The organism is Nonlabens sp. (assembly GCF_047636915.1).
Lineage (GTDB): Bacteria > Bacteroidota > Bacteroidia > Flavobacteriales > Flavobacteriaceae > Nonlabens.
Genome location: NZ_JBLIGN010000011.1, coordinates 1 through 56,050, shown reverse-complemented (window position 1 = coordinate 56,050; position 56,050 = coordinate 1). Strand labels below are relative to the sequence as shown.

Sequence of the window (56,050 nt, the reverse complement as noted above, 5' to 3'; positions counted from 1 at the left end):
CGTCCCAGGAAGCACAGGACTACTCTTTAACTGTTGCAAACTATTAGACAATTTTTCCTCTAATTGAAAAGCCATACGGTTCCAGTCTTTTGAAATGCTAAAACTTGTATTTAACAGTTTCTCTTGTTGGTTTCTATTCAACAAATTAAATTCTGGTCCTGCATAACATCGTAACGAGGTGTCTGCTTTGTGGTTATAAAAAGACGCTCGGTTATACATATTCATTATCTGTTCTTGAAAGGGAACTGTGTCGCGCGTATTTAATTTATGTTTGTTGGTGATTTTATGATAAAAAGATTTGCTGCCTAAAATAGTATCGGTTAAAAAACCACCGGCTATAACTAGGTATATAAAATTACCCGAAGAAGTTGCTCCCATTTTTAATAGATCTCCAGCGCTTATTTCTAGTACCTTATTCTGGTCTACCAGTATATTGTTAATCCTAATAGATGCTTTTGCTCCTGTAACGGCAATTCGTGTGGAATGAGAAAATAAATACGTACCACCTTGTAAAATAATTTCCATAACTGCTGCGTCGAGAGCATTATTCAATAACGAATTACCCAAATCAGCTGAGGATTGATCCATCGCACCACTATGTGGGATTCCTATATGTCGATGGGATTTCCTTCCACGATCTTGAATCGAACTGTAAAATCCTGCATGGAGTAAGGTTATACTAGGCATGGCTTTTAAATTTTTCTAGTTCTAAGTTTCCGGTTTCTTTTAGTGCGATCAATTGATCCTTTTCTTCTTTTGAAACGGAGTAAAAACTGACTTGATCTCCAGCATTTAATAAGCTTGGGGAACTTCTAGCCACATCAAACATATCTAGTGGGCAATTTCCCAATACATACCAGCCCCCAGGACTTTGAGATGGATATATACCACAATATTCATTTGAAATGGCCACAGATCCAGCTGCTACTTGCAATGATGGTGTTGTCTTTCTAGGGATTTTCAAGTCACTATCCAAACCTTTTAAATAAGGAAACCCTGGTAAGAAACCTATAAAATCTACCTTATAAGTTGCTCTACAGTGGCAATCTATAATTTCTTCCACCGGGAGCTTATTTTTGAAAGCCTTTACAACAGTTTCCTCTAATTCATAAAAAATAGGCAGCCTCCAGAAGGTGTTAGTTTCTTTTAAAAGTTGGTTAGTTTGCAGTTTTTTATCCATTAAAGCGATGACACTTTTATGATTAATTTTGTTTTCCCATAAAATTAAAATGGAATAGGCGCCATGATTGATAACGACTTGCTGGTTGAAAAGTTTGTTGATTTGCCTAACCGTTGTGGTTCTCTTGGAAATCATCTCCAGCGTTTCTTCTGGCCATGAAATCAACAAGGATCTTTCGTTGTAGGCATGATATGTGAATAGCTCTTTATCCAATTTTAATTCCTTTAGATTTCAAATCAACGACCAATTTTTCAAAATCCTTCATCAACTCTGTGTTATCTCCATGAATACAAATCGTATCTATTTCTAGCGTGATTTCTATTCCGCTTGGTGTCCTTATTTTTTGATTTTTTACAAGCATTTCTATTTGAGCTGCTGTGATTCTGTAATCCTTTATCAGGGCATTTGGTTGCGATCTTTCTACTAGTTTACCATTTGCATCATAAGATCGGTCTGCAAAACCTTCTCGACGATAATCAATTCTATGTGCTTTACATTTTTTTTCTAGTAACGAATTAGGTGGCACATAAAGCAATATGTTGGGATAGGCTTCCAGCATCAATTCTACCAACCAATCTGAAAAATCTTCTCGGTAAGCCGCAGCATGATATAAGGCACCATGCATTTTTATATGGTGTAAAGCCACTCCTACTTGCTTTGCTATTTTCTGAAAGAGTTGTATTTGTTGTGTTATGCTTTCGCGAAAGCGACACCTAGAAACATCTATAAACATACGACCAAAATTTTCTTGATCTCTAAAAGATGGGTGCGCACCAGCTTTTACACCGTATTTCAAGGCCAATTGCAAAGCGATTTTCACCGATTTCTCATCTCCAAAATGTCCGCCACAAGCGATATTGCAGGAGCTAATAAATGACATAATGCGCTCGTCACTTGCCATTCCTTCACCTAGATCGCAATTTAAATCGATAGTTTTCATTTATATAAGATCAAAGACTTTAAGAAGTGTTTTTGCACCAAGTAGAACCGCAATAATAATGACTGCAGCAGCCATTATATTTTGCCAAGTCTTATTTTGAAACAAACCTAATAACTTTTGATTCACCAGCCAAAGCAGTAAAACCGCAATTATCGGAAGAAGCAATCCATTAGCAATTTGGGCAAAGGTGATTATTTCCAGTGGCTTTAACCCAATACTGGAAAATATAATTCCAACGCATAAAATAAACATCCATACGGCTCTAAACGACCCGCTTTTCATAGTTCCTTTCCAACCCAGACATCCTTTTACCACGTATGCCGCAGCAAGTGGCGCAGTAATAGCACTGGTAATTCCAGCGGCTAGAATACCTATGGAAAAAACATAAGTTGCCCATGATCCATAAATAGGCTCTAGTGCAGCGGCAAGGGCAGCACCGCCTGAAACATCCGTTCCTTGTAATGCGGTTGCCGCAATAATAATTGCCATAGAAACCAGTCCACCGAGCACAACGCTTATGATGGTATCTTTTCTTACCGCACTTAAATCGCTGGAGGCACTCCACTTTTCACTTACTAAAGAAGCATGGAGGAATAGATTGTAGGGAACAACTGTCGTTCCTATCAATCCGACTATAGCTAGAATGTTTTTACTATTAATTTGTGGGGTGAAAAGGCCTTTAAAGATTTGATGCATATCTGGACCTATCGCAATTGCCGTGGCTATAAACGAGATGCCCATAATTACAACGAGTGTAATAAGCACTTTTTCTAGCACTTTGTAATTGCCATAATAGAGTAAACCAAAGGCAATAGTTCCCAACAGCAAAGGAAAATACCATTGCTCGCCAAAAATGATGTTCAAGCCTAAAACGCCACCGCTTAAATTCCCAGCTTCATAAGCCGTATTTCCTACTGCAATGGCTGCTAGAACCAATGCAATCAGTGTTACTCTAATGAATTTATTAGAAATCGTACTCCTTAGAATCTCTGGCAATCCTTGACCAGTTATCAATCCCAATCGAGCTGCCATTTCTTGGAGAATGATGGTGGCAAAAATAGACAGCAACATAGCCCATAAAAGGCTGTACCCATAATTTGCTCCAGCCAGTGTACAGAGAGTCACCGTTCCTGGGCCTACAAATGCTGCCGCAATTAATGTCGCCGGACCTATATTTTTAAATATTCTATGGAACATTTTTGGCATTTTGCAATGCATAAATAGCAAAACTCCCTAACCAATGACCTCCAGCATAATCGTCTGCCACGAGATTGGGTAAGGTGTTGGTGATATGGGCATCTGCAATTTCTGTGAGATTGTTGTACTCCGGATATTGAGCGGCAAGTCCGTACAATACCCAGGAACGACTGAGATTCAATCCATCTATATGAACTAATTTCCCGTCACTGCGATCAGAAACTTTGCCGATCTCCATCTCTAGTTTCCCGTTTTCGATATGGGGTAAGAATTCTTTGATCCAATTATGAAAATCGGCCGCGGGAAGAATTCGTCTCATGATATCCACTTCCTCTAGACAAGGAGAAAGAAAGTCATAACCGCTAGGTTCCCATGAGATAGGACAGTCTGCATCACGGAGATAAAATTCTATTGCCCTTTCCTCTATAACCAATTTCAACGCTTGGTTTTGTGCATGAACGGCATAATCATAAGCAAATGCCATCCCAAAAGCGGTATTAGAATGTTCCCCAACACGGATTGCGTAATTTAATTTGGGCAAATATTCTACATAACGATCAGCAACCATATCAGATAAGGGTTGTAGGATTTGAGAGAGTTCTTTTCCATACTCACTTTCCCAGGAGTCCAGTTCTTGCTGTAATTTGAGCAACCAAGCCCAACCGTAGGTACGTTCAAAGGTTTTGTTGTCTTTAGTATTTAAATAAGCAATTTCTACTTTTATATTTTCGCTGGTTAGGTTTCTTTGGATCTTTTGAAGTAACTCTTCCCTTTTCTCCAGTTCTGGAAAGTTCTTGATCAAGGTTACCGCACTCCAATACCCATGTACCGCACTGTGCCAATCAAAGCATCCATAAAAAACTGGATGTTGCACCCTTGGTCTTTTTTGATCTTCAGGTCCAGCGGTGACATGCCCTATTTTATTAGGGTATTCTGTCTCTATACAATGTAGCGGTAACTGAGCCAGGTTATTTGCTTGCTGCAAGTTGAGTTGTGGTGTTGGTATCTTGTCCTTTATAACTTCATTTTGAGGAGTATTCTCCTCAATGGACAAATCAGGAACACCTAGATCCTTGCAACCTGTGCTACCTAAAAATAGCAGCGCGTAATAATAGTACTTCATCTTTAAAGTTTGATTGAATCTTTAAAGATAGAATATTGAATGGAGATTATATAGGTTCCGCTTTCGCGAAAGCGGAATAATTAGTATAGAATTTCAAGAATGTGAACTCTTTTGCTGGAATATTTCGGTGTCGTCTAGCCAAAGGAATTTTACTACTCTTGCGTTTTTTACGGCTATGTAAACACCAATTACCTAATGCCATTACAGATTGCTCAAATAAAAAAAGCGCAGCTGCAAGTCGGTAACAAGAGCCGTTTGTATTTTTTATTTTTAACATGCCAAAGCTCCTTTCGTCAGTCCCTAATCATTTGTTAGAATAAATATTCTGGGATGGTAAAGGCGGGTAAATCGATTAAAAATAGCTAAGCTCGTAATGTTTCCAATGCGTTTTCACTCTTGTGCAAACCCCCTTTTCATTCCCCTATCTACCAAAGAAAAATATGTATTTAAAATTGATCGAGAGAATTCCCGCAGATCCCAGATAAACTTAGAGCGATCGCTAGTCCCGTATTAAAATTTTGTAATCCACTATGGTAGAATTCTTAAATATCCATCCAATTCCAATAACTGTACAGAAAATCTCTAACCTATTCCTATTTAAAGAAAAGTGCTTAATTACAACTTCTCTAACAAAACCACCCCATTTTTAACCATCACAGTCACTTTACCATTCACCACAGGTATTTTTTTGATGGTATACGCATTGCGCAATCGAGATGTTTTAGGAAAGACTTTTTCTACCTCTATTTCAAGTAATCCATTAGGTAAACCTGCTCCTATCAGCACGATATCTTCCTGATTGTTTTTATTATAGAATCTAGCAGCTAGAGTTCCTTCTCCTTTGTGTTCTAAAGAGAAATGCTCTCCTGCTCCTACTGATTTATGCTTGTTTCTAAACCTTCCTAATACTTGCCAATGCGTTAAAACTTCTTGATTCAAATTTTTCCAGTCCATGACAGATCTTAATGTTGCATCTCCTTCAGTTCCATCTATTGCTAAAGAACGAGCTATTTCATCGCCGTAATAGATTTGAGACATACCAGAAGTAAGTAATAATTTAGTAGCAGATTCCATTGCTTTTTCTCTTGACGGATCAAAAGGCTGCCCATCGTCATGAGAACTGATATAATTCATAAAATAGGCGGGATGACCAGGCTTTTCTGTGAGCATGTTTTTTCTAATACTATCGTATTTTTTAAAAAGTGTTTTATAATCTTGAGAGGCATGGTTTTTAAATCCGAAGTTGATCATGGCATCATAACCCACATCAAAATAATCCACTGTACCACTAGAAAACCCATACGGTCTTCCGTTTACTGCAGCATAACCGTAGAGCTCACCTATGATAAAAAACGCGTCCTTGTGAATGACTTTTTCAGGGTTGTTCCTTTTCCATTCTTCGTAAGCTAATTTTGCTTGCTTATTAAACGTAGCCCAAATCGATTCTTCCACATGTTTAACGGTATCGATTCTAAAACCATCAACACCTGTCTCTCGGGCATAATCGGTTACCCATTTGATCATATAATTTGCAGGAGTTCTTTTTAAACCTGAAGTTGCAAAAAATACCTCGAGTTCTTTTACTTCTTGATCGTATCTGCCTTCCTTTTTCCATTTTTTAACTAGAGCCTCTGGCAATTCTACTTCTTCTGTGCCTTCTGTTTTGATGTCTGGCAAGTTATTCGTCAGCGTACAAGTAACCGCTGTACTTTGATCTTGATAGGTACAACTTGGGCCAGTGCGCACCCATTCTTCTGGCCACAACAGATCTTGATCAGTTACAGGACCTGTATGATTGATCACCACATCAAGTAGTATTCTAATGTCTTTTTGATGTGCCTTATCAACCAGCGTTTTAAACTCTTTCATTGTTCCGTAAGAAGGTTCTACAGCAGTCCAGTCTTTTGCCCAATACCCATGAAACGCATAAGTAAACCCAGTGCCTTCATCGACTCTGCCGTGAATTTGTTCCCAAATAGGGGTTAACCAAATAACGTTGACCCCTAAATCAGTAAAATAACCATCGTCTATTTTTTGAATGATGCCAGCAAAATCACCTCCTTTAAAATCTCTTAATTTCCCCGTTTCTTTATTTCTTTTAATGATATTATCGTTTGACGTATCAGCGTTATTAAACCTATCAGTTAACAGAAAATATACATTTGCGGCGCCCCAGTCAAAATAAGCGGGTTCTTTTGCACCCACTTTTTCTAATAGAACACTTTCCTTGCAAGAAGTACCTATACATAAGATCAAAAAAAGAAAGAATAGCTGTTTCATAAAACAAAATTTATTTTGTAAAAATAAAATAAGAAGTTCCTTTTATGAACTTATACATTTTTAATATAATACAAGGTTATCGCAAACAGGAATATAGTAATTTTACATGGTAAATACGACTACCATTCACATGGAAAAATACCTAGAAATTTTTGGCGATTCTTTTAATGGCTACGCTTCTTACCTCTGGCGAGAAATAATGAATCCGTCGTGGACCAATTATTTTTACTGGTTGCTGATAATTTCTGTATTGGTATTTGCTCTAGAAGTCTGGTTGCCGTGGCGCAAGAAGCAAAAAGTATTGCGTAAAGACTTCTGGTTGGATTTATTTTACTTGTTTTTCAATTTCTTCTTATTCTCTTTAGTAGGTTATAATGCAATCTCTGATGTGTTTGTAGAATTATTTAACGACGGACTCGCTGGTATAGGGATTACCAACCTTATTGCTATTAAAGTAACTAATTTTCCTTTTTGGACACAATTATTGATCATGTTTGTCATTGCCGACTTTATTCAGTGGAACATTCACAGACTCTTGCACAGAGTCCCTTTCTTGTGGGAGTTTCATAAAGTGCATCACAGCGTTAAGGAAATGGGATTTGCTGCTCAATTTAGGTTTCATTTTATGGAGACGATTATCTACAAAGCCTTGCAGTATATACCTCTTGCGATGATAGGTTTTGGTGTTGAACAATTTATCGTGATCCACATGATTGCCGTTTTTATAGGTCATTTGAATCACGCCAACTTAAATTGGGATTATGGACCCTTAAAATATGTGTTGAACAATCCTAAGATGCATTTATGGCATCATGCCAAAAAAATTCCCGGAGCACAAAAATACGGTGTGAATTATGGTCTTTCTCTAAGTTTATGGGATTATATGTTTGGCACGGCACATATGCCGTATCACCAAGCAGAATTGGAATTAGGGTTCCCTGGAGATAAAAATTATCCAACTGCGTTTCACGAGCAATTGCTAAAGCCTTTTAAGAAAGATAGTGAGCGTTCCTCTTTTGTAAAATCAGAATCCAATCCATCCTAAAGACCATAATGCTTCTTCAGCATTTTTTCGTATTGCTTTTCTGGAAGTATTTTCTTTAAGACAATAGAAAACTTCTGTAAAAAGCTACCTACCTTATAATGAATGCCTGGGTTTTTCTTTTGAAGAATCTCATATATTTTATGAGCTACTTCCATAGGATCGCAGCCGCTATCAACATGCTCATCAATAAGTTTTAAACTATGTGCATAACCAGCTTCATAATCACTTCCTGAAATGATTGGTGAGTGGAATCTCCCTGCGGCTATATTGGTGGCAAAATCTCCTGGCGCTACATTACTGAAATGAATATTAAGATGCGCACATTCCATACGGTAAGCTTCTGTTGCAATTTCTAAAGCTCCTTTACTAGCGCTATAAATACCGCGATAAGGCAATCCCATATAGCCAGCAATACTAGTAATATTTATAACACGACCCCTTTTCTGGTTTCTCATTTGAGGTAGAACAGCCTGTAGCACTCTCAATGGACCGTAGAAATTTGTTTCCATGGCGTTTTTTACTTGATCCATAGGAGTTTCTTCCATAGGACCGGTAATTCCAACCCCAGCATTATTAATTAAAATATCGAGTTGCCCTTCTTTTTCTATGAGTTTTTTAACAGCCAAATTTATAGAATCTTGGTGTTGAACATCCAGTGCTAGTAAGCTTATAGGACTGTCTGGATAGCGGTCTGGACTTCTACTCGTACCGTAGACGGTGTAATTTTTTTCTTGTAGATAAAGAGCTATGGATTTTCCTATTCCAGAAGACCCACCTGTAACGAGGACTACTTTTTTCATAATCGCTTTTAAATGAGGTACTTAGATTTGGGTAGTTGGCATAAAAAAAGGCAAGCTACCTACATCACACTGCTACGACCGCTTACCTTTGCTGCGTTCCCGCCCTGGAGGAGTTCAACAGGAGCTAGTTGTGTAGGACTTGCCAGCTGCAAATATACAGTCTAGTTTTAGTTACACAAAGGTTTTTCTCATCCATTTTTATAGCTATCTTTCGCATCAATAAAGACACATTATGAAATGGAACTATTCGGTTTATCTGATTGTTGCAGCACTCTCATTATCAGGCTGTAAAACAGACATCGAGACTTTTAAAGAAAATTACAAACTTGAGATTACCAATTCAAAATTGAACTGGAGTGAAGAAGATACGGTACAAATTTCTTTGATAGATGACACTTCTATAGGTATTGATAGTGTGATATGGTATCAAAATGAGACTCGTATCGATGGGACTGGTGGAATCACGTTTTCGCGAAAGCTAATAAATCAACCTTATGGAAATCTAACTTTTAAAGCTATCATTTATAGAAATGGTATGAATACAAGCGCAGCCACAAAAATTAAAAGATTGCCTACTCAAAAGGCAAAAATATACAGTTACCGTATCGTAAACACTTATGTTCACGACACAACATCTTACACCCAAGGCCTAGAATTTTATGGAGATTCGTTATATGAAAGTACAGGGCAATTTAGGGAAAGTGACATAAGAATAACCGATGTAGAGAAGGGTGAACCTTATAAAATAGCATCGCTTCCTGACAGCCAATTTGCAGAAGGAATGACCATTCTTAATGGTAAGGTATACCAACTGACTTGGCAAAGCAAAATAGGTTATGTCTATGACTTGGGTCTTCATAAAATAGACGATTTTACATACAATAAGAGCAAAGAAGGTTGGGGACTTACTAATGACGGTACGTATCTATATAAAAGCGATGGAAGTTCTAAAATTTGGAAAATTGATCCTGTAACTTATGAAGAATTGGGTTATATAGAAGTGGTAAGTAACGATCGCATCGTTTCAAAAATCAACGAACTAGAATGGATCGATGGTAAAATATATGCCAACGTTTACACAACTAATCTGATCATGATTATCAACCCGATTTCTGGAGTTGTGGAAGGCGCGATTAATCTCAATAGCATTACAGATGAAATCCCTAATTATTCTGAGAAGGATAATGTCCTTAATGGAATCGCTTATGATAGAAAGAAGGACCGCCTTTTTATCACTGGAAAAAGGTGGCCTAAGATGTTTGAAATAGAAATTGTAAAATAGTGATAGATTCTAAACTTCCTGTTTTTGAAAAAAGACGCACTGTAACTTTAGATGAAATTGATGACCTGGATCATGTTAATAATGTGGTTTACGTACAATGGGCTGCAGCTGTGGCCACAGAACACTGGCTAAGTGTTGCTACTTTAGAGATGCTAGAAAGCTTTGGGTGGGTAATGCTTAAACACTGCATTACTTACAAGAAAGCTGCCGTTTTAGGAGACAAAATACTAATTAAGACTCAGGTAGGAAGGGCAACAAACGTACGTTATGAACGTTTTATTGAAATATATGACGAAAACACCATGGATTTACTAGCCAAAACAAGCTCTGACTGGTGTGCTATAGATAAAACTGGCAAGCCCATTAAAATATCACAAGAATTAAGAGATCTATTTGAAACCTCATGAAATATATAGTTACTGCACTAATTTGCTTCATCATTCTAGTACTCATTTCTTCTTGTAGAAATGATTTTGAATTTACGTCCAGTACAGGTAGTCTAAAATTCTCTCAAGACACTATTTATTTAGATACGGTCTTTTCTACCATAGGATCAAGTACCAGGACTTTTAAAGTCTATAATCGCAGCAATGATGACATTGTTATTCCTAGAGTGGCGCTGGCGCAAGGCACTAATTCTAAATACCGCATATCTGTAGATGGTGTTCCTGGACAAGTATTCGAAAATGTAGAGTTACTCGCTAAGGACTCCATGTTTGTTTTTGTAGAAACGACCGTAGACATTATGGATTTCACAGGAGACACAGAATTCTTATATGAAGATACCATAGAATTTGATTCCGGAGCAAACCTTCAAAAAGTAGCACTAGTTACTTTAATAAAAGATGCTGTTTTTCTATTTCCAGAACGGGATGCTGAGGGTATTGAAGAAACTATCCTCTTGGGAACAGAAGAAGACGGAGTGCGTATCTCTGGTTTCTTTCTCGACGATAACGAGCTTATTTTCACCAACGAAAAGCCCTATGTGATTTACGGTTTTGCTGGTGTCCCACCTAATAAAACGCTTGCTATAAATCCTGGTGCAAGAATACACTTTCATTCTCAAAGCGGTATTATAGTTGCCAGAGATGGTACGTTAAAAGTAAATGGTGCACTTTCTACCACAGAAGAATTAGAAAACGAAGTGATTTTTGAAGGTGACCGATTGGAACCTCTTTATGACGATGTCGCTGGACAATGGGCAGCCATATGGTTAACCGCTGGTAGTATCAATCATGAAATCAATTATGCAACGATTAAGAATGCTAGTGTGGGTATTATTATGGACAGTTTTAATAATGCTTCTAACGGCGCTACTTTGAAGATCAATAACTCTAAAGTCTTTAATAGTTCTAACACAGCCCTTTTAGGAACAACGGCTTCCATAGAAGCTACTAATTCTATTTTCCACAACTCAGGACAGTCTGCGGTAGTAGCCCGTCTAGGCGGCGATTATAACTTTAATAATTGTACCATTTCTAATTACTGGAACGGTAGTTTCAGACAAGACCCTACCCTGCTCATTTCTAATGCAATCCCAAATACGGAGTTTACTGCAGATTTAACGGCTGCAAATTTTACCAATTGTATTATTTACGGCGATCGCAATCTTGAGCTTGCTCTGCTAGATGATGGTACCTCCACCTTTAATTTTAAGTTTGAGAATTCGTTGCTGCGCTTTAATGATTCATCCAATAGCTTTGATGGAATTCCTGCATATGATTTCAGTAATATAAATCTATACAATCAATGCATTTTAAATGTGGATCCATTATTTGAAGAGGTAGCTGCTTTTAAACTACGTATAGATAACACTGGTGGTGCTAATGGAATTGGAGATCCGGCGAGTGTTACCGCCACCGATATTTCGGGTACAACAAGAAGCACTTCTACCGTTTCAGGTGAAGGTCCAGATGCTGGCTCCTTTGAAAGTAGCGATCTGTCTGGTAGTTAAAATTCATTCTATTTCATCTCTGCTATTTGCATACTATGCAGTGCTGCATTTATAAAATACGGTTATATAAAAAAGCCTGTTTTCATAATGAAAACAGGCTTTTAGTATTTAGAAGCTATTTTTTTATTTAATCAAACCATAACTGCGGTTTACAAAATCCGTTAACTTCTCTCCTTTTAAGAGACCTTGAGATAATTTTGCTAGGTCTACTCCTTGCTGTATCAATCCAGCCTTCTTAGTTTCGTCCTTCTCTGTAAAGATAGATTGCACTAAATCGTGGTTCCCGTTTACTACAAGATTGTACATGTCTGGCATGTTACCAAAACCCATCATACCGCCACCACCGCCGCTAGCTTGCATCTCTTTCATACGACGCATGAATTCTGGTTGGGTGATCATAAATGGTGCTGCATCACTGCTCATTGCTTCTACTTGAACGGTATATCCAGAATCTGCAATGGTTTCTGTAATTGCTTTTTGAAGCGTTTCTTTCTCTTCATCAGATAATTTAGAGATCTGCTCCTCTTCCTTTTTAACAAGGTTATCTGCGTGATCTGCATCTACTCTTACAAAAGAAACATTCTCTTTAGAAGATTCTAGCTTTTGCATTAAGTGAGAAATGATAGGAGAATCTAATAATAGAACATCGTAACCTTTACTTTTTGCAGCTGCGATGTAAGAATGTTGTGTTTCTTTATTTGACGTATAAAGAACCACCGTCTTGCCATCTTTGTCTGTTTGGGCTGGTTTGATTTTTTCAATCAACTCCTCCCATAAATAGTAAGATCCGTCTACGGTAGGATACAATGCAAATTTGTCAGCTTTTTCAAAGAATTTATCTTCGCTCAGCATTCCGTATTCAATTACGATTTTAATATCGTTCCATTTCTCTTCAAAACCTTTGCGGTCCTCATTGAAAAGGCTCTTCAATTTATCTGCTACTTTACGGGTAATGTAACTAGAAATTTTCTTAACCGCTCCGTCTGCCTGAAGGTAAGAACGAGATACGTTTAAAGGAATATCCGGAGAATCAATTACGCCACGTAACATGGTTAAGAATTCTGGTACAATTCCTTCTACGTTATCGGTAACATATACCTGATTCTGATACAGCTGGATGCGGTCTTTTTGTACATTAAGATCTTGAGTCATCTTAGGGAAATATAAAATCCCAGTAAGATTGAATGGATAATCTACATTTAAGTGAATATGAAATAAAGGCTCCTCAAACTGCATAGGGTACAACTCGCGATAGAAGCTGTTATAATCTTTTTCTTCAAGATCAGCCGGTTGCTTGGTCCATGCTGGAGTAGGATTATTAATGATATTATCTACTTCCTGAGTAGGTGCAGCATCTTCTTCCTTTGCATCTTCTGGCTTTTCTAGCGTTTCAGTCTTCGTACCAAATTTGATAGGCACGGGCATAAACTTGTTGTATTTATTGAGCAGCTCTGTAATGCGGCTTTCTTCTAGAAACTCACTATCCTCCTCAGAAATATGAAGAATGATCTCTGTTCCAAAGTCTTCTTTAGTTCCGGGCTCCAGCGTGTAATTAGGAGATCCGTCACAAGTCCAGTGTACCGCTGGAGTATCTTTAAATGACTTAGTGAGAATCTCTACCTGGCTTGCCACCATAAAAGCAGAGTAAAAACCTAAACCGAAGTGACCTATTATACCACTGTCTTTGGCGGTGTCTTTATATTTTTCAAGAAACTCTTCAGCGCCAGAAAATGCTATCTCGTTGATGTACTTCTGTACTTCTTCCTCAGACATTCCTAGACCCTGATCGATGATATGAAGTGTTTTTGCTTCTTTATCGATCTTGATCTCAATTTTTTGATCTCCTAATTTAACTCCTAATTCAACTCCAGCCTCCCCTATTCTCGCGAGGTGCTGTAATTTAAGAGTCGCATCTGTAGCGTTTGAAACGAGTTCTCTTAAGAAAATCTCGTGATCGCTGTATAAAAACTTCTTAATAAGCGGGAAAATGTTTTCCACCGCTACATTAATTTTACCTTGTTGTGACATAGTTATGTTGTGTTCTATTTAGATTTTAATTATTCTGCTTTCGCGAAAGCCGATTTATCATTACCATTTCATCATTTCAAGCCTTGTACCATTTACATATTTATGACAAGCTGGCAGCAAAATAGATCTCTTTTAACAGACGTAAAGTCATTCTCTAAAGAGTTATTCCTGCAGCATTTTATACCAACTAGGACAATTTACCTTAACTTGTTTCCCTGTAGTCTTTTTTGATTAATTTTAGGATTTGAATCTTGTTGTTGCGCGATAGACTCTTTAAACTCTTTAAAACACTTTAATTTTACAGGTAAACACCAACTAATGGATCTACATTCTGACCTTTACGGTAAAGCATTACTAGATTTCCATCAAGGGAATTATACCGAAGATATCATTGTACTAAGTGCTACAATGGAAGATGACGTGTTGCCTCTGCCCTATCTTTTTAGACCTTATGATCAAATGCCTATACTGGAGAAAAAGGCATTGCAACTTTCCAAAGGGAGTGTTCTTGATATAGGCGCTGGAGCAGGTTCACATTCTTTGTATCTGGAGGAAAAAGGACTGGAAATAACGGCTCTAGATCAAAGTCCAGGAGCTATTCAAGTTCTTCAAGAAAGGCTAGAAAAATCGAATTCAAAAGTAGTTCAAGAAAATATTTGGGACCACAAGCAGCAGTACGATACCATATTAATGCTCATGAATGGAACAGGAATCTTTTCAAAATTGCAAAAGGTCTCTTCCTGCCTTGAAAAACTTAAAAAACTACTCCAGAGAAATGGCCAGATCTTAATCGATAGTTCTGATTTAAGATTCTTATATGAAGATGAAGAAGATGGCGGTTTATGGGTAGATCCCAGCAAGGAATATTATGGAGAAGTTAGTTTCTCTCTTCAGTACAAAAGAACAGAATCAGCGTCATTTGATTGGTTATATATGGATTACGAACTCTTAAAATCCTATGCTACAAAGGCAGGCTTTGAAGTAGAATTGGTTGAAAAAGGAGCGCATTACGACTATCTCGCACGGCTTTCTATCTCTTAAAATTTATAGGATATCTTGTTAAATTTAAAATAAACGAACTGCATTTTAGGTGTAATACTTTAACTTTAGTACGTTAATAAGATAGCAAATGAAAACAGCATTAATAACTGGCGCCAGCAGTGGCATAGGTAAAGAGCTCGCAAAAATACATGCCTCAAAAGGGGGGGATTTAATAATTGTTGCCAGAAGTGGTGATGCGCTCCAGAAACTAAAAACAGATTTAGAATCTACCTATACGATCAACGTACATGTCATAGAAAAAGACCTTACAGCTCCTCACGCCACACAAGAAATTTATGACGAAATAACAGCTGCTGGAATCACTGTAAATTATTTGATCAACAATGCAGGTTTTGGTGGAATAGGTAAATTTCATAAACGCGACTGGGCAACTGATCAAAACATGATCATGCTTAATATTATGGCACTCACACATCTCTGTCGTTTATTTATCCCTGATTTTGTAAACAGAAATGAAGGGAAAATACTCAACGTATCTTCCATTGCGAGTTTGATGCCTGGACCTATGCAAGCTGTATATTTTGCCTCCAAAGCTTTTGTAAGTTCTCTTAGTAATGCTATGGCACAAGAACTGTCTACAACAAATGTGACGGTAACAAACATGATGCCCGGAGCAACTGCAACAGAATTTGGTAAGGTTTCTGGTATGGATAAAACCTCCGCTTTTGATCAAACAGCAACAGCAGAAAATGTCGCGCAAACAGGATATGATGCCATGATCAATGGAGCTATAGATGTGAAAGCAGGACTTACATTTTCTCAAAAAGCAATGATTGCCACGATACCGCTTGCCCCTAAAAAAATATTGCTCCAAATGATGGAAAAAATGCAGCAGCCACGAGAGTAATTATCAGATTATAAATTCATCGATGAAGTGGTTATTAGTTTGTTTTCGCTCCCTGCAGCGTGTAGGGAGCTATATTCCTAAACCTCAATTAAAAACCAAATATTATGAACACGCCAGACTTCTCAAAATTAAAAGCCGTTTACATCAATTGTACCTTAAAAAAGTCTCCTGAAAAAAGTCATACAAAACTATTGATGGACGTGAGTGCTCGCATTATGAAAAAAGAGGGAGCTCAAGTTGATCACATTAGGTTGATCGATCATGAAGTAGCTACCGGTGTGCAACCAGATATGACCAAACATGGTTGGGAAAAAGATGCTTGGCCTGAGATTTATAAAAAAGTTGCAGCAGCAGATATATTGATCGTAGGAACTCCGATCTGGTTGGGAGAAAAATCTTCCCAAGCACAACTTTTGATCGAGCGCTTGTATGCTATGAGCGGAATGACAAATGAAAAAGGGCAGTATATTTTTTACGGTAAAGTAGGTGGTACTATTATCACAGGAAACGAAGACGGTATCAAACACTGCGCCATGGGAATTCTTTATTCCATGCAACACGTAGGTTATTCTATACCACCACAAGCAGACGCCGGCTGGATAGGTGAAGCTGGACCCGGCGCTAGTTATGGAGATGATGGAAAAGTAGGTATGGATAACGAATTTACCCAGCGCAATACCACCTTCATGACGTATAACCTCCTGCACCTTGCGCACGTATTAAAGGAAAACAATGGATATAATGCTTATGGAAATTCTAGAGAGCAATGGGACAAGGGAAACCAATGGGGATTTGAAAATCCAGAGTACAGATAGCAAGTTTAGGTAAATAAACTATACAGGAATGCTGTTATCTATGGCTTGTGGAGCTTTCGCAAAAGCGGAACATAGCTCCTATTTTTTACTCACATATGTAGAACTATTGAGATAAAATCGCCACGGAAGATCCTTATCTTCTTGGGCATAATCGATTCCTATTCTTTTGCTAATTGTAATCTCGCTTTCTAAAAAAACTAAAGACTTGTCTTTTTCTATCCATACCTCGTTGCCCGTAAGATCTGTTCCATAATGGGAGCGATCTAACCCAAAGGCTTTAGTGAAATTCCCAGGGCCAGAAGTGAGTGTTTTATCCAGTTCATATTTACCGCGTCGCTCTAACATTACCTCTACTCCAGCAATAGGTTCTACCGCACGTATAAGAACCGCATCTGCTTGGCCTTTTGAGTTGGTTATGATATTAAACAAGTGGTGAATTCCATAACAGAGATAGACATAAGCAACACCACCTTGTTCATACATGATTTTAGTACGTTCAGTAAACCTGCCCAAATGCGCGTGACAAGCCTTGTCATCATGACCTCGATAAGCCTCTGTTTCCGTAATGATTCCCGAAGTTAATTTGCCCTGTGTTACAGAAACAATCTTCTTACCTATCATATCTCTAGCCATAGCGACAACGTCATCCTGTAAATAATAAGATTGTGGTAGTTTCAAGGTGGTTTTTTGTTTAAATATAAAACTTGATCACCCTACCGACTTCATATTTAATACCATCTTAATACTTTACTTTTGCACCACCAAATAAATTTTGACGGGTCGCATTCATAAATCGAATGATTTTAAGTTTTTTCAAAGCTAAAATAGAAGCATAGCAGAGGCTAGGATTCTATTTTTTCAACAAAGAAAAAGGCTAAAATGAAACAAGTTATTTATCGTGATTTGAAATTTACAAGGAATAAAAAAAACTTTATGTCTTTTATAAAATTAGGACTCGATCCTGCACTAATAAAATCTCTTAACGATCAGCATTTAACAGTACCTACTCCTATCCAGGAACAGGCTATCCCTGTTATTTTAGAAGGAAAAGATGTGTTGGGAATCGCTAAAACTGGTTCTGGAAAAACGGCCAGTTATGCATTGCCTTTACTTCAGAATCTAAAAGGAATTGAATCTAAAAACAGACATATCAGTGCACTGGTAATGGTGCCTACCCGCGAGCTTGCCGTACAAGTAAGTGACGTAATTAAGACTTTTTCAAAAGCGCTGGATAAGCCACTTATTACCATGCCTGTTTATGGTGGCGTAAGTATCAATCCGCAAATGATGAAGATGAATACCGTAGATGTGTTGGTTGCTACTCCTGGGCGGCTGATCGAGCTTATAGAAGCAAATGCCGTGGTACTTAAAGACTGTAAGATTTTGGTTCTGGACGAAGCAGATAAAATGCTGTCGATGGGGTTCAAGGAAGAAATGGATGCCGTACTCTATCATTTGCCTAGAAAGAAACAAAACCTATTGTTCTCTGCTACTTTAAGTCGCGAAGTTAAAAATATTGAAGAAGGATTATTAAACAATCCTGTAGTTATAGAAGTTGAAGAAGAAGAGCAAGATTACTCACTTATCAAGCAATATGGCTATCGGGTCACTGAAGAGAAAAAAGGAGTGCTTTTAAGGCATTTAATAGAAGAACACGACATGCAACAGGTATTGATTTTTTGTTCTTCTACCTATCAAGTAGATCATGTAAATGACAAGCTCAATACCAACGGCATCAAATCAAAAGCCATTCACGGTAAAAAGGCTCAAGGAGTTAGAAATAACAACCTAGCCGACTTTAAAAACAGCGCAGAAACTGGTGTTCGATGTCTGGTGACTACCGACTTACTTTCTCGTGGAATAGATATTGAATTTCTTCCTTACGTGATCAACTATGAATTGCCTCGATCTCCTAAAGATTACATTCATAGAATAGGTAGAACTGGACGTGCAGAGAATCCCGGAACAGCTATTTCTTTAGTTACAAAAGAAGAGGCTGGGCACATGAGAATCATTCAAAAAAAGACAAATTTAAAAGTCTGGATGGAAGATGTGCCGGAGTGGAATTCTTAGGACATTCGAATTCGAATTTAATTTAGAATAGGATAACTCACAAGAGGCAGAATTAATGGCAACCATTTTAAGATATAAAACATTTTAAAACTCTAACATTATTATATTCAAAGCTTTTCTGCTTTTGTAAAAGAGAATTATTTTATTAGGGAACGAATTAAGCACGGGGTATTACCTTGCTGGTAAAGAACAATTGAATATTTAAAGGAAACAAAATTTCTAAAGAGTAGCGTACCTTCTAACCTTTAAAAATAACTTCCTTTTTAAGCTACGAGAACGGATAATTTCCTGCCTTGCCATAAGTATGCTTCTCCGTCAAACTTTTTCTAATGTTTCGCCAAAAATGTAACTTTCCCAGCATACTTGACACCAGAAAAAAGCAAGGAGGAATCGATCTTTTTGTTGAGATTGTGGTATTTAAATAGAAAAGTCACCGACATCTTCCCATAACAAAATTGAAAACTGATAGAGATAATGCCAATACAAATAGATACATTTCAAATCTCAATAGCAGTGTTTGCCGTTCCTATTCTTATCCTGTGTTCACCAAATTTTATGGGACTTGCCTTATGGAATTACAAATCCGGTCTTCTAGAATTTGAGAACACGAATTACAAAATAATCTACTTACTTCTATTTTAGGGAATAGAAAGAACATCAAGCTGTCTATCGTCTTTTTAACAACGGATACTGTCATATAAAAGCTGCCACAAAGATACCAAAACCAGCACAAAATCAATACGGATACCTACTCAAGACTGAGAATAAAAATATAGATCAAAATAGAACGCTACGGGGACTGCAAACTAAAGAACTACTCTTCTTCCTTGAACCCCAGACTTAAACTGTTTACACAATGTCTTATCCCGGTTGAAGAAGGTCCATCGTTAAAAACGTGTCCTAGGTGACTTCCACAATTGGAACACATGATTTCTGTGCGTATCATACCGTGAGCTGTATCTCTCTTGCGTTCTATGGCTCCTTCTATTTCGTCATCAAAAGAAGGCCAGCCACAGCCAGAATCAAACTTTTGATCAGATTTAAAAAGTTCCTTATCACAGGCGGCACAACTGTAAATTCCTTTATCGTAATGTGTGTTGTATTCTCCAGTAAAAGGTCGTTCTGTTCCTTTTTCTCTTAGTATGTGGTATTGATCTGGTGTAAGTTTGTCTTTATATTCTTTTTCTGTCATGATCTGATTTTCTAAAGGTTATCCTGCTTTTTATTGTAAAAGCGATTTAAAAATTAAGCTCTTAACAATAGTCAAGAGCTTTTTATATTTCTTACTCTTTAGGGTGCTTAATTCCTCAATGCTGGCAAGTCTGTTCCCTTAGAAACAAAATCTAAAGCCACCCCATTAATACAATGACGCTTACCAGTGGTTTTTCTTGGACCATCATTAAACTCATGTCCCAAATGAGAGCCACAAGTATTGCATTTCAGCTCTGTACGTGCATAGCCGATTTTATAATCTACGTCTCTTTCTACCTGTCCTTCTATAGATCTGTCGTAACTAGGCCAACCGGTACCAGAGTCAAATTTGTGCTCATTCTCGTATACTGGTGCAAAACAAGCGGCACAAATTAAAGTGCCTGCTGCATATTGCTTGTTCAAAGGACTCGTATTAGGTCGTTCGGTTCCAGCCTGTCTTAATACATTATAAGCTTGAGCTTCTAAAAGCTGTTTCCACTCGGCATCAGTTTTATGTATGGGATACTTTTTTTCTTGTTGCACTTGTTCACTTGCAGAATTCAGAGCTACATTTTCAGTGGTATTCCCACAAGAAATTGTTGCAAACGCGATAGCTGCTATACCTATGTATTTGATCATAATTGATGCGATTAATATTGATATTACAGTTTAACTGTAACCTCCTTTTTAAATTAAAGTACAAAACTCGACAAATAATTATTATTGAATGCCGTCTTTATGAAGAATTTAAATTCTTTATAATAGGCAAGTAACAGCATTTGAACTATTTTGTTTATCGTGACTTTACACACAGGAAAAAGCTCATCAACCAAACACCATTGACACAAAATAGATACCTCAATAGCTGCTACATAGGTTCTTTAAAAATTATTCGCTTCTTTGCTATGAATACATACTAAATTGATTTTTATACAGAGGGTGTGACGAACAGAATAAACTTGCACCAATTCTATTTGGCTTTTAAGTTCCTTATAAAAGTTTGCTACTTAAACAAAAATATATACCTGTATGTATCTTAGAGCAGAGTACATGGAATGCTAGTATGTAACGTATTGACTTAAATTAATCAGCAACAAACTTAGTGGGGTGTTACAAAATGAACAACACCTGTTGCATTGAATACAAAATGCAAATTACCATCCTTAAAATTAGTTTTTGTTTGTGTGATAACACATCTGCTCTTATTCCTTTTAAAACAATAGACACCCGAATACCATTTGATTTACTTGTACATGTTGGTGGCTTTGCATAATACAAATGACGTAAGAAGATTTATTTTCTCCTTTTAACAATATCGTAAATTCATCATTTTGATAGGTGATGGTTTTTATAACACCTCTAGTTTCTATTGCTTTACCCACAAAAAGAGCAGTTGCTTTGCTTTTATTTTTATTAAATGAATAAATTATTCCTTCAGAACTTATTTGAATTTCAGCTTTTTTATATGTGGTGTGGATGCGTTGTAACGCTGCTAAAAGATTATATAAAAAAAGAGGACCAGTGAATAAGATAATAATGAGACCCAGTATAAAAACTCTTTTTTTTTCATTTTATCCTGTCATGCTGACTTAAGAGCGATTGGTTATTAATAACCTTATACTTTACAAATAGATTTTATTCTCGCCGAATATGTCAGCCATACAAATTTAACTAAAACATAAATAGTAGGATGTCCCTACATCCTACTATTTAAATGGATATTATTTCTAAAATTAGTTGTTAATCTGTAATGGTAATTTCTCCATTCATTAACCCATGAAACTGACAATTATAGTACAGTGTATTTGGTGCATTGGACGGCACAATAAAGGTAATTGTACCATTTACTGCACCATTGTTAGTAACTCCTTCATTATAGATATTTGCACTACCAGTTCCTTGCACAGTATTTATAAGAAATGGATGACCTGGTGCATTGACGTTTAAAATATACGTACTGCCTCTTCTAAAAGTTAAATTAGGATTGTTGGTATTAGTTAGTCCTTCACCATTAAATATATAAGCAGATGATCCAGCGTTAGTAACGTCATATGTTTTGGATTCTGGTATAAGGGTATCATCAAGGTTGGCACCTATGTTTCCTTCAGCAACTATTGTTACTAAGTCAGTATCACTAAAATGAACATTTACGTAAGCATTTATAGTTAAAAAGTCTGTATAAGTTACACTAGCACCGCTCACTAAAGCCGCTACCTGTGTTTTACTAATTCCAGTTCCTCCATCTACAGCCGTAAGACCAACAATTATATTACCTGTTGTGGCCAGGTTATTTTCATGTATGTGCGCTGGATGAATATTGCCACTAACAGTTCCTAATAAATTAATAGTTACTAAAGTAGATTCATTTACGCGTTCAGCAAATTCTATGGACCCACTAACACCAGGTAAAGCACCTTCATTTAATACATAACTAATTTTTGTGCCAGTCAATTCATTTTGACCTACATCCCCTTGCGCAATTATAGTGGTTAGATTAGCAACACTTTCATGCACATTAATATACCCATTAAAATTTAATAAGTCATCATAAGAAACAGGAGTACCGTCATCCAACGAATTAAAAATGGTTGTGCTTTCTCCCGTACCTCCATTTACTTGTTCCAGAGACAAAGCAATTGCACCACCTTCTGCCGCTGTGTTAACATGTAAGTGAGCTGGATGAGAATTACCTGCGACAGTATTTTGCAAGTTCAATTTTATCGATATACTAGAATCACTCAACTCTATAAATGTTACCGTTCCCATCACTCCGGAATCGCTTGCGACATTTAGCTCATAAACTTTAGAATTTAATTGTGTCGGATCTTGATCTGAATCGGAATAATCATCACTACATCCTGTGAAGGCAATGGATACTGCCAACAGAAAAAATAACATTGTGCTTTCTAACTTTTTCATTATAACTATTTTTTGTTTGTGATAAAGATAATTGTAGCTGCTAGTTACTACCTATTATAAACAACTGAAGCGGAAAATCTGATGCTAAACAGGAAAATAAACAGTTGAATAATTCAGAAAGAAATGAGAATTGAAAGATTATATTTGTTCCCATTAATTTATTAGGAAATCGTTTTATACTTATATGCGAAAGGACACATTATACTTATTTACTTTTTTTTCTATAACCGGAATTGTCACACTTATTTCACTTGTTGCTTTACATTTTTTTGTGGAAACAAGTATTCTTCAAGTATTAGAATTACAAATTGAGAATAGCAAAAGAGAAGCAAAAACTGTTTCAACCTTAATAAGTGTTCATTTAGAATCAAATTTATCTAAAGAAATAATCGCACAGAATCTTCAACAGACTATTCAAAATACATATTCAGAGACAAGCTTTATTTCCATGTTAGATTCGTCCGGCAGACAAATTTCTCATCCTGATAAAACGAAAATAGGAACTATCCTTGATGCACAAGAATCAACCATTTCTGTTATAGCAAATGCTATTGATGCTGATAAATTATATGAGCTTTTAAAACGAGATACCTCTGAATTAAATAACTCAAAAATTATTTATCTCGTACCTGTAGATCATTCAGATTGGATCATTGCTGCGCAAATCAACATAAATAACATAAACGATAAAATCAATTATCTGAATCAAAGATTTTATTTCATGTGTTCTATAATGAGTCTATTGCTCATAATTTCCTTGTTTTTTGCAGTTAGAATTCTAGGGAGCATTTATGAAAAACGTTTAGAAATAACAAATAAAGAACTTGAAAAAGAGCTTATTAGCACCTTTAAATTAAATAATGATTTAGTTACTTATCAACAAAAAGCGAAATTAAAAGAAGATAAGACAGCTAAAAATAAAACTTCATTAGATACTGATAAAAAGAGAATTTTAACTTTTTACCGTGATGAATTACTAACCATCCCAACAGAAAACATCGCTTATATTTATGTAGATAGTACCATTACCTTCGTAGTTTGTTTTGACGGTGGAAAATCAACTACTAACGCCAGTCTTGATGAGCTGCAAACCAGCTTAAGTGCCATAGATTTTTATAGAGCAAACAGGCAGGTAATTATTGCGATTCCCGCGATCAAAAAAATTATAAAATATGGCAAAAGTCAGTTAAAGATATTAGTACAACCCGATTCAGAAATAGACATCATCATCAGTAAAAATCGAGCGGCAGAGTTCAAGCAGTGGCTCAATTTGTAGAAGTCGATTCCTTTTTTACGGTACTACTTTCCATTTGCTTCTAACAATTTCATAAGCCTATATGCTTTAATTGAATCTGTATTTTGAAAACATTTAATCACAATCAGTTTAACTTTCACTGACCCGGTTCCTATAAAATTTGTTTCCTTAAAAAACAAGAATAAGGACCTACATCCACTTCTCTTCACTACAAATCACCTCGTTATTTACAGAAGTAATCAATTGATTCAACTGATCTTCATGTAGATAACGCAAGCCTCTAGTTCCTGCCGCAGTATGTAATTTTAAGTGTGCTTCTTTCCTGCGCTTCAAAAATATGCTGCGCCATTTCTCCACTGCTTGGGTTTTAAAAATAGGTGATATCACTGTTTGCGGAAACAACCACCCTTTTTTAAATACCACAAAATCTTCATCTTTAATAACTCTACTATTCTTTCCGTACATAAAAGCCATGAAAATCGAAATACAAAAGAGCAGTATTAAAAGAACTATCCCAGCATACTCCTCCACATAAAAAGCAGCTCCTACTAACGGCAAAAGAAATACAGATAAAATGTAAAAACGTAATTTTGCATGAGAATAAGGATTGCACTTTAGTTCCTGTTCTGTAGTTTCTACAGGCTGTTTAAAGATCAAGTTTTGCAACATCATTCTGTGTACCTCCTTGCAAGCTGGAACGGAGACACTACCCTGCTTATTTTCTGTGGACTGTGCTTGAAAAATCTGAGCCGTTTGAAAACCCAATAATTTCCTCAGTGGATTGGAATGAAATTCTAAAATCTGAACTTTTTTTAGTGGTATTTTAATTTCCTTTTTATTGAACAATCCCATTTTAACTTCCAGATCAGTTCCTTTCTTAACTATACTAAAATCCCAATATTTGTTGATTGCCAATGCCACACTGATCACAACTGAAAAGAATAAGAATAAAACTAAAGCAATAAAAACGAGTCCAGCACTGGTGCTAGAAATGACATTTTCCATAGAAAATTGTTGTATCCAGTCGCCTAAATATTCCTCCAACAATTCATTTACTTGAAACCAACTACCAAAGGCGAGACCTATAGCGAGCCCTCCACTTTTTAAATGATTTTGTGTTATTCCTACCTTTAAAATATCAAGAATTCCAAGTTGGAGAATCGTTGTTTCGGTAAGGTTTCTAGCAGTTGTTCTAGTTTTCTGTGAAGGTATAGCTGGAATTTTTTCTGTTGCCTCTAAAAGTGCACCCTCATACCCGTCGTTATTAGAATCGACAAAATATTTTTGAGCGTTTTCTATAACCTCTTCTTCTACATTTATTTCTTCTTTGCGTTCCTGAAGTAATTCTTTAAACTCACTTGCAAAAGCCTTTTCTAGTCCAGGAATTTCTAGTTCTTTCCCCTTAGAGCCTGCAGTATCTACTTCTAGAGATACGATGCCTAAAATACGTTGCACTACATTCTGATTGATATTGATCGATTGAATGCGTTCTAGAGGTATAGATTTGCGTTCTTTTTGCAACAGACCTTTTTGGATAATGAGCTCATCACCTTCTATGTGAAAGGTGAAATAGAGGTATTTTAATACTGGAGATACCAATGACGCTAAGGCAATGAAGGCAATAAATGCGGTCATGAACATGCCGTATTTCCCCATTGAATTAGTTCCTACGGCGGCAAAAACGAAATACAACAATAAGCCTTTGATACTTTTATACAGATAGAATGCGATGATCTTTTTACTCTGCCTTTGAGGTGTGGATAAATCAAGCATGAATAGAAAGTTTTCCTGAGATATACTCCTTTAATTTGGCAGCATCCTCAGGGTCAAGACCGTCAATACTTAAATCACTGGCACTTCCTCCAGCAGTAAATATATCCAGCTCACATAATTTAAATAGTCGGTCAATAGGACCGTGATTGATCTCTGTGTGTTGTATTCTATTAAATGGCACGGTAATCTGACTGTGAAACACCCAGCCTTTCTTATAAGTAATATCATGCTCTCTCAGTACAAAACCTTTTACAAAATAGCCTTTATACGATAGGAATATGCTTAATATAAAGGAGAATACCCAGACTGCCAAAGCTACTTTCCACACCCAAGGTTTTTCTTGTATTACAAAAAAAGATAGCACCACCGCAGCAAACAAGGGAATAAATAGGACTCCTTTAGCAATCAAATTTTTGTTTAAAAATCTCTTTGGATGTTTCTGGAAATCGGCTTCTTTTACACTCGGTAATCCAGCTGCGAGAATTGGGTTGTTCTTCATCATGTTATTTTAGTCGTATAAATGTAATACTAGTTACGCTTTCGCGAAAGCGAGAATAATAATAATATATCTTAATAAAAAAACTGTCTTTTTTGATTGACAATCAGAAAGTGCCACATTCAATGTCAGACCACCTGTACCGGTTATTTTATACTTCGTACTATGTCTTGTGCGATTTGCCACATGGTTTCTATGACCTTATCTCAGGGTACCTTGGCACCTCTAGCATCTGTATCGAGTGCCATTTCACAGCCGTTAATGGCTTTAATCGCTCCCATAACCTTGCGTTCTATTCGTGGTATTTATGCCAGTCTGCCTATGGGATCGCATGTTAAGCCTAGGTAATGCTCCATGACTACCTCACTTGCCATAATTACTTGAGCTAGTGATTCTCCCATTACTTCTGTTCATGCGCTTGCTGCCATTGCGCTGCTCACTTCTATCTCTTCAGGACAACCGCCCATGGCGTCACTAACTGTTGCTCTTTTTATGAATAACACTCCTGTTTTACCTGCTACACGTAAAAATTTCTTAACATCTTCAAAATTGGCGTTGTGATTTTCAATAATCATCTAGTACATCATCATGGCAGGAATAACTCCTGTACAACGTTTAGTAGAAGCACTAAACCCTTGACCTAAAGAGGCCTTTACTTCCATACCGCCAACGCAAAACAAGAAACCCATTTGAGAATCTTTCTAAATTTAACTTCGGTGCAGCTTCTATCCATTCTTCTTTGTTTGTATCAGGCTTTCCATTTTGCAAACGATTGTGCGTATCAAAGAGTCTTCTGCGCACGTAAAGACCTCTTGAACGTACTCCTTCTATATGACAAACTATGTTCATAGAGCTAACATTACGTCCCAAATTTATTTGAATCGTTTATCTATGTTATAAGGTTTGTGCCGGTATTCCTCATTTTCTAACACTACTTGTAACACAGTGTTATAACCTCGTTCACAATAAACAAGAAGTTCGCTTGCCTTTTCAATAAGTCTTGTAAAACATTCAAAAAGAGCCACTTGCCTCGCCGATCGTTTTTGTTCCTTTTGAACTATAAAACCACCCTACTATTTATTAAGGTAAGTTTCAAAAACTACCTTTCCATCATTCAATGTGGTCTTAAAACAAATTCCATTAGGATGAAAAGGAAGAAAATTGCGATGGAAATTAATTTGTGTTTTTGGATTAAATTTCACTAGATGAACGCCATCCAGTTGAAGTACTTTTTGATTTGTTATAAAGGCTATAATTTCACAGATTTCTTCAATCGCGCATCTCTCGGGGTTTGAATTAGTAAGCCTAATAATACAACTTAAAACCGTAGCATATCTTTTATCTGTTGCAGAAAGAGAAGCATAAAAGTCCAGTTCTATGCCTTCTGCCAGTCCCAATCTATTTTTATTTTTACCTAAAAAAATTACGAGCCGTACATCACGGACCCAATATATAAGATCTTTACAGAGCAACGCTTATTTTAAGCATGTCAAACACGCTTATGGATTCAATTTTAGCTGGAGCATTTTGTTTCCTTATTCGGGATGATTGTTGGGTTAAAAGCAACATAAAGGAAATAAGAATAATCCATCAACACTGTAATTTATGCCATAGAATCGAGAAAAGATAGCGGGCCCTATTGTTCTGCAAAGGTCTTCCTGGCGGAAAATAATAGAGCTATAAATTAGCATCATTAAATACCGATTGCGGAGATTGATACGTCATACTATAAACTAAAAAGACACGAGGTATGGATCTCGCTTTTGCGAAAGCGGAATTAATAAAAGCTATGAAGCTTACATAATGACAGTCGAAATGACATCATGTCATTAGAATTGTAATGGCACAAACATTGACTTTGTGAGGTTGTAATAAAAAAGAAATTAAAAATTAAAATACATTTATAATGAGTAAAATAATTGGAATAGACTTAGGTACGACAAACAGTTGTGTTTCTGTAATGGAAGGAAGCGAACCTGTAGTAATACCTAATTCCGAAGGAAAGAGAACTACTCCATCTGTTATTGCCTTTGTAGAAGGTGGTGAGATCAAGGTAGGTGATCCTGCAAAAAGACAAGCTGTTACTAACCCAACTAAAACGGTTGCTTCTATCAAGCGTTTTATGGGTAACAAATTTAGCGAGGTTTCTCAGGAGGCTGGACGTGTACCTTATAAAGTAGTAAAAGGCGACAACGACACACCACGGGTAGATATCGATGGCCGTTTGTACACGCCTCAAGAACTAAGTGCAATGATTCTTCAAAAAATGAAGAAAACAGCTGAGGACTATTTAGGATATGAAGTAACTGGAGCCGTAATTACTGTACCTGCTTATTTTAACGATTCTCAACGTCAAGCGACTAAAGAGGCTGGTGAGATCGCTGGTCTTAAAGTGGAACGTATCATTAATGAGCCTACTGCTGCGGCACTTGCTTACGGTATGGATAAGAAAGATACAGATCAAAAGATTGTCGTATTTGATTTTGGTGGTGGAACACATGACGTTTCTATACTAGAATTAGGTGACGGTGTTTTTGAAGTACTAGCAACGGACGGTGATACTCATTTAGGTGGTGATGATGTAGATCAAAAAATCATAGATTTATTGGCAGACGAATTTAACTCTGCTGAAGGAATCGATTTACGTAAAGACCCGATGGCTTTACAGCGTCTTAAAGAAGCTGCTGAAAAAGCAAAAATTGAGCTTTCTTCAAGTGCACAAACTGAAATTAACTTGCCTTATGTAACGGCGACTGCTTCAGGTCCTAAGCACCTTGTAAAGACGCTTACAAAATCGGCTTTTGAAAAATTAATCGACGATCTTGTAAAAAGAACTATCCAGCCATGTCAGACGGCATTGAAAAATGCAGGCCTTTCTACTGGAGACATTGATGAGATTATTCTTGTAGGTGGATCTACACGTATTCCTGCTGTACAGGAAGCAGTGCAGAAATTCTTTGGTAAGACTCCATCAAAAGGAGTGAATCCTGATGAAGTAGTGGCTATAGGTGCTGCTATTCAAGGTGGTGTTTTAACAGGTGACGTAAAAGATGTTCTTTTACTTGATGTTACTCCACTTTCTTTAGGTATCGAAACGATGGGTGGTGTGATGACTAAATTAATTGAGTCTAACACAACTATTCCAACTAAAAAGTCACAAGTATTCTCTACAGCTGCAGATAATCAACCAAGTGTTGAGATTCACGTCATACAAGGAGAGCGTGCTATGGCAAACGACAACAATACGATCGGTAGATTTCACTTATCAGACATTTCTCCAGCAAGACGAGGTACTCCACAAATTGAAGTAACCTTTGACATCGATGCAAACGGTATTATCAAAGTAAGTGCTGAAGATAAAGCTACTGGCAAGAAACAAGACATACGTATCGAAGCTTCTTCTGGACTAAGCGAAGAAGAAATCGAGAAAATGAAAGCTGACGCAGCTGCAAACGCAGATACTGACAAGAAAGCTAAAGAAACGGCTGACAAGTTGAACGCGGCAGATCAAATGATCTTCCAAACAGAGCAACAAATCGAAGACTTTGGCGATAAGTTACCTGCTGACAAGAAAGCACCCATTGAAGAAGCGCTTACAGAATTGAAAGTTGCTTATGCAACTGGAGAACTAACTGTTATCGAACCAGCACTAGAAAAGCTAAATAAAGTTTGGACAGGTGTAACGGAAGAAATGGCAAAAGCACAAACGGAAGGTGGAACAGATTCTGGAGCTGATGCTTCTGATGAATCTGACACTAGCGATGTGGAAGATGTAGACTTCGAAGAAGTGAAATAAGTTAACAGTTTTTAGTAACAGTTAATATGTTATATTAAGAAAGACTCTGAATTATTTCAGGGTCTTTTTTGTTTCTGCGTATGAAGCTAGTCGTTTTTAGTATGCGTTACAGTTCCATTTTATAAAGCCTTGAACCATTGGTTCAAGGCTTTTTTTATGGGTTGTTTTTTCTATTTTCGTTTTTCTAACTGTTCTCCGTCATGGATCAAAATACCAATATTAAAAAAACAATTGAATTACAGTGTAATAATAGTGCCTTCTATTTTACAATACCCTCTGTGTGGTATTGTATGACAAGATCGAAAATCTTAGAATTAAGATTGTTCATCCTTAATTTTTCAAAATATTATCAAAGATTATTCAAAACACTATCAAATTACTAGTTCTATCACTTTTTTTATGCTTTTCAACATTAAGCAGTGCTCAAAATGCTTCTTATAAGGATATTAGGGAAGGGTTAGCAGCCTTATTAAGCAAAACTTACCTACTCTTGATTTGCTATATGTTGACCGATCAGAAAAGGACTGCCTTACTGAAAACATCAGTTCTTATCGCATATAAAATGATGGACTTACTACAACTTTATCTAATGAAGATGAATAGCAACTTTCTTTGCAACACATTCGTGGTGTTAAAGGGTTGATATGGTCGATAAGCATTTATAAGTGAATGCTTATAAATATACAGTCAAGCACCTTGTGTGCCATACACTAAAAGGCGTTTTAGGAGTACCAATTAACCATAATTATTAAATACAGGCAACCTAGCCAATAAAGTACGAGGTGCGAGGGCTGTTTAAAGGTACCTCACCCAGTTCAGATACAAGAAACGTTTTAGGAAACATTTTTAAAGCTTTTCAAGCTATAGCTATTCTAGCAAAAGAGAAAAGAAACTAATTTTAAAAAATAAATAATGAAAAGCATATTACTCCCTAACATCATTTTTATTACTTCTTGCAACCATCTACTAGACCAAAACATCAGATCATTGCAAGAGAAAGCCTTTGCATATTTTTTTGATAATTTATAAGAATTCATAGGACCTGATGCTGCAACTATTTATGAATTTAAATTGTTGTTTGGTATGAGAAAAAAATAAGGTATTCAGTGGATAGAAAAACACCCTATCCCGGAATAAATAATTTTAACATTGCTTCTCATTAAATGCCATTAATTTTAGTCGAGGTTGTGAAAGTAAAAAAGAAAATAAAAAGATGGTACTGACCTTTAATTCTAATGGATATAATAGATTCTATAGCTATACGGCCATCGTCTGGAAGCCTTTTACTAAATATGTGCTAAGCTTTAAAGATGAAAAAAAGGAAAATAGAATGTAATTACTGGAGGTATTAAAATTCTTAGTTGAGAACCCTAATCATTTTATTTAAGCATTTTAACTCCAAAGAGGTTTATCATTCTAGCCCGCCAATATGATCTTAATTTTCCTTGGGGTTATTGTCTTTATCAATATTTTTTATAAAAATTGAAAACTTTCTATTCCAATTTGATTGCACCAGTTGTTGCCGCTTTGCGGAGTATGAACGCGTTTAAAAGTACCTTTATGAGGATCTTGCATTCAACATAATAAATTTACATACCGATAGGAACACATAAGCGGCAACTTTTAGAGCAGCATAGATTGGGTTGATAAGGTTGATTAGATACAGATAATACTCTTAATAACTTTAAATAAACAGAACATAAAATTTTTGTCTAGTCATGCTGGTGGATTGTGTCTGAATCTATAACCAACTTTTCTTTACAACAACGGGAACACTAGAAAAAAGAAAACCCATTCTCAGTAGCTTTGAGGATGGGTTTTCAGACTGAAAACAACTATTGATATAAGGCTATTGCATTTCAATTGTTAAGCGTTTCAAACGTCATGTTCTTATATCGTGTAATACTTAATGCTTTTGAAAAGTTGAGCAGGAATTTTACCGTTTCTCCTTTTGGACCTGTAGGTTTGACTGGTTCAGGGAATGATTCATTGTAAAGTTTTGCCATGTTGCAAGTGAGTTTAGTTTTGAATTAAACGCACTTTTTGCTACTTTATTATAAGAATCAGCTAAATATTTTAAATTATCTTGTTAATATAATATTATTTTTGTCAATAATCTTGCGTAAATTGATGAGTGCATACCGCATTCTACCTAATGCCGTGTTGATACTTACGCCAGTAGATTCAGCTATTTCCTTAAAGGACATCTCTTTAAATATACGCATGATAAGTACTTCTTTTTGGTCATTTGGAAGTTCTTCTACCAGTCTTCTAACATCTTCATGCACCTGACTGGTTATCATTTCATATTCCTTACTTTCTTCTCCATCACTAATCACATCAAAAATGTCAAAGTCATTGCGGGATTGAAATTTAGGCATGCGTTTATTGCGACGGAAATGATCGATAACTAGGTTGTGGGCAATACGCATCACCCAGGGAAGAAATTTACCTTCTTCGTTGTACTTGCCTTTTCTAAGGGTACGGATAACTTTTATAAAAGTATCTTGAAAGATATCTTCTGTAATGTCTCTATCCATTACTTTAGAAAAAATAAAACTATAGATTCTTTGTTTGTGACGGGTTATGAGGATCTCAAGACCCTTTTCATCACCAAGGAGGTATTGCCTAACCAATACAGCATCCTGTGCATTTTCTATTTTCATAACATAACAACTTTGTTGATCTCAGAATGTGAGTCTTTGATCTTGTTTTTAAAGTAATGTTATAGTATAGGCAAATTGTTTAAAAAAAGTTAACGGGATAAATATAACAACATTTATTCCATATATACAAAACTTAATAACGTTTTTTAACATTTAAATCACAATAAACCATTCTTTGAAGGGCCAGTACACACTTATATTTGTAGCTATGCTTGAAACAAAATTGTTTGCCGATATAGACCAGTTAAGCCCTAAGGAGAATATTCTTATTAAAGGTGCTGAGCTTCACAACCTAAAAAAATTAGACGTTGTAATTCCTAGAAATAAACTTGTGGTAATCACTGGTTTATCAGGAAGTGGTAAGTCTTCACTTGCATTTGACACGCTTTATGCCGAAGGTCAACGTCGGTATGTCGAGAGCCTGTCTTCTTATGCAAGACAGTTTTTAGGACGTCTCAATAAACCTAAAGTGGAGTATATCAAAGGTATTGCTCCAGCCATAGCAATCGAACAAAAAGTAAACTCGACAAATCCACGTTCTACGGTTGGAACCACTACAGAGATTTATGATTATCTCAAATTGTTATTTGCACGTATAGGACATACTTATTCGCCTATTTCAGGAGATGAAGTAAAAAAGGATACGGTTACAGATGTCACTAACTATGTAAAGCAACAGGATGAAGGATCTAAATTATTACTTACCACTCGACTAATAATTAAAGGGAAACGCGATACTGCACAGCAACTTCAAGCACTCCAACAACAAGGGTATACGCGTATTAAAATAAATGATTCTGTTCATAGAATAGATGAAGAACACCTGACCTATTCTCAAAATGACGAAGTAAAGATAGTCGTAGACCGTATTATAGTGCGCGATGATGAAGACTTCTACAACAGGCTCGCAGATGCAATAGACACGGCTTTTTTTGAAGGAAAAGGCGTTGCTTTTATAGAACACATGGATGGCAGTAAGGTGAGAGAGTTTACCAATAAATTTGAATTGGACGGAATAGAATTCCAAGAGCCTAATCCGCATTTATTTAGTTTCAATAATCCCTATGGAGCTTGCCCTCGTTGCAATGGTTATGGAGACGTTGTAGGAGTCGATGAAGATCTTGTAATCCCTAATACAGCACTCTCTGTTTATCAAAAGGCAGTATTCCCATGGCGCGGTGAAAGCATGTCTTACTATAATAATGAGTTGATTAAAAACGCAAGTAAATTTGATTTTCCTGTTCACCGGCCCTGGTTTGAGCTGACAGATAGACAAAAACAATTGGTTTGGGATGGGAATAAGTACTTCAATGGCATTCATTCCTTCTTTGATGAGGTGGAGTCAAAAGCTTATAAAATTCAAAATCGCGTCATGCTTTCTAGGTATCGAGGTAAAACAAAATGCAGCAATTGCAATGGTACGAGATTAAGAAAAGAAACCAACTACGTCAAGATTGCAGAAACTAACATCACAGATCTCGTAACCTTACCTATAAAGGAATTGATTGTTTTTTTTAAGAACCTGAAAATCAACAACCACGATCAGGAAATTGCTAAAAGATTGCTTATTGAAATTAACAATAGACTTACATTCTTATCAGATGTAGGACTGGATTATTTGACATTGAATCGCAAATCCAACAGTTTATCTGGAGGAGAATCTCAGCGCATCAATCTGGCGACCTCTTTGGGAAGCAGCTTAGTAGGTAGTATGTATATTTTAGATGAGCCTAGTATAGGACTGCATCCAAGAGACACGAAGCGTTTAATTAAAGTTCTTAAAAATCTACGCGATCTAGGAAATACCGTGATCGTTGTTGAGCATGACGAAGAAATCATGCAAGCTGCAGATCAGATTATCGATATAGGTCCAGAAGCTGGAACTCATGGTGGTGAAGTAGTCGCTGCTGGGACACTGGAGGAGATTTTGAAATCAGACAGTCTTACAGCAAAGTATTTGAATGGTTCTATGGCAATTCCGCTTCCGCGAAAGCGTAGATCTCATAAATATTATATAGATATTGTAGGAGCGAGACAGAACAATCTTCAGAATATTGACGTGCGTTTTCCTCTTGGTGTTTTAACCATGGTAACTGGAGTTTCTGGCAGCGGAAAGTCCACACTTGTCAAGCAAATTCTCTATCCTGCCATCTTAAAAAAACTTGGCGGTTATGGAAAGAAAGCAGGACAGTATTCAGATATAAAAGGAAAGTTTGAGAATGTAAAAACAGTGGAATTTATAGATCAAAATCCTATAGGACGTAGTTCTAGATCCAATCCTGTTACTTACATCAAGGCTTATGACGACATACGAAATTTATGTGCTAATCAAAAGGTTGCTAAGATAAGAAACTACATGCCGAAACACTTTTCTTTTAATGTAGATGGCGGCAGATGTGAAACCTGCAAAGGAGACGGAGAAGTGACGATCGAAATGCAATTTATGGCAGACGTAACTTTGAAATGTGAAACCTGTAATGGAAGACGTTTCAAAAAAGAAATTTTGGAAGTCAAATTTCAGGATAAAAATATAGATGATATTTTAAACCTGACTATTAATGATGCCATCGCTTTTTTTGACGCAAATAACGAATCAAAAATTACTAGAAAACTTCAACCCTTACAGGACGTAGGATTAGGATATGTAACTTTAGGACAAAGCTCTTCTACCCTATCTGGTGGCGAGGCCCAACGTATTAAATTGGCTAGTTTTTTAGTAAAAGGAACTACAACTGATAAGACCCTATTTATTTTTGACGAGCCTACCACGGGGTTGCACTTCCACGACATCAATAAGTTACTTGATAGTTTCAATGCATTGATTGATAAAGGACATTCTGTTATCGTCATAGAACATAATATGGAATTGGTAAAATGTGCGGACTACATTATAGATTTAGGGCTTGAAGGCGGTAAAGCTGGTGGTAAATTAGTCGCCTATGGAACACCTGAAGAAGTTGCCACAGAAACAAATAGTTATACAGCCCCCTATATCGCAGAGAAGTTGAAGCAGTCTACATAAATAAAAAAAACGGCGGATTCTAAAAAAAAAAGACATAAGTAGTTCTGAAACAGATGTCTAAAAGTTTCTCTTTAAAAAAAACGGATGCATAATGCTCTTAAATTATTGTTGTTGACCGTTAAGAGAAACTTCTTATATTTGATTTAGACAGAATTTATTTCATTAGCCGATTCATGAAAAAGCCTCATTTAAGATTGCGACACAAAGCAATTCCTAAACTTAGAAATAATGTTTTCCAACCTCCCGGAACCATTTCTTATGTCGGAGCCGATCGAACAGAAGCGGTTACCGCAGAGACTATCCTCTATGATGAAACACATTTTTCTAAACAAGACGGTATTTTTCTGGACCAGCTTAAAGAGGATCGAGTCAACTGGTTTAATATTGACGGTGTTCATGATATTGACCTCTTAAAAAAAGTGGGGTCTAAATTCCATTTGCACCACTTACTTCTAGAAGATATTGCAAATACCACACAACGTCCTAAGACAGAATTCTACGCCGATCATATATATCAATGTATCAAAATGATATCTTACGATTCAGAAAATCATGAACTCAATGAAGAACAAATAAGTATTATCCTTACTGAAGATGCCGTTATTACCTTTCAAGAAAAAACTGGAGATGTTTTTGAGAACATTAGAGAACGTATAGAAAATAGTCGGGGCCGCATAAGGTCTGTAAAAAACGACTATTTATTCTACGCACTCGTAGACAGTATTATAGATCACTATTTTATTGCAGTAGAACAAATAGGAGATTATTTAGATCAGCTAGAAGATGAAATCTTTGAAAATCCGCAGAAGGATTCTTTGAATAAAGTGCAGAAAAATAAAAGAATGTTATTAAAACTTCGTCATGCTATTTTTCCTTTAAGAGAATCAATTTCTAGATTACTTAAAGAAGACAGTAAATTGATTGAAAATCGGACTCATGCCTACCTTCAAGATGCTTATGATCATTGTATTCAAATTATAGAAACAGTGGAGTCCTACCGAGAGATTAACGCTGGTTTACGCGACATGTACCTTTCTAGTGTAAGTTATAAGATGAATCAAATCATGCAGGTTCTCACTATCGTTTCTTCGATTTTTATACCTATGACATTTGTAGCAGGGGTTTATGGGATGAATTTTCAACACATCCCAGAACTGACATGGGAATATGGGTATCCCTATTTCTGGATGATTAATACAGTTATCTTTATAACGCTGCTGGCTATCTTTAGATGGAAAAAGTGGCTCTAAATAATAGAAGTTCAAACACTCTCATTAATCCTTATAGTATCTTTTAAGGATCGCGATCTAAGAAAGAATTCAATCAATCTATGCCATCTTCAATTATGACGCTAGCTCTAGCCCCTCTAATTTTTATACTGCTGGTATCACTTCACCAAATACATCCTTCTTGTGTTCTTATTTTTAATGATGTGCCAAAAGGAAAGGTTTTGGTTACATATACTGACCATTTGGCATTTCAACTAATTACAATTCTTCTCGTTGACAGTGAAACCATTCCATATAGCCATAATATAGCTGGATTTTGTATAAACATTAAAATGAAACGCATATTAATTATGGATTTGATGGCTTACGTTAGAATAGTTTTGAGAAGATAAATTCGTGTGATCAGATACCTGAACTATCTATCTGTTTATTCAGGTGTATTTAAAGCTTTTTATTGTTCTGCAGATTTGATTGCAATAAGCAATGCATACGGTTGGATTCTTCGACACAAGTCTTGAATGTCTTTTTATTGAATTTTCAGATAACAAAGACTGGTAAGGTATTTTGTATATGAATATTGGAATGATATTTAATTTTGATTATGTAGCGACAATTTTGCTTACTTCGGCAACTTTCCTTTTTAGACAGTTTAATTACGGAATACTGGAGTTACTTGACCTATAATGTTGTGCTAGACACACATTGCTGTGCGTGCATAGTAGTTTGGCACAAGTATTGATGTTTATAAGGGGAAGGTTACTATTTATAATTTTCATAATGTTTTTTAGTTGGTTTTTTGAAAATCCTGAGATGTCATCTTTGACTTTTCGGGATTTTTTTAGGTATAGTGGTTTGTCATCTCGCTTCCGCGAAAGCAGAAAAAAAAAACGAGTCGTACCTCACAAAAAACAATTTCCACCATCACAATTATTCTCTTTAATTAATCAAAAGGGATCATCAAAAAAAACAAAATCAGTCCTCTTAAGATCTTTGAATTGGAAAAATTGGAAAATAACTCGCAGCTCTGTATTAATGATTTCATAGTTTTATGAATAGCTCTAGTTTTTCGAAGCTTTTATCTTTTAAAAAAAAAGATTTTAACACATTTTTTAAGAGACAAAGCAAAACAAATAAAATCCTATTTTTGGTTCATGAGACAATGGATCCCCATAAGCCTACTTTTGCTTTTTGTCAACTGCAAAAGAATTTCTGAATCAAATAAGGTTGCAGAAGAATCTAACACAGAGCAAGTAGTAAAAGAATTTGTATTCCCCAATGCTTTCTTAGGCATTAATAAAGGAGATTTAGTAAATATGTCAAGTAGCGATATTGAAGTTATTCCCATGGAGTTTCATCTACTCGCTACACCAGATAGCTCGAGATACGATTACAAATATTTTACGGTCCAAAACGATCAGAAAAGGCCTACACTTTGATCCGGACTGAAAACTCCCATATCTACGAATTAGATGAGAATAACGGTATTGTTCTTCCTGTTGCTTATTCTAAAAATACACTGTTCAGCACCTATGAAATTGCTGGTAGTTTATTGAATAATAACGAAGTGTTTTATAAAGACCGAATGGATTTTATGATAAATATGTCTGTGCTGGAAAACAAAGAAGATACTGGTGAGTCTGTTGGCTATAAAGTAAGTAGTTATCAAATTTATGTGATCTAACAGGCTACTTAATCAAAGTCAAAAAACAACATCACAATACTTCTATAAAAAAATAATAAATGAATCATTTGTTTTCTGTACTTTGTTATCGATAGAGAGAACGGTTACAGATGTATTTAAAGTGTAGATATACTAAGCTGTGAAGAAATGATATAACAGCATACTTGTAAAGCATGTTAGTGAAAATAAAATCACAAAATGACTATAAATATTTGATCTGTGCACGGTCTAAGGGGAGTGAAAATATAGTTATGACTATAGTTATAAGGGTAGACCAAAGCAAACACACTATCTTATAGGGTTAGATTTGATCTCCAAAAGCTGTTTTGCTCTGCACAGGGCAGAGAAATAGGTTTGTTTTTTGATTCGGATAGAACCACAATTTAACAGTAGCAAGGCAAAGCTCCTGTATGTCAAATAGAAAATCAGGAGCAGTATTTTGAAATATCCTCTCAATGAAATAGATACTAAAGAAGGTAAAGAATAAAACAGAAAGGCAAAAGCTATGATTGTGAAAAGAAAAAGGTGCCTATAACCTCTGCTAATCCTAACATAAAAATATGGAGTGTACACTCTTTACCAAATTTATTAGAAGCGCCGGGAAAACTTAGGAAAATATGATATTCTTAAAAATAACTTTGTCAGAAAGAAAAAGCAAAGTAATAAGAGACAGTATGAAAAACTATATGCGATCATAAATATCTTGAGGTATTGTAAAGTACCATACCGGCACTTTAGGATGTGCAAAGTTAGTGATAAAGTATGCTCTTAAAATCAGTGGTTGTAAGTTGAAACGGAACGTTGATAAAATTATTAAAAAAGGAGTGCTCACATATCAGCCCATTAATCTTCAAGAACCATAACAAGTACTGAATGTAAGGTTGAATAAACCTATAAATTCCCTTGGTCATTATGGATCAAAATATAATGACCAAGAAAATATTATTTATGGAGATTACTTAATTATATCTAATAATAACAAATTCGGTTCTCCTATTTAATTGATGCTCCTCTTCAGAGCATTTTACACCATCAGTACAGGCATTAACCAATTGTGTTTCTCCATAACCAAAACCAAATATTCTTGTACGATCTATCCCTCTAGATACGATATATTCCAAGGATGACGCAGCTCTCCGACTTGATAAGGCATCATTGTATGTGTTCGTATTTCGGCTGTCTGTATGCGAACCCAATTGCACAATCATTTGGGGATATCGTTTCATAACGGTTATTACCTTTTGAAGTTCAATTGTTGCGTCAGGACGAATAATTGCCTTCTCTAAATCAAAATAAATTGGGTTTATATTTATAAAATCAATACCATCTATCTCGACGATATCTTCATCCTTTAACTCAATAACTAGCTCTATTTCTAGTTGATCTTCGTTTGAAGTAACAAAATCCTTGCTAAAATCTATAAAACCTTTTTTTGTTCCCAGGATTGTATAATTAGACTCACAGTCGACTGTAAAGCTAAATCCACCATCATCACCAGTGATCACTTTTTCAATTTCAACATTATCCTTATACAAACTAACCAACACTCCAGGAATCAAATCACCAATACCGTCATCTTTGATGATACCTTTAACATACTGTACTCCTGTGATCGTTTCTTTAAAGAAATAAATATCATCGTCTCCTTTACCACCTTCTCTATTAGAAGAAAAATAACCCGTCGAGTCTTTTTCATTTATGGTGAATGCAAAATCATCCCAAACACTATTTACTGGACTTTCTAAACTTTTAGAATTCGAGTAAACTGTACCACCATCAGACACAACACTCTTATAAATATCTAAACTACCAAGCCCAGACCTACCATCAGAAGAAAAATAAAGAATGCCCTTTTTACTGAGAAATGGAAACATTTCACGGTTCATAGTGTTCACCATAGGACCAGCATTAATAGGCTCCCCATAAGTTCCGTCCTCTAATAAATGTACATAATAAATATCAGTTTTTCCAAAACCACCAGGCATGTCAGAAATAAAATAAAGCATTTTGCCATCACTGCTCAGGGAAGGATGACCCACTGAATAAGAGTCATTATTAAAGGAAAAATCTTCAATATCACCCCACAAACCTTTTTCATTAATATGAGCTCTATACAATTTTAAATTATTCATTCCATCCTCATCCTTTTTATATTTCCTGTCAAAATAATTATTCCGAGTAAAATAAACGGTCTTCAAATCAGCGGCAAACACAGCATTAGACTCATGATATTTAGTATTAATCTTTGATGAAAACAATTCAATATCTAAGATCTCACCATTTTCAGTTTTATTACCTTGATACAAATTAAGAAAAGGCTGAGAATTATTTGCCCAGGTTCGGTTTCGTAAACTACGAACTTTTCTTGAGGAAGCAAATACCACTTGATCATCTCCGTAATAAGCAACGCCAAAATCCGAATATTTAGTATTTATATCGGACAGGTGCTTTATTTCATAACGATCGACAGTTTGGGATAAAGCGATAAAGCTCACGAATAGAGTTGCAATACATACAATATATTTTTTCATGTAAATAATTATTATAATTTAAAAGAATCTAGGACTCTTGAGTTTATTATTAAGAAAATCAAACAGTAATAATATTTCGTGTGAACCAGAATTATAATTCCCTAGATTTGAAACAGTGTAATCAAATGCATAACCTACTCGTATTTCTGGTGTCACCTGAAAGCCTGCCATAGCACTTACAGAATCTTCAAATCTATAAGAAAGTCCCAATTCAAATTTATCATAAATCAATACATTAGTGGATAAATCTAAGGATAATGGGGACCCGAATGACCCTTTAAACAAAAAAGAGGGCTTTAACTTAAAAGCATCAGATAGTTGAAAGACATATCCCGAAGTCAGAAAATAATGCATTTCTTCTGTAGCTGTACTTACAATTCCAGATTCTTCTTTTAGATGTTTACTATCAATAAGATTTGGAACCGATAGACCTAAATAAAAGCGGTCTGTATAATAGTAAGCTCCTGCTCCAATATTTGGATACACCTCATTGATATTATCTGATAAAGTATTGCTGAATTCAGGATCATTTGGGTTTAAAGACAGTAGATCGACATTTAAAAACGAAGCCCCTGCTTTTACGCCGAATGCCAATCGTCCTATTTCTGAAGTTCTTATAGCATAAGAAAAATCAACGTATAAACTTTGCTCTGTTACAGGACCAAATGAATCCGAAATCGCAGATAATCCTAAACCTACCTTTTCGCCTACAGGACCATTTACAGCCAAGGTTATAGTTCGAGGTGCTCCTTCAACTCCTACCCACTGAGCTCTTCCTAATACACCAATACTTAAGTTACCTCTGGATCCTGCATAGGCTGGATTTAAAACATTCATGTTGTACATATACTGGGTATACTGGGCATCTTGTTGCCCAAACACAGATGAAGCAGATAAGACAATTAATAATCCGCAAATTAATCTACTATTTTTCATAAAACTCTAATCTTATATTAACTATAGGGAACAAAATATTATATCCATTGCTCCCTAAATATTAGTTTATCTATTTAAATATACCCAACCTGTTTCAGGCTTTCTATTTCCATCATTAAAACGAAGAACGTAGAAGTATGTAGAAGGGGGTAACATTTCTCCTTTAGAAATATTCATTTTACCATCAGAAAAACCATTCCACCATCGTGGTTCAATTCTAGGATTTCCACCGTGTGTATACTCATATACTTGATTACCCCATCTATTAAATATTTGCATACCGAAATTTGGATAAAGAACTTCTAAATTATTGATCCTAAACTCATCATTTACCTCGTCACCGTTGACAGTAATCACATTAGGTATTGAAAGGATTAAAACTGGTGCCGGTAAGACTTGAGAATAATCATCTTCCGTAATGATACCATTGTTAGGTGTTGAGTCAATATCCTGCTCGTTAGCATAAACAACCTCAGTGGTATTTAAATATTCCCCAATTGATAATACATTTACTCTAATCTCTAATTCATATGTTGTATCGTTAGATATATTCCCTAATGACCAAATACCTGTATTCGCATCATAAGATCCTACCTCTGTATAGGCACTTATAAATTCATAACCTGATGCTAAAGCATCCATTATTTCAACCCCGGTCGCATCACTAGGACCAGCGTTAGTAACTGAGATAGTAAACGTAATTTCAGCATTTGGCTCTGGACTCATGTTATCCACCGTTTTTATAAGCGATAAATCAATTAAAGATACTGGAACTGTCTCAGCACAATCATCATTATTAGCAAGATTAGGATCAACTACACTTGCGCTTTGTATGGATGCACAATTTTCATACGCTCCATTTGCATTTACTCTAGCATCTATTAGCAAATAACGAGTTTGTCCTGCGGGCAAACTGTTAACGGTCCATATTCCTGTGTCAGGATCATAATCTAGACCGACGCTACTGCCAAGAAATGTATACCCACTAGGTAAAAGATCTATAACCGATGTAAGTAAAACGCTATTATTACTATCATTAATTAGTGATATGGTAAACTGTACAGTATCCCCAACATTTGGTGTAGCGTTATTTACTATTTTAGTTAATCGTAAATCAGCTTGTGAAGAAGGAGTTACAGAAGCGCATGCCTCATTATTATTTAAATCTGAGTCTACTTCATTTAAACTTGTTATTGAAGCGCAATTAGTATAGTCACCAGTCGACTCTACCACAACTGATACAGTTAAAGTTTCTATCGCAGCACTTCCGAAACTAGGAATTGACCAAATACTCGATACTGGATTATAGCTACCTATTGAGGGAACAAAAATTGCTGATGAAGCGTTAAAACCAGAAGGTAAATCTTCCAAAATATTCACATTTGTAGCATCAATGGATCCTAAATTTGTTAGCGTAATTACAAAGTCAACTGTGTCACCAAAATTAGGAAATTCATTACTTACAGTTTTAGTAATTGCCAAATCAAGGCAATCTAAAACAATAAAAGGAATCTCTAACGAGTTTGCAGGACAAACTAAAGAACTATTACTTCTGACTGCCCATAGACTCCCAGATGTAGTAAATGGATCTAACGATAACCAAGAAGTACCTGAAGCAACTGCTGGATTTGCAGGAACAGTTAAACTAGCATCTGTATAGAGTTCCAAAATTTCATTCACACCTAAAGGACCTTGAAATTCAATCGAAAGAAATTCACTGGAACATATGCCCTGATCTATGCTTGCAACAACTACATCGGCTGGTGCAGCTAATTGGGCATCATTATTAAACACAAAATCTAATGATGTTGCTGTACTCGTTGTAGCATTTTCGGCTATTATCACATAAGTATCGCCAGTAATTCCTCCAGAAATTGCACCTCCTGCACCTACTGTTAATCCTAATGGTGAAGATGTATAGGTTAATTCTGCATTATAATTGGTTACCATTACTGCGGCAGCATTAGAACAATCTGCAGCGGTTAGAGTAATTTGTGGAGTTTGCGATAGTGTTGTTAAGTACAGTGTAGCACTATCACAAGCATTATCTAAATCATTGTCACAAGCTACATAGGATATAAATACAGACCCAAAAAAGTTTATATCTGCGGTATATTCATAGGTACCATCGGCATTCAATAATAAAATACCAGCAATGACGAAAGTTCCAGGAGTATTTAAATCAGATCCATAAATTGCTGTTGGGGTTCCTAATACTAAAGGTCCAATACTGCCATCAATAGCGATTATAGCAAGGGCACTGTCTACACCGGGTAAACCAGTACTTCCGTCTGGATCAATATCGTTAGATAACACGTTCGCCATTAAAATATCACCAGCATTTGCTATAGTTGCATCATCTTCTGCAGTCATCTCATTTACAAATGGATCACTAATAACTACTGAGATCGTTGCATTAGCACATACGGCTGCTGGTGTATTGTCATCACAAAGGGTATAACCCAAAGGTGTAGTTTCACCGACAAAACCTGGCTCTGGATTAAATGATACTACTCCATTTACTGGATTCAAAATATATGTTCCTTCATTTGGTACATTCACCTCTAGACAACGACCATTTACGGTATTGACACATGTAGATCCAGGTATGCTATTTATATCTAAACTTACAGATCCGATATTTATAGTTCCATCTGGGTCAGAATCATTATCCAATATGTGAATAAGTACGTTAGCACCTGATTCGGTAGTTGCATTATCATTTTGCACTATTGGTGGATAATTCCCATTCAAAGATGGGCCAGTTACCGTTATGAAAACTTCGCCGGTAGTACAATCTAATGGATTACCGTTATTACAGACTTCATAAATAAATGTATCTACTCCAATGAAACCAATATTAGAGGTGTACGTATACGTCCCATTTGAATTTAAAACTAGGGTTCCATTTAATGGAGCATTTACTGGTGTAGTCGACACCACCAATCCACCACCCATAGGATCCCTATCGTTAATAAGGACATTACCATTTACAGAAGTGTTTACCATAGTCTGATTAATGTCATCCTCTGATATAGGTAACTCAGTGACCGATAAACTTGTAGATGAATTGTCATTTGTACTGTCCGCATTTCCTTGTGATATATTTAAGGGTGGTGCGATACAACCAGAGCACAACAAAGGATTATTAGCAGTGATATACACCACATTTCCAATAATTCCATTAGCGTCACCCAGACTAGTACCTCTCACATTCAATAAGATATCACTCACGTCAAATGAAGAAAAACTTCCTCCTGAATTTGTTAATTTTATTGTGTTTGCAGAACCTGTCGTTAAACTAAATAGAGTCCAACGCACGTCGCTAGCAGTACCAACTCCTATAATTTCAGCATTAGCTCCTACACTTACAACAACCGTCAGCGAATTTTGCACAATATCTCCATTGCCATAATTACCTACATTGACATTTAAGATTCCTAGAGAACCGTTTGTCACTGTAGGTGGCGACATTAAAATTTCAATTCCAGGGTCTGCTATACTCTGTGAATACCCTTTTGGTATAAACATAAATACGGTAAAAAACAGTATTATTAATTTATTCAAAGTATTCATGGTATTATTCTTTAGTATGTTCATTATTTCTTGAGAATTAACTTTGATTATTGAGCTTGAACAATAATGTTATAAGAATCATTGTACCTATTAGCATCACCACCAGTTCCTGTTGCAATTGCTACCGTAATTGGTGATGCAGTTTGTGCCGGTATATTTGAATTACGTTCTATGGTGAAACCTATTCGAGAAACCGAATTCCCGGATATAATTACGCCAGGTTTTAAGGTCATAGTCACAAATAACATATCTTCTGTAATATCCCAATCATTATTGTTCACTGTGGTACCGTTATTAACTAGCACACCTGTAGTGGTAGCTGAATAGCTTACCATAAAGGCACTTGTTTTTTTAAGCTTTAAGACTACTGGTCCAACAGATGGCCCACCTAAAACTTCAGATACATTTACAATAAAGTTTCTTGAAACACCAGCAGTTAAAAACATAAATGAATCAATTTCTATAGATGGAGTAAAGTCAGTCCATGCTTCATTAACATCAGATATATTATTCCCATTAATATCTGTGATTGTTCCTGACGTTTCATCTGACTCATCAGCATCAGTAGTTCCATCACCATCAGTATCAGTTGTACTAACATTTGCAACCAATGGGTCTGTACCTGTAGCAATTTCATCTGCATCACTTATAAGATCATCATCATCATCTGTATCATAAATATCTGGTGTTCCGTCACCATCGGTATCTGTATCATTTTGTGGATCACAAGCATCTCCAATACCATCACCATCTAAATCCTCTTGACCTGGATTGACAACATTTGGACAGTTGTCATTTATATCTATCACACCATCACCATCGGTATCTGTATCATTTTGTGGATCACAAGCATCTCCTATTCCATCACCATCTAAATCCTCTTGACCTGGATTGGCAATAGTTGGACAGTTGTCGTTAATATCAATTACACCGTCACCATCGGTATCTCTATCATCTTGGGGATCACAAACATCTCCTATTCCATCGCCATCTAAATCCTCTTGACCTGGATTGGCAACATTTGGACAGTTGTCGTTAATATCAATCACACCGTCACTATCGGTATCTCTATCATCTTGGGGGTCACAAACGTCTCCTATTCCATCGCCATCTAAATCCTCTTGACCTGAATTGGCAACATTTGGACAGTTGTCGTTAATATCAATTACACCGTCACCATCTGTATCTGTATCATTTTGTGGATCACAAACGTCTCCTATTCCATCGCCATCTAAATCCTCTTGACCTGGATTGGCAACATTTGGACAGTTGTCGTTGATATCTATCACACCATCACCATCGGTATCTCTATCATCTTGGGGATCACAAACGTCTCCTATTCCATCACCATCTAAATCCTCTTGACCTGGATTGGCAATAGTTGGACAATTGTCGTTGATATCAATTACACCGTCACCATCGGTATCTGTATCATTTTGTGGATCACAAGCATCGCCGATACCATCACCATCTAAATCCTCTTGACCTGGGTTGAAAACATTTGGACAGTTGTCGTTTATATCTATCACTCCATCACCATCGGAATCGGTATCATCTTGGGGATCACAAACATCACCAATACCATCACCATCTAAATCCTCTTGACCCTGATTAACAATAGTTGGACAGTTGTCGTTAATATCAATTACACCGTCACCATCGGTATCTGTATCATTTTGTGGATCACAAGCATCACCAATACCATCACCATCTAAATCCTCTTGACCTGGATTGAAAACATTTAGACAGTTGTCGTTTATATCTATCACTCCATCACCATCAGTATCTGTATCATTTTGTGGATCACAAACATCTCCTATTCCATCGCCATCTAAATCCTCTTGACCTGCATTGACAATAGTTGGACAGTTGTCGTTAATATCAATTACACCATCACCATCGGTATCTCTATCATCTTGGGGGTCACAAACATCTCCTATTCCATCGCCATCTAAATCCTCTTGACCTGGATTAGCGACATTTGGACAGTTGTCGTTTATATCTATCACACCATCACCATCGGTATCTCTATCATCTTGGGGATCACAAACATCTCCTATTCCATCTCCATCTAAATCCTCTTGACCTGGATTGGCGACATTTGGACAGTTGTCATTAATATCAATTACTCCATCACCATCGGTATCTGTATCATTTTGTGGATCACAAACATCACCAATTCCGTCTCCGTCTTCATCCTCTTGATTTGGATTGGCGACATTTGGACAGTTGTCGTTTATATCTATCACTCCATCACCATCGGTATCTGTATCATCTTGGGGATCACAAACATCACCAATACTGTCTCCATCTTCATCCTCTTGATTTGGATTAACTGTATCAATACAGTTATCAACATTATTAAAAATTCCATCACCATCATTGTCTAGCTGTGAATCAGAACATCCATTGACATCAACCGTTTCACCAGCAGGTGTGTTAGGACAAAGATCTGTATTATTGAAAACTCCATCACCATCATCATCTAATCGTGAATCAGAACATCCATTAACATCTACTGTTTCACCAGCAGGTGTTCCAGGACAAAGATCATCATCATCAACAACACCATCATTATCTTCATCATCTAACGGAACAGAAGTTACACATTCTGGATTGTTATAAATTATTCCTGTATATGAATTAACTGCTCCAAGAGTAGACAATTGTCTACCTGCTAAGAATACGTTTGCTCCGGAATTACAAGCACCACCATGGGATAAAAATGTTCCTTTTACTATTGCGTTAGCACCTATATTCACAGCACCTGTGGTTACGTTTGCTCCTCCGATCCAAAATACATTACAACGGCTTGCACCATTGGCTAGAATTACCGTTGCTCCTGCCGCGACATTAAATGCTCCAGCAAATCTCATAACAAATATGGAATTTGCGACGTTTCCTGCGTCTAAGGTAATAGTACCGGCCAAAGAACCCGCAGCCATATCATAAACTCCCGGAGAAAGTATCTCTCCTGAACCAAAAGCAGCCGTATGGGTTCCTGTGGAAGGAATGGCCATAAGGCTAGTATAAGCTGCATCTAAAGCTGATGTTGCTTCAGCTGTCAAAGCGTTTTGTACTTCTTCCGTTCCTATATGAGTACCTGCCACATATCCTGATATGGACCCAGCATTTGCTCCAATATGCCCAAGGATTCCAGAGACAGCGGTATTAGCAACCGCTCCAGAGCTGGTAAAAAGTGCGTAGTCTGAAAGAACGCCTAACACGTCCACTGCTGGAGCTGGTTCGCACGTTGCTTCACAAAATATTGGGATGTTAGATACTCCAAGTGGTTTGCTAATGCTACAACCTACCGCAGTAGAAATTGCTCCCGCTGTAGTTAACATCCTTCCTTCAAGAACTGTATTTGTACCAAGTCCAATAGCGCCTCCATTAGAAAGTAAGGTTCCTTTGACAGTAGCACCTGCAGCTGCATTTATTGCTCCGTTGGCCATAAAAAACACATTACAAGATCTCGCCCCATTAATTAATTGTATTTCTGCACCAGCTCCCATGGTTAATGCTCCTCCGAATTTAATCACGAAGAATGAATCAGGGTTATTTTGGCCGTCAAGTTTAAGAAGCGTTCCAACTGATCCTGCACCAGGTATGGAATATACGCCAGGAAGAATGGTCTCCCCACCTCCAAAAGCAGGAGCATGAGTAGCAGGAAAATTAACAAAAAGGTCATTAAGGTGAATGAACGTTCTCATCAAATCTTCATTAGCCTGATCTGTTTCGGCACCAGGAAGGTAGGTGTTACCGTCAAAAGTTCCAGTTATTGCACCCAAGTGAGTACCCGCATCACCGGCCCAAGTAGATCCCGCTCCGTTTGTGATTGCTCCATTTCCAGTAAAACCTTCAAATGAAGATAGTATTCCTAGATTCACTGTTTGACCCAAACTTATGTTTGAAAATAACAACAATGCTATAGTAGTTAAACTAAAAAGTAATTTATTTTTCATAATTAATAATTGTAAGAAGTTGATTCAGTAATCGTAAATTAATATTTATTGGTTGTTTAATAGTTTAAATTGAAATTTTTAATGTCAATGCTTTTATCGCCCTTTTTTCATTTTTTTCTTTGATTTAAATGGCTGCAATTTTATCTAAACTGCCTCAGGGTTTCCACTTAATTACATGATTGTTTTTTGAAATATAATCTGAAATTATACTGCATTTATTAAACCTCTTTCTAATATAAATGGTACCTCTTATATATGTAAAACACGAAGCAATAAAACATCTAATTATTATCGTTTTTTTTAATATTACTCGAAAACTAACCTAATTGAAAACTTCGTCAAATTGAAAGTATTGATGAAGTTTTAAAACAGGATAGTTCTAAATATCTTGTTTGTTCAAAAACAAAACTTGTTCTAAAAACATTAACTTAATTGTGGTGCTAAACAGTAAAATTTAATTCCTCATATATAGTGTTTCCAAAAAAATAATTTCATGTTTATTATATTAATTTTATCGCAACTCAACAGCCTTCGATCCTCTTTTTTTCGTCATGCATCATCCTAAGTAATACATCGTAAGCCATTTATAATCGATAAAACTAACAATTAATTATCCGATTTTTAGTAAAAATAAGGGGTAAGAAAAAAGAAAATAAAACTATTCGATGAAATGTTCGGGAAATTCGTTGAAACAAACAAATTTCGTAAAATTGATTTAGAATTTGAAAAACAATACTCAAAACAGGATGTTTTTTTTCGTTTAATTAACCTATAATTTAAAAATATTCTGTCACATGTTCCAATTATCCCTAGGTTGGCTCAGCATAAACTACCCAATTATTGTTGAATAAATTCCACTATAACTATTGCGGTAATTCAATCTGTGCATCACCTTTTATAATCAGAAAACACCTACGGTGTTTTACCCATTGATTATATATTAAACAAGCTTTTGATAATCGACTACTAGTATTGATAAAATGGTGGTGATGAGTACCAACTCAAATTCTTTCCCAAGAATTTTCATCCAACTGCCTTCGCCTTTTTGTAATCACTTTTTTAGAATTCTAATAATAGGGGTTGAGTATTTTCTAAACACTATCAAATTAGATTTCTGAGATGATGATTCACTTTCAGTAGATCATCATCAACGAGAACAACAAAATTGTACCTATAGTTATAGGTATCTATTCTCTTTTGACTTTCTAATAGAAGTCTGTTTTTCCTCTTTTAAATGCTTTAGAAACAATAGAATTGAATATGTGTCATCAGTATTACCACTCTTAATAGTTATTAGAATTTAAATAACCTTGCTGTTAGGGGCTGGTATGTAGGTAATGGCACCACAAATAGCGCCAAAGCACTGGGTAAATTTATTGCAGGTGTTGAAGCTTTGTTTGCACAGGTTTAATTTGTCGGAACTTAATCATCAGAGTTCTTTATTATTTGTTGAGGGAGAAATTAACACAATAGCATCGCATCATATCACATTCATTACATCACATCATCAAGTACCACTGATAAATTATTTTTGAAATAGCTCATAGAAATCACTTGGTAACCAACTTGCCTAACAGCGGTAAAGCTGCTACAGGCGGGATTTCTCTCTCGTGGTTGCAATTATACTTAGAAGACAATGATTGTTATTGTTCTGTGCTAACAAACGAGTTACTAGTATATCCTATTAGTGGCATTAAAAGTATATCAAGATTTTCAATGTGCTATTTTAATTTGAAGCAGAAGGAACTAGCCATCAAAGTGTACTCAAATCGTACTACTAACAGTATACAGGTAGAAATTAGGTCAGATGTTGATTATTCAATCCTATCACCTTTATATTTTAGTTGTGTGATCCCTTGAATAAAATGTCTTTATCGACATTAAACGGAGTTATCACCAGGAAGAGAACAAGTAGACAAACGTCTTGTTAAACCTTCTAAATACCTCTAATTAATGCATACTTTCGCCGATACAAATAAGAGTTTTATGCAAGAGAATAAAGTACGGCACTATATAAAAAAGGTTCTAGAGAATATGCCTAATAATTGGTTGGGGCTAACGACGCACCGACTTGATATTTATGAAGAAAAATTAGCCAAAACTCAGTTTATCAATCAGTTAGAAACATTGTATCAAAAAGGAAATAGTGACGCTGCTGCATTAGAGATATTACCTACCGCTTATGATTATATAAGATTAGGTCATCCTTTATGCTGTATATTAGAATGGGGAATTTCAAAGTTACAAGGCCTCCAACCAGAAAATGTGATTAGTTTTTCTTCTCAGACCATTCCTGTATTATCCATTTTAAGAAAAAATCTATTAGAGAATATAAATACCCAAATCAATTACACAGAAGAATTACCTGATTTTTTTGATGCGGAAATCATAAAAAGTGTTTACGGTTATATCTTTGAGTTGAAAAAAGTAGAAAACGCATCAGACATTACTGCTTTTGATGGAAGCACCATTTTCATAACACAACAAGAGCAGATGGATGCTGTGGAGTTACATCCCAATATTGACTTTTCTATTGCACTCCATAAAGATATAGGAAGTGTTTTAGTCGTCAATGGAGAAAAGAACGAAGGCTATATTTCAGACATTCAGCATGTTCGAAGAAGAGAAACGGTTGCCATGACGCCAGCCGATTCTCTTACAGCTTTAAAATCACTTTTAGGAAAGTCTTCTAAAAATATAAAAAATAATCTAGCGGCCGACAAGAAAAGCGTTCTAGATTCTATAAAAGAAATTACAGGTACTCAAATCACTCCGTTAGTGGCTACTAGTGGTCTATCCATTCAATATGCAATCATGATGGGATTGATTCACGATGCGCAAGAAAACCATAAAGGAAAGGCCATTAAATTTATAGTACCTCCTAACTGTTATGGTGGAACAAACGACCAAGCTAGAAGAGTTGCGGCTTGTCTAGACACTATTGAGATAGTAGATTTACCAGTTGATGGTGATAATGATATGGTAAAAAGTATCGATACGGTTTTAGAAAAAATTGCTCAAGAAGATGCTATTCCCTATATCATTGCTGAAATACCTACCAATCCAAGAGTGGAAGTTCCTGATTTACTTAAACTAAAAGAAGTTTTAAGCAAACAGCGCCATACAGAACAAGGAGAACCTGCCATCGCTCCAGTTTTTATTCTCGATCAGACTTTCTGTCCTAACATTCATTTCTTAGGAGAAAATAAAATGCTCTCTACAATAAAAGCTATTTCCTACGCTAGCGGCTCAAAATTCCCTAGCGGCGGTCGCTGCACAGCTGGTTACTGCGTTGGAAACAATAAAACGAGCGCTTTAATGGAGAAAATCAGCGTGCATTTATCTCTTTGTGATAACGAAGCAACCAGTCTTCAATATGAAATTCTAGCAGCACAATTGCCGTCTATGAATCAACGTATTGTTGGAGCTTATGACAATACCAGAGAATTTGTAAACTTTATTCAAGATACCTTACCTGCTGCCAAAATCAATTTTGTATCAGAAGAACTCGCACAGGCAGGATTCACACCATCAGTTTTTTCATTAGATCTTCCTACTAAAGGAACCACTGATGAAGAAAAAGAAACTTACAAAAGAGCTTTGAATTTAAAGCTAATTCATTTGATGATCAATGAAATCCCAAAGGAGAGTAAATTCTGTGTGAGCTATGGCCAGTTAAAGGGCGTTTATTGGACCGTTCCTGCAACCTCAACACAAGGAACAACTAAAGAAGGTGATAAGGACTACATCGTACGCACTTCCTTTTCTCCTGATTTAGATATGGAGTTACATAAAAAGGTGTTTAAAAAATTTGTCGAAAGTATATAAATCTGTATCAGGCTTATTTCGCACCATATATTTAAGCTCAAAGTTTCTTGTTTGGAAGCTTTGAGCTTTTTTAGTTTTAGTGAGGATTCCGCTTTCGCGAAAGCGTTATACTTAACAGATTTTTAAATTTTATACTTTCATCTCTTTTGAACCTGCTTCGTTACGCACTGATATGACAAACGAACAAAAATTTATATGACCGTATATAACAAACGCCTGTAAGTACTTTTGGAATGCTTCAAAATTCTTTAAAACTACTCCTTGGGATACCCGCAACCAATAGGACTTCCATCTGGTACTGCAGGCAATTTTTTTACTTTAAATAATTCTGGATGCGTATTGAACTGTTTGATTTGTGAAAGCAGCTGGTTTTCAAACGAATCCCGTTTACTCAAGTCTTTTTCAATAGTATTTAATTGATCTCTCGCTGTGGCTTTTACATCAATATTTGTTCTTGTACTTGCCATCAGATTCATCAGGTGGTTTAAAAACAACTCCTGATTTCTATGAGCTATAGATAGTCCATAGGCATCGTCTTTATCATAATCGTTAAATACTTTGAGAGAAGCAACGTTAAGGATATTCCCTAAACTAAAGCTTGAACTCGTTGAACTTTCTATAACAAGACTACCTCTATTTTGACTCTTATATTGATTTTTAATTACATGCTGTGTTGTGATTCTATTCATACGTTCTGGATGAAACAACAAATCAAAAGTCATGTCCACGCTAGTTGCAGCGGCATTTAAGGGATCAAAGCTCACTCCAGTTTCTGATTGGAAACTTTCTCTTGTTCTTCCATAACCATATGCTCTAGGCGGGAATAATTTCAAAACCGATTGCGGAATCTTTAAAGTTTCTGGATCTATCGTTTTTAAGATCGCACGCAAGGCTTCCAATTGCTGATCAGCATTTACATTATTAAATTCTTGAATACCGTCTTTAGTCAAGTATTCGTAGGCTATGCCACCTATTAATTTTACAGCTGCTTCTACCTGGTATCTATGTGCAAAATAAATAGGTACAAAAACATCTTCTAAAACGCTCAACGGCTCTCCAGATTTGATATTATGAATAGAAAACTGATTCATAGCAATCTCGCGTACTTTTAAAACATGTACTAATTCTTCTGAAGGGTTTGTCCCATTATCCCAAAGGTGTGCACTAGCATTTGCCCCACTAGCAACTCGAGCATCACTGTCCGAAAGGAACTTAAGGTTGGCAACGTTTGCTGTTTTGATAATAGATTGCAAATAAGCGGTTTCAGATTGATTACCTGCTGGATTTCCATAAGAATACTGGACCGCTAATTTATCCCAAACCCCTATTCCGACAGAATAAGCATCTTTTAAAGATAGTTCTCCATCCACGATGTCAATCTTAGGATGCGGATAATCCATCACACTAGCACGATCTTGAGCACTGGCGGCAAAATTATGTGCAAAACCTAGCGTATGCCCTACTTCGTGTGCGCCTAACTGTCGTATTCTCGCCAGTGCCATTTCCATCATCGAACTGTGATTCTCATCATTTTCTTTAAAAGGTTCTTTAAGCAATCCCTGAGCGATCATAAAATCTTGTCTTATGCGTAAACTACCCAGACTCACATGGCCTTTAATTATCTCTCCAGTTCGTGGATCTGTAATACTACCTCCATAGCTCCAGCCACGTGTACTGCGATGTACCCATTGAATGACGTTGTACCTCAAATCCATAGGATCTGCATCTTCTGGTAGCATCTTCACCTGAAAAGCATTCGTATAACCAGCAGTTTCAAAAGCATCATTCCACCAGGCCGCACCTTCTATTAAAGCACCGCGCACTGGTTCTGGGGTAGCTCGGTCCAAATAATAAATAATTGGTTCTACAGCTTCACTAATGGCTGCTGCTGGGTTTTTCTTTTCTAATCTGTGTCTAGTTATCAATCGTTTCTCTAAGGGCTCAAAAACGGGAGTGCTGTAATCCATATAACTGGTATAAAAAGAACCACAACGTGGATGAAACACTCGAAGTTTATAAGCAGCATCTGGTAATTCTACAAAGCTGTGGTGCTGGATCACAGAAATACTGCTCGCATCTGGAGCGACACTTCTTATATCTTTTCCCGTAGGCGTACCTATAAAGGTCAGCAGGGCTTCAAACTCGCTATTTTTAGGAAAACTCTTCGTGTTTTCCATCCAGAGCACGCTGCGTGATTTGTCTAATTTATAAGTCCCTTGTTTGCGATCTTTCAAGCGTTTTGTTACTCCGTGAGCATCTTCCATTAAAAATGGAGTCAAATCAATCACATAAACTCCATTTTTCTCTTCCTTGATCTCAAAACCAAACAATACTGACTTCGCAAAAGCCTGCTCAATCGAAGCCTTTTCATCTTCATTAGGGGAACTTGCGCGGTACTTTAAGTTGGGTTGCATCAATAATAATTTATTCCCGCTTTTGATCCATTTGACCACTACTCCATCACCCAGTTGGCCTCGATCCAGTCCTATATCGTTGGACCCTAAACCGGTAGTTAAGGAATGTACATAAAGAAATTCTTTGTTCAAATCCTTAACTTCTA

General features: G+C 36.3%; 39 protein-coding genes, 1 other RNA gene and 1 pseudogene. 15 read left to right on the top strand and 26 right to left on the bottom strand.

The features are described 5' to 3' along the window. The 7 genes from ACJAT0_RS03500 to ACJAT0_RS03470 all read right to left on the bottom strand — a co-directional run. On the bottom strand, nucleotides 1–687 hold a 687-nt coding region (locus ACJAT0_RS03500), incomplete at its 3' end, for an allophanate hydrolase subunit 2 family protein (RefSeq protein ID WP_415180542.1). Beyond that, nucleotides 680–1,393, bottom strand: a complete 714-nt coding sequence (locus tag ACJAT0_RS03495) for a 5-oxoprolinase subunit B family protein (protein WP_415180541.1) — start codon at nucleotides 1,391–1,393, stop codon at nucleotides 680–682. The genes ACJAT0_RS03500 and ACJAT0_RS03495, both read right to left, overlap by 8 nt. Continuing rightward, nucleotides 1,386–2,120: a LamB/YcsF family protein gene (locus tag ACJAT0_RS03490; protein ID WP_415180540.1), complete on the bottom strand. Its 735-nt coding sequence runs from the start codon at nucleotides 2,118–2,120 to the stop codon at nucleotides 1,386–1,388. The genes ACJAT0_RS03495 and ACJAT0_RS03490 overlap by 8 nt, the downstream gene beginning before the upstream one ends. Continuing rightward, nucleotides 2,121–3,317: an Nramp family divalent metal transporter gene (locus ACJAT0_RS03485; protein ID WP_415180539.1), complete on the bottom strand. Its 1,197-nt coding sequence runs from the start codon at nucleotides 3,315–3,317 to the stop codon at nucleotides 2,121–2,123. It abuts the gene before it with no gap. Beyond that, nucleotides 3,307–4,440, bottom strand: a complete 1,134-nt coding sequence (locus ACJAT0_RS03480) for a DUF2891 domain-containing protein (protein ID WP_415180538.1) — start codon at nucleotides 4,438–4,440, stop codon at nucleotides 3,307–3,309. Before ACJAT0_RS03480 ends, ACJAT0_RS03485 begins: the two co-directional genes overlap by 11 nt. Before the next feature lie 46 nt (nucleotides 4,441–4,486). Continuing rightward, nucleotides 4,487–4,717 carry a hypothetical protein gene (locus ACJAT0_RS03475; RefSeq protein WP_415180537.1) on the bottom strand — a complete coding sequence of 77 codons (231 nt, stop codon included), beginning with the start codon at nucleotides 4,715–4,717 and terminating at the stop codon, nucleotides 4,487–4,489. 338 nt (nucleotides 4,718–5,055) lie between these two features. Further along, on the bottom strand, nucleotides 5,056–6,720 hold the full coding sequence (locus ACJAT0_RS03470) for an alpha-amylase family glycosyl hydrolase (protein ID WP_415180536.1): 1,665 nt from the start codon (nucleotides 6,718–6,720) through the stop codon (nucleotides 5,056–5,058). Nucleotides 6,721–6,850: 130 nt separating this feature from the next. Here ACJAT0_RS03470 and ACJAT0_RS03465 point away from each other — a divergent pair, with 130 nt between their 5' ends. Next, the gene (locus tag ACJAT0_RS03465; RefSeq protein ID WP_415180535.1) at nucleotides 6,851–7,765 is read left to right on the top strand and encodes a sterol desaturase family protein; all 915 of its coding nucleotides are present in this window, start codon (nucleotides 6,851–6,853) and stop codon (nucleotides 7,763–7,765) included. Here the strand turns inward: ACJAT0_RS03465 and ACJAT0_RS03460 are convergent. After that, on the bottom strand, nucleotides 7,762–8,565 hold the full coding sequence (locus ACJAT0_RS03460; protein WP_415180534.1) for an SDR family oxidoreductase: 804 nt from the start codon (nucleotides 8,563–8,565) through the stop codon (nucleotides 7,762–7,764). The genes ACJAT0_RS03465 and ACJAT0_RS03460 overlap by 4 nt on opposite strands. Before the next feature lie 45 nt (nucleotides 8,566–8,610). Next, an RNA gene (ffs, locus tag ACJAT0_RS03455) (signal recognition particle sRNA small type) lies at nucleotides 8,611–8,710 on the bottom strand. An 87-nt stretch (nucleotides 8,711–8,797) separates the two neighbouring features. On the opposite strand from ffs, the gene ACJAT0_RS03450 reads away from it, so the two are divergent. The 3 genes from ACJAT0_RS03450 to ACJAT0_RS03440 are packed head-to-tail and all read left to right on the top strand — an operon-like array spanning nucleotide 8,798 to nucleotide 11,801. After that, on the top strand, nucleotides 8,798–9,847 hold the full coding sequence (locus ACJAT0_RS03450) for a glutaminyl-peptide cyclotransferase (protein ID WP_415180533.1): 1,050 nt from the start codon (nucleotides 8,798–8,800) through the stop codon (nucleotides 9,845–9,847). Continuing rightward, a complete protein-coding gene (locus ACJAT0_RS03445) occupies nucleotides 9,847–10,254 on the top strand; it encodes an acyl-CoA thioesterase (protein ID WP_415180532.1) in 408 nt (135 codons plus the stop codon). The genes ACJAT0_RS03450 and ACJAT0_RS03445 overlap by 1 nt, the downstream gene beginning before the upstream one ends. Continuing rightward, nucleotides 10,251–11,801: a hypothetical protein gene (locus ACJAT0_RS03440; RefSeq protein WP_415180531.1), complete on the top strand. Its 1,551-nt coding sequence runs from the start codon at nucleotides 10,251–10,253 to the stop codon at nucleotides 11,799–11,801. The genes ACJAT0_RS03445 and ACJAT0_RS03440 overlap by 4 nt, the downstream gene beginning before the upstream one ends. A 123-nt stretch (nucleotides 11,802–11,924) precedes the next feature. On the opposite strand, the gene htpG is transcribed toward ACJAT0_RS03440, so the two are convergent. After that, nucleotides 11,925–13,829 carry a molecular chaperone HtpG gene (gene htpG / locus ACJAT0_RS03435; RefSeq protein ID WP_415180530.1) on the bottom strand — a complete coding sequence of 635 codons (1,905 nt, stop codon included), beginning with the start codon at nucleotides 13,827–13,829 and terminating at the stop codon, nucleotides 11,925–11,927. A 318-nt stretch (nucleotides 13,830–14,147) separates the two neighbouring features. On the opposite strand from htpG, the gene ACJAT0_RS03430 reads away from it, so the two are divergent. The 3 genes from ACJAT0_RS03430 (at nucleotide 14,148) to ACJAT0_RS03420 (ending at nucleotide 16,553) form a co-directional block, all read left to right on the top strand. Continuing rightward, on the top strand, nucleotides 14,148–14,870 hold the full coding sequence (locus ACJAT0_RS03430) for a class I SAM-dependent methyltransferase (RefSeq protein WP_415180529.1): 723 nt from the start codon (nucleotides 14,148–14,150) through the stop codon (nucleotides 14,868–14,870). Nucleotides 14,871–14,958: 88 nt separating this feature from the next. Continuing rightward, nucleotides 14,959–15,738, top strand: coding sequence for an SDR family NAD(P)-dependent oxidoreductase (locus ACJAT0_RS03425; protein WP_374002867.1), 780 nt, complete (start codon nucleotides 14,959–14,961; stop codon nucleotides 15,736–15,738). 104 nt (nucleotides 15,739–15,842) lie between these two features. Continuing rightward, nucleotides 15,843–16,553 carry a flavodoxin family protein gene (locus ACJAT0_RS03420; RefSeq protein WP_415180528.1) on the top strand — a complete coding sequence of 237 codons (711 nt, stop codon included), beginning with the start codon at nucleotides 15,843–15,845 and terminating at the stop codon, nucleotides 16,551–16,553. Nucleotides 16,554–16,631: 78 nt separating this feature from the next. Here ACJAT0_RS03420 and ACJAT0_RS03415 read toward each other — a convergent pair whose 3' ends face one another. Beyond that, nucleotides 16,632–17,231 carry a DNA-3-methyladenine glycosylase gene (locus tag ACJAT0_RS03415; RefSeq protein ID WP_415180527.1) on the bottom strand — a complete coding sequence of 200 codons (600 nt, stop codon included), beginning with the start codon at nucleotides 17,229–17,231 and terminating at the stop codon, nucleotides 16,632–16,634. Between the two features lie 255 nt (nucleotides 17,232–17,486). Between ACJAT0_RS03415 and ACJAT0_RS03410 the strand changes: the two genes are divergently transcribed. After that, entirely contained in the window at nucleotides 17,487–18,626 is a 1,140-nt protein-coding gene (locus ACJAT0_RS03410; RefSeq protein ID WP_415180526.1) for a DEAD/DEAH box helicase, read from the top strand. A gap of 814 nt (nucleotides 18,627–19,440) precedes the next feature. Here ACJAT0_RS03410 and msrB (ACJAT0_RS03405) read toward each other — a convergent pair. From msrB (ACJAT0_RS03405) to ACJAT0_RS03390, 4 genes are all read right to left on the bottom strand, one after another. Continuing rightward, a complete protein-coding gene (msrB, locus tag ACJAT0_RS03405; protein ID WP_415180525.1) occupies nucleotides 19,441–19,818 on the bottom strand; it encodes a peptide-methionine (R)-S-oxide reductase MsrB in 378 nt (125 codons plus the stop codon). A 107-nt stretch (nucleotides 19,819–19,925) separates the two neighbouring features. Continuing rightward, nucleotides 19,926–20,456, bottom strand: a complete 531-nt coding sequence (gene msrB, locus ACJAT0_RS03400) for a peptide-methionine (R)-S-oxide reductase MsrB (protein ID WP_415180524.1) — start codon at nucleotides 20,454–20,456, stop codon at nucleotides 19,926–19,928. Nucleotides 20,457–21,028: 572 nt separating this feature from the next. After that, nucleotides 21,029–21,349 (bottom strand): OB-fold protein, encoded by a 321-nt coding sequence (locus ACJAT0_RS03395; RefSeq protein WP_415180543.1) that lies wholly within the window; start codon nucleotides 21,347–21,349, stop codon nucleotides 21,029–21,031. Between the two features lie 208 nt (nucleotides 21,350–21,557). After that, nucleotides 21,558–22,736: a hypothetical protein gene (locus tag ACJAT0_RS03390; protein ID WP_415180523.1), complete on the bottom strand. Its 1,179-nt coding sequence runs from the start codon at nucleotides 22,734–22,736 to the stop codon at nucleotides 21,558–21,560. Nucleotides 22,737–23,007: 271 nt separating this feature from the next. Between ACJAT0_RS03390 and ACJAT0_RS03385 the strand changes: the two genes are divergently transcribed. Then, nucleotides 23,008–24,012, top strand: a complete 1,005-nt coding sequence (locus ACJAT0_RS03385) for a LytTR family transcriptional regulator DNA-binding domain-containing protein (protein ID WP_415180522.1) — start codon at nucleotides 23,008–23,010, stop codon at nucleotides 24,010–24,012. Nucleotides 24,013–24,180: 168 nt separating this feature from the next. Here the strand turns inward: ACJAT0_RS03385 and ACJAT0_RS03380 are convergent, their stop codons facing one another. The 4 genes and pseudogenes from ACJAT0_RS03380 to ACJAT0_RS03365 all read right to left on the bottom strand — a co-directional run bounded on the left by ACJAT0_RS03380 (nucleotide 24,181) and on the right by ACJAT0_RS03365 (nucleotide 27,732). Next, on the bottom strand, nucleotides 24,181–25,764 hold the full coding sequence (locus ACJAT0_RS03380) for a PH domain-containing protein (protein ID WP_415180521.1): 1,584 nt from the start codon (nucleotides 25,762–25,764) through the stop codon (nucleotides 24,181–24,183). Continuing rightward, on the bottom strand, nucleotides 25,757–26,263 hold the full coding sequence (locus ACJAT0_RS03375; protein ID WP_415180520.1) for a PH domain-containing protein: 507 nt from the start codon (nucleotides 26,261–26,263) through the stop codon (nucleotides 25,757–25,759). Before ACJAT0_RS03375 ends, ACJAT0_RS03380 begins: the two co-directional genes overlap by 8 nt. Before the next feature lie 302 nt (nucleotides 26,264–26,565). Further along, nucleotides 26,566–26,835 (bottom strand): annotated as a pseudogene (locus ACJAT0_RS03370) (L-serine ammonia-lyase, iron-sulfur-dependent, subunit alpha). A 498-nt stretch (nucleotides 26,836–27,333) separates the two neighbouring features. Further along, the gene (locus tag ACJAT0_RS03365) at nucleotides 27,334–27,732 is read right to left on the bottom strand and encodes a serine dehydratase beta chain (RefSeq protein WP_415180519.1); all 399 of its coding nucleotides are present in this window, start codon (nucleotides 27,730–27,732) and stop codon (nucleotides 27,334–27,336) included. Between the two features lie 434 nt (nucleotides 27,733–28,166). On the opposite strand from ACJAT0_RS03365, the gene dnaK reads away from it, so the two are divergent. Then, nucleotides 28,167–30,056 (top strand): molecular chaperone DnaK, encoded by a 1,890-nt coding sequence (gene dnaK / locus ACJAT0_RS03360; RefSeq protein ID WP_415180518.1) that lies wholly within the window; start codon nucleotides 28,167–28,169, stop codon nucleotides 30,054–30,056. A gap of 1,859 nt (nucleotides 30,057–31,915) precedes the next feature. Here dnaK and ACJAT0_RS03355 read toward each other — a convergent pair. Together ACJAT0_RS03355 and ACJAT0_RS03350 are read right to left on the bottom strand one after the other, a co-directional pair. Continuing rightward, entirely contained in the window at nucleotides 31,916–32,062 is a 147-nt protein-coding gene (locus tag ACJAT0_RS03355) for a hypothetical protein (RefSeq protein ID WP_374002831.1), read from the bottom strand. A 75-nt stretch (nucleotides 32,063–32,137) separates the two neighbouring features. After that, on the bottom strand, nucleotides 32,138–32,722 hold the full coding sequence (locus tag ACJAT0_RS03350) for a sigma-70 family RNA polymerase sigma factor (RefSeq protein WP_415180517.1): 585 nt from the start codon (nucleotides 32,720–32,722) through the stop codon (nucleotides 32,138–32,140). A gap of 208 nt (nucleotides 32,723–32,930) precedes the next feature. Here ACJAT0_RS03350 and uvrA point away from each other — a divergent pair, with 208 nt between their 5' ends. The 4 genes from uvrA (at nucleotide 32,931) to ACJAT0_RS03330 (ending at nucleotide 38,654) form a co-directional block, all read left to right on the top strand. Then, nucleotides 32,931–35,744, top strand: coding sequence for an excinuclease ABC subunit UvrA (uvrA, locus tag ACJAT0_RS03345; protein WP_415180516.1), 2,814 nt, complete (start codon nucleotides 32,931–32,933; stop codon nucleotides 35,742–35,744). Between the two features lie 173 nt (nucleotides 35,745–35,917). After that, complete coding sequence (gene corA / locus ACJAT0_RS03340; protein WP_415180515.1) at nucleotides 35,918–36,994, top strand: magnesium/cobalt transporter CorA; 1,077 nt, start codon at nucleotides 35,918–35,920, stop codon at nucleotides 36,992–36,994. 1,130 nt (nucleotides 36,995–38,124) lie between these two features. Beyond that, the gene (locus ACJAT0_RS03335) at nucleotides 38,125–38,409 is read left to right on the top strand and encodes a hypothetical protein (RefSeq protein ID WP_415180514.1); all 285 of its coding nucleotides are present in this window, start codon (nucleotides 38,125–38,127) and stop codon (nucleotides 38,407–38,409) included. Then, nucleotides 38,406–38,654, top strand: coding sequence for a hypothetical protein (locus ACJAT0_RS03330; protein ID WP_415180513.1), 249 nt, complete (start codon nucleotides 38,406–38,408; stop codon nucleotides 38,652–38,654). The genes ACJAT0_RS03335 and ACJAT0_RS03330 overlap by 4 nt, the downstream gene beginning before the upstream one ends. A gap of 959 nt (nucleotides 38,655–39,613) precedes the next feature. Here the strand turns inward: ACJAT0_RS03330 and ACJAT0_RS03325 are convergent. The 4 genes from ACJAT0_RS03325 to ACJAT0_RS03310 form a co-directional block, all read right to left on the bottom strand. After that, nucleotides 39,614–41,185: an OmpA family protein gene (locus ACJAT0_RS03325; protein ID WP_415180512.1), complete on the bottom strand. Its 1,572-nt coding sequence runs from the start codon at nucleotides 41,183–41,185 to the stop codon at nucleotides 39,614–39,616. Nucleotides 41,186–41,203: 18 nt separating this feature from the next. Then, nucleotides 41,204–42,121 carry a type IX secretion system membrane protein PorP/SprF gene (locus ACJAT0_RS03320; RefSeq protein WP_415180511.1) on the bottom strand — a complete coding sequence of 306 codons (918 nt, stop codon included), beginning with the start codon at nucleotides 42,119–42,121 and terminating at the stop codon, nucleotides 41,204–41,206. A 66-nt stretch (nucleotides 42,122–42,187) separates the two neighbouring features. Continuing rightward, nucleotides 42,188–45,688, bottom strand: coding sequence for a gliding motility-associated C-terminal domain-containing protein (locus ACJAT0_RS03315; protein ID WP_415180510.1), 3,501 nt, complete (start codon nucleotides 45,686–45,688; stop codon nucleotides 42,188–42,190). A 56-nt stretch (nucleotides 45,689–45,744) separates the two neighbouring features. Further along, on the bottom strand, nucleotides 45,745–49,662 hold the full coding sequence (locus ACJAT0_RS03310; protein ID WP_415180509.1) for a thrombospondin type 3 repeat-containing protein: 3,918 nt from the start codon (nucleotides 49,660–49,662) through the stop codon (nucleotides 45,745–45,747). 1,986 nt (nucleotides 49,663–51,648) lie between these two features. Here ACJAT0_RS03310 and ACJAT0_RS03305 point away from each other — a divergent pair. Further along, the gene (locus ACJAT0_RS03305; RefSeq protein ID WP_415180508.1) at nucleotides 51,649–53,490 is read left to right on the top strand and encodes a cystathionine beta-synthase; all 1,842 of its coding nucleotides are present in this window, start codon (nucleotides 51,649–51,651) and stop codon (nucleotides 53,488–53,490) included. 254 nt (nucleotides 53,491–53,744) lie between these two features. Here ACJAT0_RS03305 and ACJAT0_RS03300 read toward each other — a convergent pair. Then, the coding region (locus ACJAT0_RS03300; protein ID WP_415180507.1) for a zinc-dependent metalloprotease at nucleotides 53,745–56,050 on the bottom strand (2,306 nt) is incomplete at its 5' end.

Bases quoted from the DNA above. Each gene is read 5' to 3' on its own strand.
- ACJAT0_RS03490 (WP_415180540.1), bottom strand. From the start codon at position 2,120: ATGAAAACTATCGATTTAAATTGCGATCTAGGTGAAGGAATGGCAAGT.
- ACJAT0_RS03485 (WP_415180539.1), bottom strand. From the start codon at position 3,317: ATGTTCCATAGAATATTTAAAAATATAGGTCCGGCGACATTAATTGCG.
- ACJAT0_RS03480 (WP_415180538.1), bottom strand. From the start codon at position 4,440: ATGAAGTACTATTATTACGCGCTGCTATTTTTAGGTAGCACAGGTTGC.
- ACJAT0_RS03475 (WP_415180537.1), bottom strand. From the start codon at position 4,717: ATGTTAAAAATAAAAAATACAAACGGCTCTTGTTACCGACTTGCAGCT.
- ACJAT0_RS03470 (WP_415180536.1), bottom strand. From the start codon at position 6,720: ATGAAACAGCTATTCTTTCTTTTTTTGATCTTATGTATAGGTACTTCT.
- ACJAT0_RS03465 (WP_415180535.1), top strand. From the start codon at position 6,851: ATGGAAAAATACCTAGAAATTTTTGGCGATTCTTTTAATGGCTACGCT.
- ACJAT0_RS03460 (WP_415180534.1), bottom strand. From the start codon at position 8,565: ATGAAAAAAGTAGTCCTCGTTACAGGTGGGTCTTCTGGAATAGGAAAA.
- ACJAT0_RS03450 (WP_415180533.1), top strand. From the start codon at position 8,798: ATGAAATGGAACTATTCGGTTTATCTGATTGTTGCAGCACTCTCATTA.
- ACJAT0_RS03440 (WP_415180531.1), top strand. From the start codon at position 10,251: ATGAAATATATAGTTACTGCACTAATTTGCTTCATCATTCTAGTACTC.
- htpG (WP_415180530.1), bottom strand. From the start codon at position 13,829: ATGTCACAACAAGGTAAAATTAATGTAGCGGTGGAAAACATTTTCCCG.
- ACJAT0_RS03430 (WP_415180529.1), top strand. From the start codon at position 14,148: ATGGATCTACATTCTGACCTTTACGGTAAAGCATTACTAGATTTCCAT.
- ACJAT0_RS03425 (WP_374002867.1), top strand. From the start codon at position 14,959: ATGAAAACAGCATTAATAACTGGCGCCAGCAGTGGCATAGGTAAAGAG.
- ACJAT0_RS03420 (WP_415180528.1), top strand. From the start codon at position 15,843: ATGAACACGCCAGACTTCTCAAAATTAAAAGCCGTTTACATCAATTGT.
- ACJAT0_RS03410 (WP_415180526.1), top strand. From the start codon at position 17,487: ATGTCTTTTATAAAATTAGGACTCGATCCTGCACTAATAAAATCTCTT.
- msrB (WP_415180525.1), bottom strand. From the start codon at position 19,818: ATGACAGAAAAAGAATATAAAGACAAACTTACACCAGATCAATACCAC.
- msrB (WP_415180524.1), bottom strand. From the start codon at position 20,456: ATGATCAAATACATAGGTATAGCAGCTATCGCGTTTGCAACAATTTCT.
- ACJAT0_RS03390 (WP_415180523.1), bottom strand. From the start codon at position 22,736: ATGAAAAAGTTAGAAAGCACAATGTTATTTTTTCTGTTGGCAGTATCC.
- ACJAT0_RS03380 (WP_415180521.1), bottom strand. From the start codon at position 25,764: ATGCTTGATTTATCCACACCTCAAAGGCAGAGTAAAAAGATCATCGCA.
- ACJAT0_RS03375 (WP_415180520.1), bottom strand. From the start codon at position 26,263: ATGAAGAACAACCCAATTCTCGCAGCTGGATTACCGAGTGTAAAAGAA.
- dnaK (WP_415180518.1), top strand. From the start codon at position 28,167: ATGAGTAAAATAATTGGAATAGACTTAGGTACGACAAACAGTTGTGTT.
- ACJAT0_RS03355 (WP_374002831.1), bottom strand. From the start codon at position 32,062: ATGGCAAAACTTTACAATGAATCATTCCCTGAACCAGTCAAACCTACA.
- ACJAT0_RS03350 (WP_415180517.1), bottom strand. From the start codon at position 32,722: ATGAAAATAGAAAATGCACAGGATGCTGTATTGGTTAGGCAATACCTC.
- uvrA (WP_415180516.1), top strand. From the start codon at position 32,931: ATGCTTGAAACAAAATTGTTTGCCGATATAGACCAGTTAAGCCCTAAG.
- corA (WP_415180515.1), top strand. From the start codon at position 35,918: ATGAAAAAGCCTCATTTAAGATTGCGACACAAAGCAATTCCTAAACTT.
- ACJAT0_RS03335 (WP_415180514.1), top strand. From the start codon at position 38,125: ATGAGACAATGGATCCCCATAAGCCTACTTTTGCTTTTTGTCAACTGC.
- ACJAT0_RS03325 (WP_415180512.1), bottom strand. From the start codon at position 41,185: ATGAAAAAATATATTGTATGTATTGCAACTCTATTCGTGAGCTTTATC.
- ACJAT0_RS03320 (WP_415180511.1), bottom strand. From the start codon at position 42,121: ATGAAAAATAGTAGATTAATTTGCGGATTATTAATTGTCTTATCTGCT.
- ACJAT0_RS03310 (WP_415180509.1), bottom strand. From the start codon at position 49,662: ATGAAAAATAAATTACTTTTTAGTTTAACTACTATAGCATTGTTGTTA.
- ACJAT0_RS03305 (WP_415180508.1), top strand. From the start codon at position 51,649: ATGCAAGAGAATAAAGTACGGCACTATATAAAAAAGGTTCTAGAGAAT.